Source organism: Gottfriedia luciferensis, from assembly GCF_001712755.1.
Classification (GTDB): domain Bacteria; phylum Bacillota; class Bacilli; order Bacillales; family Bacillaceae_G; genus Gottfriedia; species Gottfriedia luciferensis_B.
Genome location: NZ_MDKC01000016.1, coordinates 1 through 53,445 on the forward strand (window position 1 = coordinate 1; position 53,445 = coordinate 53,445).

Here is a 53,445-nt window from a genome sequence, read left to right on the forward strand (position 1 = left end):
CAGAGGTGGAAGCGTGGTGACACGTGGAGCTGACTGATACTAATCGGTCGAGGACTTAACTAACAAGTTTGATAATGACATTATCTAGTTTTGAGGGTACGAAGTACAACTCAATACAAATCAGGTGATTATTGCGAAGAGGTCACACTCGTTCCCATACCGAACACGGCAGTTAAGCTCTTCAGCGTCGATGGTAGTTGGGGGTTTCCCCCTGTGAGAGTAGAACGTCGCCTGGTAAAGAAAAACATCAGCTATTAGGCTGATGTTTTTTTGTGTATGTAAATAAAAAAATTAAAGAACCAAAGTTAAATAATTTAAAACTTGACCAATGTATTTAATCAAAGCTAATTTCACTAGTACTTCACTTAAAGGCATTTGCTTTAAGTAGCAGTTCTTTTGAGGTACTGGGTTTACTTATATATAGAGCACAGCACAGGCAGGCGAAGTAATCAAGAAAACAAGCGTTTGGCGAGTAATTAGAGTCAGAGACTACAAATTTTTGTAGTCCTTTTTTAGTAGTTAGAAGGAACAAAAATAAGATCAAAGCAGGAAAGTAGTATCATGTTAGAAAAAAATATTTAAAATAGAGAGCACAAAATTAGAACTATTTTCATATATTACAAAAAAATAGGCCTTAAATTGTATAAAAAGTTTTTAATTTGCAAAACTAAATAATAAACGAAATTGTTTAATCAATCGTAAATTACACTGGAAAAACACTTAGAGGAGGAATAAAGGTGAATGGTTTATCAAAATGTATAGTTTGTGAAGAGAAAAAGGAACATGGCATTCATATTATAGAAGCATTTGTATGTGAAGAGTGTGAAAAGAAAATCGTAAAAACTGAAACAGACGCACCTATATACAATTCCTTTGTAGAGAAGTTAAGATGTATTAGTACGGTGAAAGAAGAAATTGCGAATTAGAGATTAGCATAAGCGTAATAGACTAATAGTAGTAGTCTAATAAGTTTTTGTAAGTTAAAATAAGATATAAAGTGAAGGACCGATTTTATATACAGGTACCTCTGCCATAATTTATTACTGTTTTGTCACTCCTTAATGTGACTGGACCTTTAAGTAATGGAGAGAACTTGTAAATATAATCGGTTTTTATATTGTCTATAAAATATTGGATTTTGAATTAGGTAGTTGTATTAAAATGTTGAAAAGTATGTTTGGAATGGTTAAATTAAAACCTAACTAAAAAATATACTAGTATAACGATACATACAAATAAATTGCGTAAATTAAAGGAAGAGTTATTGATGAATAAAATGCCATTACTAAATGCACTGAAACAGTTTGTAAATCAAGAAACAATATCTCTACATGTTCCAGGTCATAAAAATGGAAAGCACAATTTTATAAATGAATTAGGATTACCAAATATATTAAATTATGATGTGACAGAATTAAATGGCTTAGATGACTTACATTACCCTTCAGAGGTGATTAGTGAGGCTCAAAAATTGTTAGCGAACGTATACAAAGCAGAAGAAAGTTTCTTTTTAGTAAATGGCTCAACTGTGGGTAACCTAGCTGCAATTTTAGCGTTATGTGGTGAAAATGACGAAGTATTAGTACAACTCAATTGTCATAAGTCAATTTTTCATGGTCTTTTACTTGCTGGAGCAAGACCTATATTCTTACCATTAGATATTGATGAAGAGTTAGGACAGCCACTTGGGGTAAACAGTGAGGAATCTATAAATGTAATAAAAAATTATCCGAAAGCAAAAGCAATCATTTTAACCAATCCTAATTACTATGGAATGTCTCAGAATTTAAAAAATATAATTGAGTTCGCTCATAGTATGGAGATCCCAACAATCGTGGATGAGGCTCATGGAACACATTTTATAATCGGGGATCCCTTTCCAAATGATGCACTCTCTATGGGTGCCGATATTGTCATACAATCAGCGCATAAAACTTTGCCTGCAATGACAATGGGTTCTTATTTACATATAAAATCAAAATTTGTTTGCAAAGATAAAGTAAGAGAAATGCTGAGAATGCTACAAAGCAGCAGTCCCTCTTATCCAATTATGGCTTCCTTAGATTACGCAAGGAGTTTTGTCGAAACATTTTCTCACGATAAGGTGAAAATACTTCAAAAGAAAATTGCCGAATTTATTAAAGAAGTTAATGATTTATCTAGTATACAAACTGTTACATCAAGTCGAATAAACTATACACAAGATTTACTAAAAGTAATCGTAAAAAGTAAAAAAGGTCATACCGGTAAGCAATTACAGGAAATATTTGAAAATGAGGGAGTCTATTCTGAACTATCAGATTGGGGACATGTGCTGTTCATCCTTCCGCTAGATGAAAGAATGGATTTTAATGACCTTGTTAATCGTATAAAAAAAGCAACTGAATCTATGACTTATATTGAAAATAAACAACCTAAGCTTAATATACCTAACTTCACGAGTACAGTTTTACATAGTTACGCTGACTTAAAGAAAAAGAGGAAGTTGGTAAAAGATTTGGCAGATTCGGTAGGAGAAATCTCTGCAGAAAATATAGTGCCTTATCCACCAGGAATTCCTATTTTACTAAAGGGTGAACTAGTTACTACTAAGCATGTTGATTATATTCATGATGTATATCAATATGGAATGACGATTCAAAATTTGATTGAAGATAAAAATTTACAAATTGAAGTATTGATTTAGGAGGAAACACACTTGAAATCTTTATTCATAACATTCGAAGGACCAGAGGGTGCAGGGAAAACAACAATTATAAATATGATATCAGAAGAACTTCGTAAAAGAAGTGTAAATTTTATATCCACTCGAGAACCAGGTGGGATACGGATCGCTGAAAGTATAAGAAATATTATATTAGACACAGAGAATATTGAAATGGACAAGCGTACGGAGGCGCTACTTTATGCTGCAGCAAGGAGACAGCATTTAGCAGAGAAAGTAATCCCTGCATTGGCAGAAGGAAAAATTGTGTTGTGTGATCGATTTGTAGATAGCTCGCTTGCATATCAAGGTGTCGGTAGAGGGATTGGAATAGATGAAATTTATAATATCAATCAATTTGCAATCGATGGATTAATGCCCGATTTAACAATTTACTTTGAGTTAGACCCTAAAGTTGGGTTAAATAGAGTTCACCAAGCAGATGAGAGAGAAATCAATCGACTTGATTTAGAAGAACTAGATTTTCATTTAAAAGTTCAAAGTGGATATGCCGAAATTATGAAGAGAGAGCCATGGCGCTTTAAACGAATTGATGCATCAAACGAGGTCGCTCAAGTATTTAATGATACATTGAAAGTGATTTTAGAAAAAATAGAAGAAATTTAATTATATACAAAACTTGATTACATGAACAATAACATGACGGAACTGGTATAATAGAAGTAGGAATCTATTCGGAACTTAACTAAAAATTACTTGCATCAATAGAAAATTGTAGGCTAAAAGTTAGCCTGAAGTAATTGGTAAAACGATTAAAAAAAAACGATCCAATTTAAAAATATCATTGATTAATTTATAGATATGAGTAGGTGTAAACATGAAAACATCTTGGGAGAAACTAAGCGAGCGTCAACCAGTTGCCACAAAAATGTTAAAAAATGCAGTAATTAAGAACAGGGTAGCTCATGCTTACTTATTTGAAGGCCCAAGAGGAACTGGTAAACGCGAACTTGCATTATACTACACAAAAGTATTACTATGTGAGAATGTAAGTGGCGCTACACCTTGTGGAACTTGTCGTAATTGTAAGCGTGTCGATTCGGGTAATCACCCAAATGTTTATGTAATTGAGCCGGAAGAAGCCTCAATAAAGAAACATCAAATTCAACAATTACAAGAAGAATTCTCTAAAACAGCTGTTGAATCGAATCGAAAAATTTATATAATAGACCATGCTGATCGAATGACGACAAATGCAGCTAATTCTTTATTGAAATTTTTGGAAGAACCGGTCTCGATTACAACTGCATTTTTATTAACTGAACAAGTACAACAAATTTTGCCAACGATACAATCTCGCTGTCAATCAATCCATTTTAATCCATTACCAACAAAATACTTTGAAGAACATCTAGTTAATATAGAGCTCCAATCAAACTTAGTACCATTATTAGCAAGATTAACAAATAGTGAGGCAGTTGCACTTCAAATTGCTGAAGAAGAATGGTTTGCACAAGCTAGAGATTTAGTGATAGAATTATATGAAGCATTATTAACAACAAAAAAAGATAGTCTTCTAGTCATACAACAAAATGTTTCTCGTCATTTTGATACGAAGGAACAGTTACAAATGATGCTTGATATGCTTGTATTAGCCTTTAAAGATATGCTATATATATATGCTGAGCAAGATCAAAATGTTGTTTTTAAAAATGAAGAACCATTAATGAGACAAGCATTAAATCGTATTTCATTAGAGAAAGTAACCACTTGTTTAGAAATCATCCTTTTTGCTAAAAAGCGATTAACATCAAACGCAAATATGTTAATGGTTTTAGAGCAAATGATAATAGAGCTACAGGAGGGATTGTAGATTGTGTACGAAGTAGTCGGAGTACGTTTTAAAAAAGCTGGTAAAATCTATTATTTCGACCCAAATGGATTAGCAATCCCTAAAGATACTTTTGTCATCGTTGAGACGGTGAGAGGGATTGAATTTGGAAAAGTAGTTGTACCGAATAAAAAGGTCGGAGAAAATGACGTAGTCCTTCCGTTAAAAAAAGTCATGCGATTAGCTGATGAGCATGATCGTATGATTGTTGAAGAGAATAAACAATCAGCTAAAGAAGCTTATGAAGTTTGTTCTAGTAAAGTTATGCAACATGAACTAGATATGAAATTAGTTGATGTCGAATATACATTTGACCGAAATAAAGTCATCTTTTATTTTACAGCAGATGGTAGAATAGACTTTAGGGAATTAGTAAAGGATTTAGCTGCAGTATTCCGTACTCGAATAGAATTAAGACAAATAGGAGTACGTGATGAAGCTAAAATGCTCGGTGGGATTGGGCCTTGCGGTAGAATGTTATGTTGTTCAACGTTCTTAGGTGATTTTGAACCAGTATCCATTAAAATGGCTAAAGATCAAAACCTTTCTCTTAACCCGGCGAAAATTTCAGGACTTTGTGGCCGATTAATGTGCTGCTTAAAATATGAAAATGACGAGTATGAGGCTGCAAAAGAACAACTTCCAGACTTAGAGGATATCATCAAGACAGCAGAAGGTCCTGGAAGAGTAATAGGATTGAACATCTTAGAACGAGTTATTCAGGTAGAATTGATCAAAAAAGAACGCGTTGTGGAGTATACCCTAGATGATTTAATTCACGAGGGAGTCGTGTCAATACAAACCACAGATTAAGAGGTGGTAAGATTGGACAAGAAGAATATATTCTTATCTCTTTCCAATATGGAAGAACAAATTCAAGATTTATCAACACAGCTTAGTGATTTAAAACAATATATCGCTGAGCTACTAGAAGAAAATCACTATACGAAAATTGAGAATGATCACTTACGAGAAAGATTAGGTCTAAATAAACGTATAGAAGAAAAAGAACAAATAAAAGACTCAAAGAAGAAAAAGGTACAAAAGGATAAGGATCTTGGGGAAGGCTATGATAATTTAGCAAGATTGTACCAAGAAGGTTTCCATATTTGTAATCTACATTATGGAAGCGTACGTCATGGTGAGGACTGTCTGTTTTGTTTATCCTTCTTTGATAAAAAGTAAAGTAATGGTAGGCTATTCCGGAAGAAGCGAGCGATTACCTTTTTAGAAAACAGCTTTTAAATAAGCTGTTTAAAAAGGTAAAGCGCGCAGGTTCCAAATGGAATAGCTTCTTTTTATGCATTGCTAGTTAATTGTTATACAATTAGGCAATGCTAAAAGATAATATTGGTATGAATTTGAAAGGAACTAATTATGCTTAAAGGTGACGAACGCTTAGATTACTTATTAACCGATGATATGAGGATTATTCAAAGTCCATCCGTTTTTTCATTTTCATTAGATGCAGTTCTTTTATCTAATTTTACATATGTCCCGATCCAAAAAGGTACAATTGTTGATTTATGCTCTGGAAATGGAGTTATTCCATTGATGCTTCACCGAAGATCTAAAGCAAATATATTCGGTGTAGAAATACAAGAGCGACTGTATGATATGGCTAAAAGAAGCGTTGAATACAACAAGTTAGATGAAAAAATATCAATGATTCATGACGATTTAAAAAATGCACCAGATAAAATAGGTAGAGAATTTGTAGATGTTGTTACGTGTAATCCACCATACTTTCAAGATATTCCCACTTCTGAACAGAATATGAATGAGCATTATGCAATAGCGAGACATGAGATTAAAACGAATTTAGAAGAAGTAATCAATGCAAGTAAACAACTTTTAAAGCATGGTGGAAAATTGGCGATGGTTCATCGTCCAGGGCGTATGTTGGATATTGTTACAACAATGCGCAAACATGGTATTGAGCCGAAAAGAATTCAGTTTGTTTATCCAAAAATGGGTAAGGAAGCAAATACACTTCTAATTGAAGGTATTAAAGGTGGGAAGGCTGACCTTAAAATTTTGCCTCCTATCTACGTATATGAGGAAAATAACGAGTATACGGCTGAGTTAAAGGAAATTCTATATGGAAGATCATAAACACTATTTATACGTGCTAGAATGTTCAGATACAACTTTCTATGCAGGATATACAACAAATATTGAACGTAGAGTAAAACAACACAACGATGGAAAGGGTGCAAAATATACAAGGGGTAGGACACCTGTAAATTGTATATTTTTTGAGGAGTACCCAACCAAAAGAGAAGCGATGCAAGCGGAATACGCTTTTAAGCAATTATCAAGAGAAAACAAAGAACGATATATGAGAGGAGGAACTGGTAATGATTAAAAGTCAAAAGAGCTTCTTAAATGAGGAATTAGGCTGTCTTTATTTAATACCAACCCCTATTGGTAACTTAGAAGATATGACGTTTAGAGCGGTACGAATACTAAAAGAAGTAGATTATATTGCGGCGGAGGATACTCGTAACACGAAAAAGCTGTGTAATCACTTCGAAATACAAACGCCATTAGTGAGTTATCATGAGCATAATAAAGAAAAAGCAGGATTAAAGCTTGTAGAAGACTTGAAACGAGGATTAAAAGTTGGATTAGTAAGTGATGCAGGAATGCCATGTATAAATGACCCAGGTTATGAGCTTGTAAAACTTTGTTTAGAAGAAGGTATTTCTGTCGTTCCTTTGCCAGGTGCAAATGCTGCCTTAACATCTTTAATATCATCTGGACTGCCTACTGATTCGTTTTTATACATAGGATTCTTGTCACGTCAAAAGAAAGATAAGAAGAAGCAATTAGAACCGTTAAAGGGACAACGTAGTACAGTCATTTTATATGAGTCTCCACACCGTTTAAAAGAAACGTTACACGTTATTCTTGAAGTATTAGGTGACAGACAAATTGTACTTTGTAGAGAATTAACAAAGAAGTTCGAAGAGTTTTTACGTGGGACAGTTAGTGATGCAATAGACTGGGCAACGAATGAAGAAGTACGTGGAGAGTTTGTAGTTGTTTTAGAAGGGGCATCTGAAGAAGATGTGAAAAACAATGAGGAGTGTTGGTGGCAGGAACTATCAATTAACCAACATGTCGATTGGTACATAAATGAAAAAAATGAAAAAAGTAAAGATGCAATAAAACTTGTTGCGAAGGATCGTTCATTAAATAAAAGGGACGTCTATGCGGAATATCACGAAATTTAATAAGGATTAAAAATGAAGTTAGGCTGTCTTTTTATTTGTTATTCTCTATTCATTTTTTACTTGCTTTTATTTAGAGAATGCAATTAAAATAGGCAGCCTCTTCAATTTAATTATTATCAGCTATAAATTGTTCAATCTCGAATTTTAGAAGCTCTGCGCCTTTTTTACTTAAAACAATTTTGCCATCAGCAACCTCAAGATTATTTTGAGAAATTTCTCCCGTCATCATACAAGTCATATTTGGTTCATACTTTTTTAGGATAATTCGATCATCCTGAACAAATATTTCAAGTGTGTCTCTTTCAGTGATATTTAGTGTTCTTCTTAGTTCAATTGGAATGACTACACGGCCAAGCTCGTCTACCTTACGGACAATTCCTGTAGATTTCATAATTAATCCTCCTAGTATAAAGTTTTTATGAAAATAAATGTGCTATGTAGTCCAAAAAACAGAGATACATAGTGTTACTATGCCAATATGGGTTAATTAAAGAGAAAATGTATGTATATTTACGAGAAATAATAGAAATAGATGTTACTATTGTGTAAAATTTAACTTATAAAATAAGTATGAAGTTGTAATAGTAGATGGGGATATGCAGATAACTCATTTTTCATTTTATAATGAAATGCAAAATCATGCGAATAATTTAGTGTCAATATTTAGAAATTTTTGAAGGAGGATTTTTGGTCAATGAGTAATAAAACTTTTTATATTACAACCCCAATATATTATCCGAGTGGAAAATTACATATAGGTCATGCTTATACGACTGTTGCTGGGGATGCAATGGCTAGATATAAAAGACTTCAAGGTTTTGATGTTTTTTATTTAACGGGTACAGATGAACATGGTCAAAAAATTCAACGTAAAGCTGAGGAATTAAATGTCTCGCCTCAAAAATACTTAGATGATATTGTTGTAGGAATTAAGGAATTATGGACAAAATTAGATATTTCATATGATGACTTTATCCGTACAACAGAAAATAGACATAAAGAAATTGTTGAAAAGATTTTCAAGCAATTACTTGATCAAGGTGATATTTATTTGGACGAGTATGAGGGTTGGTATTCAGTACCGGATGAAACATATTATACTGAAACACAAATTGTTGATCCTCTATATAATGAAGAAGGAAAAATTATTGGTGGAAAAAGTCCTGACAGCGGCCATCCAGTAGAGCTAGTTAAAGAAGAGTCATATTTCTTTAAAATGAGTAAATATGCTGACCGATTACTGAAGTATTATGAAGAAAACCCAGAATTTATTCAACCTGAATCAAGAAAAAATGAAATGATTAATAATTTCATTAAACCAGGCTTAGAGGATCTAGCTGTCTCACGTACTTCATTCGACTGGGGTGTAAAGGTACCTGGCAATGCTAAACATGTAATTTATGTTTGGATTGACGCTTTATCTAACTATATTACGGCTTTAGGTTATGGTTCAGATAATGAAGAAAACTATAAAAAATATTGGCCAGCGAATGTTCATTTAGTTGGTAAAGAAATTGTACGTTTCCACACGATTTATTGGCCGATTATGTTAATGGCATTAGACTTACCATTACCTAAAAAGGTCTTTGCTCACGGATGGTTATTAATGAAAGACGGCAAGATGAGTAAATCAAAAGGAAATGTTGTAGATCCAGTAGTATTAATCGAACGATATGGTTTAGATGCTCTGAGATACTATTTATTACGTGAAGTTCCTTTTGGATCAGATGGTATTTTTACGCCAGAAGGATTCGTTGACCGTATTAATTTTGATTTAGCAAATGATCTAGGAAATTTATTAAATCGAACAATTGCAATGATCCAAAAATACTTTGATGGTAATATTCCTGCAGTTAACGGCACAGTAACAGATTTTGATGAAAACCTTCAACAAATGGCAAAGAACACGAAGGAAACTGTGGAAGCAGCAATGGAAAATATGGAATTTTCAGTTGCATTAACAAATATTTGGCAGTTCGTTAGTCGTACAAACAAATATATTGATGAGACACAGCCGTGGGTACTTGCTAAGGACGAAAGCCGTGTACAAGAACTAGCATCGGTAATGGCGCATTTAGCTGAATCTTTACGTCAAGTGGGGATTTTATTAAAACCTTTCTTAACTCAGACGCCAGCAAAAATTTTCAATCAGTTAGGACTCGTTGATGAAAAGATTCTTTCATGGGATAGCCTAAATAAGTTTGGAGCAATTCAAGAGGATACGAGAGTACAAAAGGGTGAACCGATTTTCCCACGTTTAGAGACAGAGGTTGAAGTTGCATATATTAAAGAACAAATGCAAAGTACTGTAAAACCAGTGGTAGAAGAGAAAGTCGAAGAAACTGTTCCTGAAATTACAATTGATGATTTCTTTAAAGTTCAACTAAAGGTAGCTGAAGTAAAAGAAGCTGGTGCAGTAAAAGGAGCAAAAAAACTTCTAAAACTTCAATTAGATTTAGGAAATGAATCAAGACAAGTTGTATCAGGTATAGCGGAATACTATAAACCAGAAGACTTAATTGGTAGAAAAGTGATCTGCGTAACGAATTTAAAACCTGTAAAGCTTAGAGGGGAATTATCCGAAGGGATGATCCTTGCAGGAAGTATTGAAGGTAAACTATCACTAGCAACAATTGATCAATCATTACCAAACGGTACTATTATTAAATAAAGTTACTAAGAAAAGTATTTCGTGTAAAAACTAACATGAAATACTTTTCTTTTTTGATTTATTTTACTGAAATAATTGTTGTATTGTGCAGAAAATTGTAAAAATATCATAAGAATCACAAAAATGATAATAAATTGTTGATTTATGGCAGGTATTAACAAGTTATTGTTAAAAAATGTCACTATATGAAGAAAATATTACAGATTGATTACAATAGTAAACTAAAAATATTATCAGAATTTTGTTTCAAAAAACAAGAAAGTCTTGATATAACATGGAATTAATTTAAAACATCTTTAAAAATTAATTAGAAATTGCTTAATTTTGACTGTTTCTTTTTGTAACGGAATTGTTAACTGTGCGTTAGGTAAGAAATTTTACGGTATGCTAGACTAAATCTCAGATGAGCAAAGGGGAAGTAAAAATGCTTTTTGATACACATGTACATTTAAATGCAGATCAATACAAAGAAGACCTTGAAGAAGTAATAAGTAGAGCTCTTGAAGCAGGAGTTGTTCATCAAGTAGTTGTTGGCTTTGATCGACCAACAATTACGAAAGCTATGGAATTAATTGAGAAGTATGATTTTCTTTATGCAGCTATTGGCTGGCATCCAGTTGATGCAATTGACGCAACTGATGAAGATTTTGAATGGATTAAGGAATTATCAAAACATCCTAAAGTAGTAGCAATTGGTGAAACTGGATTAGATTACTACTGGGATAAATCTCCAAAGGAAATCCAAAAAGAAGTATTTCGCAAACAAATTCAATTAGCGAAAGAATGCGGACTACCGATTGTCATTCACAATCGAGACGCAACAGAAGACATTGTAACCATTTTAAAAGAAGAAAATGCATCTGAAGTAGGTGGCATCATGCACTGCTTCGGCGGAAGTGTGGAAACTGCAAAAGAATGTATTAAAATGAACTTCTATATTTCATTAGGAGGACCAGTTACATTTAAGAATGCAAAAAAACCAAAAGAAGTTGCGACAGAGATTCCGTTAGAAAATCTATTAATCGAAACGGATTGTCCATACTTAACACCACATCCGTATAGAGGAAAAAGAAACGAACCTAGCTATGTATCACTTGTTGCTGATGAAATTGCACGTTTAAAAAACATATCAGTTGAGGAAGTTCAAAAACGAACTTTCGAAAATGCGTGTAATATTTTTCAGATTAACAAATGATCTCATGAACTAGTACGAATACATAATATTCGTCACAGTTCACGTATGAAGAGTTGAAGAATTTGTCGAAAGAAAACTCTTCTACTTCTAAATCTAGTAAACATACATTCAGTAGAGTAGAAGCACTAGTTAATAGGTTTGGAGCTAGTCAATCTTTTTTCTCAGGCGAAAAGGAGGAGTAAAATCGTGATAGACGCGAATAGGTTACTTTCTAGACTTGGGAGTAGTAAAAAACTAGCAGTACAACTTGCAGGAGCTTTAGTTTTCACTGGATCAGTAGGTACAGGAGCATATGAGGGACTTAAAGAACAAGTAACTCTTGAGGTAGACGGGAAGGAACAGGTTATTCAAACACATGCAAATACTGTGGCTGAATTATTAAAAGAACAAAATATTAATATTACGAATGCAGATGAAATATATCCGTCAGCCAAAACGAAAATATCAGATGATATGGATATTACAGTTCATTTAGCGAAACCTGTTAAACTTACGATCGATGGGCAGGAAAAAGTCATTATGACAACTGCTCAAACGGTAAAGGAATTATTAAAGGAACAAAATATTAAGATCAATCCTGATGATGTTATAATGCCTGCACTGTCAACACCGTTAGAGGAAAATGGTAAGGTATCTTACGAAAAAGCATTCCCTATGGTATTAAATGACGGAGGAGTTTCTAAAAAAGTATTTGCAACTTCGACTACTGTCGCTGACTTTTTAGAAAAGCAGAACATTACATTAAACGAATTTGACCGAGTTGAACCAGGTGCCGGCGAAATGATCAAACAAAATGATACAGTTCGAGTTATCCGTGTCGAAAAAGTCAACGATGTGGTGGAAGAGCCTGTAGATTTTAAAGAAAAAGAGCAAAAAGATTCTTCTATGTATAAGGATGAATCTTCGGTCATTTCAGAAGGTGTAAAAGGGCTTGTTAAACGTAACTTTGAATTGATTAAAGAAAATGGTAAGGTAGTTTCTAAAACGCTAGTAGATGAAACTATTTTAAAAGAACCAGTTGATCGAGTAGTTGCAGTTGGAACAAAGTCTGTACCAACATCAAGTGCATTAGTAAAATCTAGTGCTCCAAAATCAAGTAGTAAGGTAAAAGAAATGTACGTTGAAGCAACTGCATATTCACCTTACGATGCTGGGATGTCTGGTGTAACAGCTTTAGGTATTAATGTTCGTAAAAATCCTAACACAAAACTGATTGCAGTTGATCCAAAAGTGATTCCTTTAGGATCTAAAGTTTGGGTTGAAGGATATGGTGTTGCTATTGCTGGTGATACAGGTGGAGCAATTAAAGGTAGAAGAATCGATATTCTAATGCCTACAAAAGACGATTGTTTTGATTTTGGGCGTCGTACTGTAAAAATTCGTATTATTAGTTAATATTTTTAAAATAGATCGTTGTTTGAATGAAAGTAGAAGGATAAGTCCTTCTGCTTTTTTTTATACTACTTTTAAGAGAGTATGAAGTTTTATTATCCTTATGGTATGATTACATATACTTGTATTGGTTGGAGGAACAAATGAAAATTAAAGAAATCATTGTTGTTGAAGGTAAAGATGATACGGCGGCAATTAAAAGAGCTGTGGATGCAGATACAATTGAAACAAGTGGTTCTGCTATAAATAAGGATACTATAAAATTAATAAAGCATGCTCAGGAGACTCGAGGAGTTATCGTATTTACAGATCCTGATTATCCTGGACAACGTATTCGCTCGATTATTAAAGAACATGTACCAGGATGTAAGCATGCGTTTTTACCAAAGGAAGAAGCTGTTCGTTCAGGTAAAAAAGGATTAGGAATCGAGCATGCTACTAGAGAATCTATTCGAAATGCTTTAATTCATGTTAAGCAGGAATTTATCGAAGTTGAATCTGAAATTACAAAGGAAGATTTAATAGATGCCGGATTAATTGGACATCCCTCTTCAAGTGAAAGACGAGATAAACTTGGTAAAATTCTTAATATAGGTTATACAAACGGTAAGCAACTAGAGAAAAGACTGCAAATGTTTCAAATCTCAAAAGATGAATTTGGGCAAGCAGTAAAAAAAGTTTTAATGGAGGAAAAATAATGAAGGATATCGCGACACCTAGTCGAACGAAAGAAATATTAGCCAAGTACGATTTCTTCTTTAAAAAAAGCTTTGGTCAAAATTTCTTAATTGATACAAATATACTAGAAAACATTGTAAGTTATGCAGATTTAACTGAAGAAAGTTGTGCAATTGAAATTGGACCGGGAATTGGAGCATTAACTGAGCAAATTGCTAAGCGTGCTAAGAAAGTATTAGCTTTTGAAATTGATAATAGACTAATCCCAATCTTAGAAGATACACTTTCACCATATGATAATATACAAATCGTTAATGAAGACGTATTAAAGGCAGATGTTGAAAAAGCGATTAATGAGTATTTGCCGAATGAGTTAGATATAATGGTAGTCGCTAACTTGCCTTATTATGTAACGACACCAATTATCATGAAGCTATTAACAGAAGGTTTACCAATCAGAGGCATTGTTTGTATGTTACAAAAAGAAGTGGCTGACCGTATCTCCGCTAAGCCGGGAACAAAGGATTATGGTTCACTATCAATCGCAATACAGTTTTATACACATGCTTCAACTGTTATGACTGTACCTAGAACAGTCTTTATGCCACAGCCAAATGTTGATTCTGCTGTTATAAAGCTAGTAAAACGTGAAGAACCAGCAGCAGAGGTAATTGATGAATCATTCTTTTTTGAAGTAGTTAGAGCGAGCTTTGCTCAAAGACGAAAAACATTAAATAATAATTTATTAAATAACTTTTCTCATCTTAAAAAGGATAAAGCAATACTTGAAGCTTGTCTTCTAGAGGCAGGTATTGAGGGAACAAGAAGAGGAGAAACTTTATCAATTCAAGAATTTGCAACATTAAGTAATAGTCTATATAAACAAGTAAAAGTAAAATAACAAAGAGATGATTATAAGCTAGTTTACCAACTAGTTTGTAATCATCTTTTTTTTTGCTACTTTATTTTAGTTCTGTTGCCCTACAAAAGTTCAATAAACCTTCTTTTCACCCTTTTTTTTGTCCATACATAATCTAAAAAAAGAGAGCGAACTCGTAGTGTACTTAAGCAATTTTGGAGGGGAAGGCATGTGAATATTAATGTAGGGGATATAGTAGAAAGAGCATCTTATAAATATGACCTAGTTTTTCGAGTAGTGGAGGTAAAACAAATCGGGGATGAAGTCATTGCTGTTTTATATGGTGACGATTTTCGTTTAATTGCTGATGCGCCTTTATCTGACCTGCGAGTAATCATTGAATCAGAGTATCGAGAAAAAGGTAAAAGATCATCTGTTCAAATTGAGGAAAACTACAAACTATTTAAAAGAGAAGCCTTGGAGCAAAAAGAAAAAAGAAGATTTCAAGCAACAAATGGATATAGAACAGATGTAAATCTTTTTCAAATACCAGGTCGGGTACTTCACATCGATGGAGATCCAATTTATTTAAAAAAATGTCTTGAAATGTATAATAAGATGGGTGTCCCCGTTGAGGGAATCTATTGTAAGGAAACAGAATTACCAACAAAAATTGGTTATTACTTAGATCATTATCGTCCCGATATACTCGTTATAACTGGTCATGATGCATACACAAAGGCAAAAGGGGTCGTTACTGATATAGAAGCTTACAGACATTCAAGATATTTTGTCGATGCTGTAAAAGAAGCGCGAAAAAAGGTTCCGTCTTTAGATCACCTTGTAATTTTTGCTGGGGCATGTCAATCTCACTTTGAAGCGATTATACGCGCAGGAGCAAACTTTGCAAGCTCACCAACTAGGGTAAACATACATGCATTAGATCCCGTTTATGTTGTTGGAAAGATAAGCTTCACATCATTTATGGATCGAGTAAATGTTTATGAAGTAGTTCGTAATACAATTACAGGTGAAAAGGGACTAGGCGGAGTAGAAACAAAAGGAATTTTAAGAACAGGGCTACCTTTCCAATCGATGGAAGAGGAGTAAGGAAAAGATTTTCTACATTAGCGAGAGAACTCGTATGTAGAAAATCTTTTTTTTATTCTCATACATAAATTTTCTGATTTTCACAAATAATAATCGGGTGTTGCAAAAAAATATTGACAGGTAACCTGTATCGTTGGTATAATTTTATCTTTTTTGACTTAGTTTACATAAGATGGTATACTTGTCATAGTGAGGTGGTATGAAATGGCAAAAAAATTATCTGAAATAAAGGATACTTTAGATAGTCATGTTGGACAACGACTTACATTGAAAGCAAACAGCGGACGTAGAAAGACTGTAGAACGTTCCGGTGTATTAGCAGAAACATATCCATCCATATTCGTGGTACAATTAGATCAAGAAGAGAACGCATTTGAACGCTTATCTTTTAGTTATGCAGATATTTTAACAGAAACAGTTGAATTGTTTTTCTGTGATGACCATACAAGTGGACTGATGGCGAATGGGCAGTAGAATTTTCTACTGTCCCTTTTCTTTTTATTATTCATGAAATTAAACAGATTTACACATACTAACAATGTCGAAGTGGAAAAAGGGGGTTGCTTTTTTTGGGTAGAAGAAAAAGAGGTATAATGTCACAGAGCTTTAAAGAGGAACTTGCAAAAGATCTTGGTTTCTACGACGTCGTTCAAAAAGAAGGCTGGGGAGGCATTCGAGCGAAGGATGCCGGCAACATGGTTAAAAGGGCAATCGAATTAGCTGAGTTACAATTATCTAATAAGCAACAATAAACAATCTTCACTTCGACAAGCGATTTTGTCTACACATCAAACCGAAGCTAAATGCTTCGGTTTTTGTGAATCTTCCTAAAGAAAATTTACTGATCTAGCTCACTTTCATTGGGGTACATTTTTCTTATGAGTTAATTATGATACAATAGCAAAAAAGTAAGTGTTCATAAGAAGGTGAGAATAGTGAAATTAATGGTGAAGGCTCCTGCGAAAATAAATCTTTCATTAGACGTCGTAGGGAAGAGAGGCGACGGTTATCATGATGTAAAAATGATTATGACAACGATCGATTTAGCCGATCGAATTGAATTAGAGCTTATTCAGGAAGATAAAATTGTCGTTACATCACATAATCGTTACGTGCCTGATGATCAACGCAATTTAGCTTATCAAGCTGCGATGCTACTGAAAGAAATGTTCGGAGTTAAATTAGGCGCACATATTTTTATTACAAAAAATATTCCTGTTGCTGCTGGTTTAGCAGGAGGTAGTTCAGATGCAGCGGCAGTACTAAGAGGTCTGAATAAGCTTTGGAATTTAAATTGTTCGTTAGATGAATTAGCGGTAATTGGGTCTAAAATCGGGTCGGATGTATCATTTTGTGTTTACGGCGGAACAGCAATAGCTACAGGTCGTGGAGAAAAAATTGAACATATCGATACACCACCACCTTGTTGGGTTATTTTAGCAAAACCAACACAGGGAGTTTCAACAGCAACTGTTTATCAAAAGCTTAAATTAGATAATATTCAACATCCTGATGTAGATCGTATGGTTAATGCCATTTCGAATAAAAATTACGACGATATTTGTCAGTCATTAGGAAATGTATTAGAAACAGTTACACTGCAATTACACCCTGAGGTTGCAATGATTAAGGATCAAATGAAGCGTTTTGGTGCAGATGCGGTTTTAATGAGCGGAAGTGGTCCTACAGTATTCGGATTAGTTCGCCATGATTCTAGGATGAATCGTGTTTATAACGGATTAAAAGGTTTCTGCGATCAAGTATACGCCGTTCGGATGTTAGGTGAAAGGGAAAAACTTGATTAAAAACGAATATTATTATAAAATTTTTATAAAATATTCGTGATTTGAGGTGCTGCATGAAAATTAGAAGAAGCTCTCGTCTTGTAGGTATGACACACTATTTGTTGCATCATCCACAACAATTAGTATCATTAACTTTTTTTGCTGATTTATATGCGTCTGCTAAATCATCAGTAAGTGAAGATTTAGGTATTATAAAGCAGACGTTCGAACAGCAAGGAATTGGGACACTTTTAACTGTGCCAGGAGCAGCTGGTGGAGTAAAGTATATTCCTAGTATAAGTAATCAAGAAGTAAATACAGTGATTGAAGAATTATGTGATCTACTTCAAAAACCGGACCGAGTGTTGCCCGGTGGTTACTTATACATGACTGATATATTAAGCAATCCTAACTATGTTAATAGTGTAGGCCGTATGTTTGCATCTATATTCAGTAATCAAAAAATAGATATCGTTATGACAATTGCTACAAAAGGAATTCCTTTAGCGTATGCTGTTGCAAACTTTTTAAATGTACCTGTTGTAATTGTTCGTCAAGATAACAAGGTTACGGAAGGATCAACAGTAAGTATTAATTACGTATCTGGTTCTTCAAAACGTATACAAACAATGTCATTAGCAAAAAGAAGCATCGAGGCAGGTTCTAATGTTTTAATTATTGATGATTTCATGAAAGCTGGTGGAACGGTTACTGGTATGAAAAATTTGCTTAAGGAGTTTCAAGCAAATGTTGCAGGAATCGGTGTATTAGTCGAGGCAGTAAATATTGAAGAAAGATTAGTTGAAGATTATATATCACTTGTAAAGTTATCTGAGGTAAATGAAAGAGAACAGCTTATTCGAGTTGAAAGAGGCAATTTTCAAGAAGAATCATTTATTAAAACGGAAAGCTTATAATCGTTAAATAGATAAGCTAATTGTATATAATGAAGAAGGGGAAGATACATAATGCAATTAATTCATACTGATTATGCACCAAAAGCAATTGGACCATATTCTCAAGCAATAATCGCTAATGGATTATTATACACTTCTGGACAAATTCCATTAACTGTAGAAGGAAATATTGTAGAAGGTGGTATTGAGGAACAAACAAAACAAGTGTTTGCGAACCTTAAGGCTGTTCTAGAAGAAGCTGGAACAGATTTATCAAAAGTAATTAAAACAACTGTATTTTTAAAAGATTTAACAACTTTTGTTGATTTTAATGCAATTTATGAAGAGTTTTTCAATGGACACAAACCCGCAAGAAGCTGTGTCGAAGTTGCAAGACTACCTAAAGACGTATTAGTAGAAATCGAATGTATCGCAGTTATATAAGACCAAAACCTGAAATTATTTTCAGGTTTTTTTTATTGTGTAGAAGTATTACTTAGTCAATATTTTCATAAATAAAAAAATTGAAATTTATGTATTTGTGAATTTTTTGGGTATTATGATGGGCTTTAATATAATTTCTCTATTTTTATCCTTTTCTATAATGAAACTTGGCTTACTTGCAAATTTCTTGTTTTCTCCTTTGAATACCTATTCTTCTAAAGGTCTCAAATATAACGGATTGAGAGTCACTTAATATCAACAAACTATAGTAATTGTTTATTCTTGAGAAGTTAAAAATATTTAATAGTTAATTTCTATAAAAAAGTTCAATTGATAGTTTAATAAAATATTTAATATTGATTGACCAATAAACTGATTAATAAACGACTGTTAGTATACGCTAAGCAAAGGACTATTTGATTCGATTTTTATTAAAAACTTTTTTTGATGACTAAGTTGATTGGAACGAAGGGGTGCTCGACTCCTATGGGATAAGCGGGAAGCCCGAGACCCCGCAGGCTAGCCGAGGAGGCTCGGGACTCGCCCCATGGAAAGCGAGCACCCCGTAGTGGAAATCAACATCACTCTACGCCTTTAATTTGGTAATTTTATGACAAGGATGTTTTCCAACAGCGTGAAAAAACTTGAAATTATTTTCAAGTTTTTTTATATTCATTAAAATTCAATTAAAATAATCCGATAAATAAGTTAAGGACATTAATTTAGTAAACATTTGTAAAAATTAAATAATTTAAATAAAAAATTTTCCAAAAAGAAGGAAATTATTGATAATTGTTGAAACTTACTAATTATGGTTTAAGTTGATAAAGGTGGTGAACTAGATGGAAGTGACAGACGTAAGACTACGCCGCGTAAACACGGAGGGTCGTATGAGAGCTATCGCATCAATTACATTAGATCATGAATTTGTTGTTCATGATATTCGCGTAATCGATGGTAATAACGGTTTATTTGTAGCAATGCCAAGTAAACGTACTCCGGATGGAGAGTTCCGTGATATCGCTCATCCGATTAACTCTTCAACTCGTAGCAAAATACAAGATTCTGTATTAGCTGAATATCACCGTGTAGGTGAGTTAGAAGAAGACTTTGAAGAAGCAGGTGCTTCTTAAAAATATGACCAAAAAGAACCCATTAATGTATAATGGGTTCTTTTTTTATGGTATAATAAAATGGATGTATTTTGTGGAAAAATATTAAAATTAGCATTTTGAGCTACCAGGTATAGGTATTTAGATTGATGGAGGATGACTATGTCAAATAAATATGCGATTGTTCTAGCTGCAGGAAAAGGTACTAGAATGAAATCAAAATTATATAAAGTACTTCACCCTGTTTGTGGGAAACCTATGGTTCAACATGTTGTAGACCACGTATTGTCAGTTGGTGTACAAAATATTGTAACTGTTGTAGGTCACGGAGCGGAATTAGTTAAAACACAAATAGGTGATCATAGTGAGTATGCTCTACAAGCTGAGCAATTAGGTACTGCACATGCTGTTATTCAAGCAGCGCCAATGTTAAAGGATAAAAAAGGAACTACTTTAGTAATCTGTGGTGACACACCATTAATTTCGCCAGAGACAATTCAAGCCTTATTCGATGAGCATGAAAGATTACAAGCAAAAGCTACAATTTTAACAGCTCATCTTGAGGATTCAACTGGTTATGGTAGAATAATTAGGGGCGAAAATGGGTCTGTATTAAAAATTGTTGAGCATAAGGATGCAAGTCCAGAAGAGCTAACAGTTCAAGAAATCAATACAGGTACATATTGCTTTGATAATAAAGCATTATTTGAAGCATTAAATGAAGTAAACAATAATAACGCTCAAGGTGAGTACTACTTACCAGATGTTATTGAGATACTAAAAGCAAAAGGCGAAATAGTAGCTGCATATAAAACAGCAAATTTCGATGAAACATTAGGTGTAAATGATCGTTATGCATTATCTATTGCAGAATCAATCATGCGCAAAAATATAAACAAAAAGCATATGTTGAATGGTGTAACGATTATCGATTCGGCTAGCACATATATCTCTGCAGATGCAAAAATTGGTTCGGATACAATTATTTACCCTGGTACAATGATCTATGGAAATAGTATAATTGGAGCGGGTAGTACAATTGGCCCAAATACTGAAATTATCGATAGTGAAATTGGTAATGATACAGTTATTAAACAATCAGTTGTACATGAAAGTAATATCGGTCATTCAACTACAGTTGGACCATTTGCTCACATTCGTCCGGCATCAACATTAGGTGATGAAGTTCGAATTGGAAATTTTGTTGAAACTAAGAAAGTTACTTTTGGTAACGGAAGTAAAGCATCTCATTTAAGCTATATTGGTGACGCGGAAATTGGTCAAGGTGTTAATCTTGGTTGTGGCTCAATCACTGTGAACTATGATGGTAAAAATAAGTTTAAAACAACGATTGAGGACAATGTCTTTGTTGGTTGTAATTCAAATTTAATTGCACCTGTAACTGTGAAAAAAGGTTCATACATTGCAGCTGGTTCTACGATTACTGATGAAGTTCCAGAAGATTCACTAGCAATTGCAAGAGCAAGACAAGTGAACAAAGAAGGTTACTATAAAAATTAATTATAGATAAAAAGAAAAGAAAAAAAGCGGAGGGTACACGAAACATGCCTAATCATTATCCAGACAAGCATTTAAAAGTATTTACTCTAAACTCGAATCCTAAATTAGCTGAAGAAATTGCAAAACACATTGGTGTAGAGCTTGGTAAATGTTCGGTTTCTCGTTTTAGCGATGGAGAAGTGCAAATTAACATTGAGGAAAGTATCCGTGGTTGTGATGTATTTATCATTCAATCAACAAGTTTCCCTGTAAACGAAAGTATTATGGAATTATTAATTATGATTGATGCTTTAAAACGTGCATCAGCAAAAACAATTAACATTGTAATTCCTTACTACGGTTACGCTCGTCAAGATCGTAAAGCTCGTTCACGTGAGCCGATTACATCAAAGTTAGTTGCAAATCTACTTGAAACTGCGGGATCAACTCGAGTGATTACACTTGATTTACATGCTCCACAAATTCAAGGATTCTTTGATATTCCGATTGATCACTTATTAGGTGTACCTATCCTTTCAGATTACTTTAGAAAAAAACAGCTTGAAGATATCGTAATTGTTTCTCCTGACCACGGTGGAGTAACAAGAGCTCGTAAAATGGCAGATCGTCTAAAAGCTCCTATTGCTATCATTGATAAACGTCGTCCAAAACCAAATGTTGCTGAAGTTATGAACATCATCGGTAATATTGATGGTAAAACGGCTATCTTAATTGATGATATTATTGATACAGCGGGTACAATTACACTTGCTGCTAATGCATTAGTAGAGCATGGTGCAAAAGAAGTATATGCATGTTGTACACACCCTGTATTGTCTGGACCGGCAATTGATCGTATCGAAAACTCTTGTATTAAAGAATTAGTTGTAACAAATTCAATTTGTCTTACTGAAGATAAAAAGACTGATAAACTTGTTGAATTATCAGTTGCTGGCCTATTAGGTGAAGCGATTATCCGTGTATATGAAGAGCAATCAGTAAGTACTTTATTTGATTAATATAAAAATTACATCTTTGCTTTGAAACTTATAAGAGGACGTAACCAGAAGTGGTTACGTCTTTTCGTAATATAACCAAGTGAATTAGAATGGAGGATAATAAATGAAGCTGTTTGTAGGATTAGGCAACCCAGGTAGAGAGTATGAAAGAACGCGACATAATATTGGGTTCATTGCGATCGATGAATTAGCTCACCGATGGGGCTTTTCTTTAACCCAACAAAAATTTAATGGTATTTATACTTCAGGAATTGTGAACGGAGAAAAAGTTTTCTTGTTAAAGCCTTTAACATATATGAACTTGTCAGGTGAATGTGTAAGACCATTTATGGATTATTTTAATATTGATCTAGAAGATCTTGTCGTTCTATATGATGAAATGGATATTCCAACGGGAAAGCTACGTCTGCGTACAAAAGGAAGTGCTGGGGGGCATAATGGTATAAAGTCATTAATTCAGCATTTAGGAACACAAGAATTCCAACGAGTTCGAATTGGTGTAGATCGTCCATCAAATGGGATGAGTGTCGTAAATCATGTATTATCAAACTTTTTTGAAGAAGAAATTGCAGAAGTAGTTGATGGTGTAAAAAGAGCTGCAGATGCATGTGAATATTTTTTAAAGCATTCTTTCGTGGATGTAATGAATCAATATAATAAAAAATAAAAAACAGGAATTTAAGCTTTCACATTGAATAAGTATAGTTAGTACAATCCATACTGTATATATGAATTTTATGTAGTATGGAGGAAGTAATGGAATTATTAGATTGTCAGTGTCGGTATTGTAGTAAACAAATGGGTAGTATTGAAAAACAACAGTTGTTACAAGTTTCGTCTTCGTATTGTCATTCTTTCGATGAAGAACTAAGCGATTTTGTAAATTTTATTCAATCTCCTAATCAAGTAATTTATATTGTGTGTGAGGATTGCGAAATGACTCTATCTGAGTTTCCACATTACCATGAATATAAGAATTTCATAAATTAAATTGCCTTTGGTTTATAACTGAGGCGTTTTTCTGTTTTTTTCTAGACTCTGTTAAGATGAAGTGTGTGTATCTATACAAATGAAACTTAAAATGGAGCAAATTAAAAAAACTATAAATATAAACTTCAACTAAGATTATTGTTACTTAGATTGACTGTTAGGGGAGATTGACTTCGTGATTGGTTTAATTGAACAATTTAACCAGTATAAAGATATTAAGAAAGTAATAAATGGCCTAAAAAATGGTCTAAGAGAACAATTGGTTACAAACTTAACGGGGTCTGCGAAGACATTGCTTGCTGGAGCTGTTTTTAAAGAAACTGGACAAACGCAGCTAATCGTTACAAATAATCTTCTCCAAGCTCAAAAAGTATCGGAAGACCTAAAATCGGTAGTTGGGGAAGATAAAGTATTTTTATATCCTGCAAATGAATTGATTGCTTCAGAGATTGCAGTATCAAGTCCAGAGCTTAGATCCCAAAGACTTATCGCATTAAATAGTTTGATGTCAAAAAAGCCGTCTGTAGTAGTTACACCTGTTTCAGGGTTAATTGGCTTTTTGCCATCTCCAGAATTATGGTCTAACTATCAAATTAATTTTGAAATTGGTGAAGAAATCGACTTAACTAATTTGATTTCAAAGTTTGTCCAAATGGGCTATGAACGTGTTGGGATGGTCGAAAGTAAAGGAGAGTTTAGCGTACGCGGAGGAATTCTTGATATTTATCCACTTACGTATGAAGATCCTATTCGAATTGAACTCTTTGATACAGATATCGACTCAATCCGTTCGTTTTCTCCTGATTCTCAAAGATCTATAACAAAATATGAGAGTGTCCATATTGGCCCAGCGACGGAAAGGATTATTTCCAAGGCTGATTTGCAATTAGGCGTTCAACGAATTGAACAAGCTTTTAAAACAACTCTATCAAAAATAAGTGATCAACAAGTAAAAGAGTTATTGGTTGAAAAGGTAACCTATGACCTTGAGCAACTAAAGCAAGGGCAATTGATTGATCAAATATATAAATACTTTGGTCTAATCTATGAAAACCAATTTAGTTTACTAGATTATGTTCCTAAGGAAACTGTTGTCGTTATTGATGAGATTTCGAGGGTTCATGAAATCGTAGAGCAGCTTAAAAAAGATGAAGCAGAGTGGTATACGTCTTTACTAGCTGAAGGAAATGCATTGCATGGAGTAAGTTTTTCACATGACTTTTTTGAATTACTGCATTCGAGAAAGCGCCAACAAATTCATACGAGTCTGTTCCCTAGAAGAGTACCTCATACGCATCCTGAACAAGTAGTTTCGATTCAATGTAAATCGATGCAAGAGTTTCATGGACAAATGAATCTGTTGAAAAATGAATTAGATCGCTGGAAGAAAAATAACTATACAATCGTTATGCTCGGCGAAAGTGACGAAAGAACAAATAAAATTGAAAATATATTAGAAGATTACAGAATTGAAGGTAAAATTGTCTCTTCTTTAGAACAAATAAAAAATGGCGAAGTATATATCATGAAAGGTGATCTTCGTTCTGGATTCGAACTTCCTTTAGAAAAATTTGTTCTAATAACAGAGCGTGAGTTATTCACGAAAAAAGCTAAGAAGAAAAAAAGAATTAATACAAAATTATCAAATGCAGAACGAATAAAAAATTACTCAGAATTAAAAGTTGGAGATTATGTTGTTCATGTAAATCATGGTATTGGTAAGTTTTTGGGAATTGAAACATTAGAGATTAATGGTATTCATAAAGATTATATACATATTCGATATCATGGCGACGACAAATTATTCGTACCGATTGAACAAATTGATCAAGTGCAAAAGTATGTTGGATCTGAAGGTAAGGAACCAAAGATTTATAAACTTGGTGGTACTGATTGGAAAAAGGTTAAGAAGAAGGTTGAAGGCTCAGTTCAGGATATAGCAGATGATTTAATTAAGCTTTATGCAGAACGCGAAGCATCAAAAGGCTATGCTTTTTCACCTGATGGCCTGGAACAGCAAGAATTCGAATCTTCATTTCCTTATCAGGAAACTGACGATCAACTTAGATCAATTCATGAAATTAAAAAGGATATGGAAAGAGAACGTCCAATGGATCGACTGCTTTGTGGTGACGTAGGATACGGAAAAACTGAAGTAGCTATTCGAGCGGCTTTTAAAGCAATTGTGGAAGGAAAGCAAGTTGCTATTTTAGTGCCTACTACAATTTTGGCACAGCAGCATTTCGAAACATTAAGAGAAAGGTTTCAAGATCACCCAATTAATATCGGTTTGTTAAATCGTTTCCGCTCTCGCAAACAGCAACTTGAAACGATGAAAGGCTTAAAAGAGGGCTCTGTCGATATAGTAGTTGGAACCCACCGCCTATTATCGAAGGATATTCTATATAAAGATTTAGGACTTTTAATTATTGATGAAGAGCAAAGATTTGGTGTATCGCATAAAGAAAAAATAAAACAACTAAAAGCAAATATAGATGTATTAACCTTAACTGCAACGCCAATCCCTCGTACATTGCATATGTCAATGCTAGGAGTAAGAGATTTATCAGTTATTGAAACGCCACCAGAAAATCGTTTTCCAGTTCAAACATATGTAGTTGAATATAACGCTGCATTAGTGAGAGAAGCGATTGAAAGAGAGCTTGCTCGAGATGGACAAATCTATTTCTTATATAATCGAGTAGAAGATATTGAACGTATGGCTGAACAGATTTCGATGCTTGTACCAGATGCAAAAGTAGCTGTAGCACATGGTCGAATGAATGAAGGGGAACTAGAATCAGTTATGTATGCCTTTTTAGATGGCCAATATGACGTATTAGTAAGTACGACGATTATTGAAACAGGTGTGGATATTCCAAATGTTAATACATTGATTGTATATGATGCAGATCGAATGGGTCTATCAACGCTTTATCAATTAAGAGGGCGTGTAGGACGTTCGAATAGAGTGGCATATGCTTACTTCACATATAAACAGGATAAAGTACTGACTGAGGTAGCCGAGAAGCGCCTGCAAGCAATTAAAGAATTTACAGAACTAGGTTCAGGTTTCAAAATAGCAATGCGTGACTTGTCGATACGAGGTGCAGGAAATTTACTTGGAGCACAACAACATGGATTTATAGATTCGGTCGGTTTCGATTTATATTCTCAAATGTTAAAAGATGCAATCGAACAGCGTAGAGGGGTTAAGAAAGAGGATATAATTACAATTGAAATTGACATTGAAGTCGATGCTTATTTACCTGACACGTATATTCAAGATAGTAAGCAAAAAATTGAGATGTACAAGCAATTTAGACGTGTTGAAACGTTTGAAGAGTTAAATGATTTACAAGATGAATTAATGGATCGTTTTGGCGATTTCCCGTTAGAAGTAGGTTACCTATGTCAGGTTGCTCATATTAAACTTTTAGCTATTGCAGAGAAGATTGAACTGATTAAACAAGTTAAATCAGAAGTAAGTGTTTATTTCTCTGAGAAGGCAAGTGCTAATATTGATGGTGGTAAATTATTCCAACTATGTAATTCATTCGGTAGAGGCATTGGTTTAGGTATGGATGGATCGAAATTAAAAGTAACGCTAGACGTAAAAGGAAAAAATCCAGCTGACTGGCTTACTACGCTAGAAGGTTTAATTACTGGATTAAAAAACGTGAAAAAAGAGAGTGTAAATGCTTAAGGATTGTAATACGAATGGTTGCTTTAATTAGGCGATAAAGTAATTAAAAGTTACCAAAAAGTGCTTACAGTACTATATTTTTAGTAAAGGTGTTAAAAAATCTCACTTATTTTGTATAGAACTTTCGTTGTGTAGGATACTATCATTAATTAAGGGTGACCTTACCTCATTGTCACTCGGATATCTTTCATCAACGTAGACATGCAAGTAAGTGAGGAGGCGCTTTACAAGTATGAAAGCAACAGGTATTGTTCGTCGAATTGACGATTTAGGTCGAGTAGTAATACCAAAAGAAATTAGGAGAACTTTACGGATTCGTGAAGGTGATCCATTAGAAATATTTGTGGACCGAGATGGAGAAGTCATTTTAAAGAAATATTCGCCAATTAGTGAATTAAGTGATTTTGCGAAGGAATATGCTGATGCACTATACGACACACTTGGACATACTGTTATTATAAGTGACCGAGATTCAGTTGTAGCAGTTGCGGGGGCTTCCAAAAAAGAATACTTAAACAAAAACATTGGTGATATTATCGAAAAAACTATGGCAGAGCGTAACTCAAAAGTAGTTAGCGAGCCTGGGGAAGCTTCATTTATCGAAAGTGTAATTGAAAAATATCAATCCTATGCAGTAGGAGCAATCATCGCAAGCGGGGATCCAATTGGAGCTGTTGTTATCTTTTCGAAAGATAAAACAATTTCTGAAGTTGAAAAGAAAGCAATCGATACTGCTACTAACTTCTTAGCTAGACAAATGGAGCAATGATCATATTATGAAGTAAAACAAAGGCCAGTAAAGGAATATTACCTTAACTGGCCTTTGTTTTTTCCCTTGATATAAACTACCGGATCCACATTTAAAGATAACCATTACTTGCTAAAATTGGAAAAGGGAGTTTTTTCTTTTGGCAACTCTTTACATAAGACCTATTAATGTAATACATTAAAGGGTGAACCGTCTAACAAAGGAGTTGTTATCCTTTTGCAAAAAGCTAAGCAAAAAGCAGCCCTACAAGGGGCTTTGTTCATAACAATAGCATCATTATTATCGAAAGTACTAAGTGCGTTTTATAAAATTCCTTATCAAAATATTGCCGGCGATTTAGGTTACTATATTTACCAACAGGTATATCCTGTCTACGCAATTGCTTTAGCATTTTCTACATATGGCTTTCCTTTGGTTTTATCATCTTATGTGGCTGAAAGATTGGCGAAAAAAGATGATAAAGGGGCTAAAGATTTGGTTTATGCAACATTTATGATGTTGTTCGTCATAGGTATACTTTGTTTCTTTACTTTATACATAGGAAGTAATAGTATAGCGAAGTTTATGCGAGATGATCATCTAGCGATGTTAATTCGTGTTGTTAGTGTTGGATTTTTATTTGTCCCAATCACTTCAGCATTTCGAGGATATTATCAAGGTTTAGGGGACATGGGGCCAACTTCAGTCAGTCAGGTGATTGAGCAATTAATTCGAGTTATTACGATATTAGTGCTGTCACTTTATTTAATGCAAACGACCGACAATCTTTATATTGTAGGTGCAGGGGCTGTTTCAGGTTCAATACTTGGTAGTATAGCAGCGATACTGTACTTCTTTTATTGGGTTTCTTTTCGAGGATCTGGTTTGACGATACCATCATTTGGTTTACTTAAAACCTATCGCTTAGAATTAAAAACAATTTTGTATCAAGGTATCCTACTAAGCTTAAGTAGTTTAGTACTCGTATTCATTCAGTTTATCGATTCACTCTCTTTTTATCCGTTATTAGTACAATATGGATATCATGTTGAAGGTGCTAAACTAGTAAAGGGTATTTATGATCGTGGATTTCCACTAATTCAATTAGGCTCTGTCATTGCTTCATCGTTTTCTCTAGCCCTAATTCCGTATTTATCGAGTGAATTAGTTCGTAAAGAACATCATTCTATTAATAATCGAATTTCAGGTGCCATTAGAGTTAGTATTGTAGTCGGAGCAGCAGCCACAATTGGTTTAATTTCAATTATCCATCCGACTAATATAATGCTATATCGAAATGATCTAGGAACGGATGTCCTAACTGTTTTATGTATATCGATCTTCTTTGCTGGAGTATCGATTACGACATCTTCAATCGCACAAGGATTAGGTAAAAGTTTAATTCCAGCTTTAAATGTAATTGCTGGAGGATGTGTTAAATTTATTGGAAATGTTATTTTAATGGAGCAAATCGGATCTAAGGGAGCAGCTTATTCAACGGTATCTGCTTTAATTATTGTTACGATTTTAAATTTAGCTTATATATATAAATTGTCAAAAGTAACATTTTTTGATTTTAAGTTTATTGTGAAATTAATTGTATCTGTAGCCATTATGTATGGTTGTGTATATGGTTATGAATATGTTTTTGAAAGATATGCAATGTTTATTAACCCACTTCGTTTAAGAATGTTAGTTGAGGCACTAACTTCAGCGGTTGTAGGTGCAATCGCATTCGCGGTTGTCTTAATAAAAATTAAGTTATTTACAGTAGAAGAACTAAGCTCAATCGTTAAAAGTGAAAAATTAAAGAAATGGCTTTCTTAAAAGAACAGGAGGATCAAAATGAACAAGATTAAAGTTTTAGGTTTAGGAGCAGGTGACCTTAATCAGCTTCCATTTGGTATCTATAAAGAGTTACAAAAAACTGATAATCTTTATTTACGTACAAAAGACCACCCTGTTATAAGTGAATTAGAAACAGAAGGACTAACGTTTCAATCATTCGATGAAATTTATGAAAAACATGATCGTTTTGAAGAAGTATATCAAGAAATTGTTCAACTACTGGTGAAAGCTTCTGAAGAAGGTTCAATTACATATGCGGTACCAGGTCATCCTCTTGTAGCGGAAAAAACTGTTCAGCTACTAATAGCGCTTGCAGATAAAGGAAATATCCAGCTTGACATCAAAGGTGGACAAAGCTTCTTAGATGCGATGTTTACTAGTTTGAAAATTGATCCAATCGAAGGCTTCCAGTTTGTTGATGCAACGGATTTAGAGGCGGAGTCGATTACGTTTAGACAGCATTTAATCATCTGCCAGGTTTACGATCAAATGACTGCCTCACATGCGAAATTAAAGTTAATGGAACAGCTTCCCGATGATTATGAAGTCGTAATCGTTACGGCAGCGGGTAGTTCAAATGAGCAAATAAGAAGGGTGCCATTGTTTGAATTAGATCGCGATACATCAATTAATAATTTGACAAGTGTTTATGTACCTCCAGTTAAAAATGAAGAGGATCTGTATCATCAATTTGAAACACTTCGTTCTGTCATAGCTACTTTAAGAGGCCCTAATGGATGTCCGTGGGATCAAAAGCAAACACATGAATCATTAAAGAAGTACTTACTAGAAGAGGCTTATGAGCTACTTGAAGCAATCGATGAAGAAGATGACGATCATATTATTGAAGAACTTGGAGATGTATTACTTCAAGTCATGTTACACGCCCAAATCGGAGAAGATGAAGGTTACTTCTCAATACAAGATGTAATTCAAGGATTAGTAAGCAAACTAATCTATCGTCACCCGCATGTATTTTCAACAGTTCATGTGAATGATGAGGAAGACGTATTAAAAAATTGGCAAGCATTAAAACAAGCTGAAAAGGGACATGTCGTTGAGTCTGTTCTTTCAGGCATACCAAAGGATCTTTCAGGAATATTAAAAGCAGAGAAACTTCAAAGTAAGGCTGCGAAAGTAGGGTTTGACTGGAAGGAACTACCGCCAGTGGTAGATAAAGTTAACGAGGAGTTAACTGAAGTTCTTGATGCCATCAAATTGAATGATCAGACTAAAGTTGAAGCAGAACTTGGTGATTTGTTATTTAGTATTGTTAATTTAGCGCGTTTTATTGATGTAAATCCTGAAGAAGCGATTTTAAAAACTAATATGAAATTTACAAAACGTTTTCAATATATTGAATCAAGACTTCGTGAAATAAATAAGACATTTTCTGATGTATCTCTTGAAGAAATGGATGAGATTTGGAATGAAGCTAAAAAATACGAATAATGTCTAATTGAATGAGAATTGAGGAGAATAAATTATGAGACTTGATAAATTTTTAAAAGTATCGAGAATTATTAAGCGTCGTACACTTGCGAAAGAAGTAGCTGATCAAGGAAGAATAACGATTAATGGAACAGTTGCGAAAGCATCTACAGAAGTAAAAGTAAATGACGAATTAAAAATTCGATTCGGACAAAAAATTGTTACAGCAAAAATTAATTTACTTAAAGAGACCGTTCGAAAAGAAGAAGCAGATGCAATGTATACAATCATTAGTGAGGAAAAACTGTCAGATAGCTTGTTCTAAAAAAGTTGTCCCTTCATATACTTGTACAAATAACACTGTATTAGGAATCGATTTACAAGAGGTACAGTTTATGTAAATGGAGGGACTAGTATGAATAATCCGTATGAGTTAAATGCGAAAAATACAAGCCAAATAATCGAGCAGGATTTATCGTTAAAAAGTAGAAGATATCTTGAGATTACTGGAGTAAAACAGGTTGAGAGCTTTGATAGTGAAGAGTTCCTATTAGAAACAGCTTTAGGCTTTTTGCATATTAAAGGTCATAATTTACAAATGAAAAACCTCGATGTAGAAAAAGGTCATGTAGCAATTAAGGGAAAGATTAATGAACTTTGTTATATTGACGAATACAACTCGGGGAAAGCTAAAGGAATCTTTAGCAAGCTATTTAAATGAGCTTAAACGTTCAGTTCTACTCTATGATAGCGATGGTCGGTATGGGTGCTTATCTTGGTATGGCGCTAGATACATACCATCGTTTTTTATATCGAGGTACTCGTAATCGATTGATTGTATTTGCAACTGATATATTATTTTGGGTTTTTCAAGCACTACTAGTTTTTTATGTATTATACTTAGTTAATGAAGGTGCACTTAGGTTTTATTTACTATTAGCATTACTATGTGGTTATGCTGCATATCAAAGTCTTTTTAGAACTATTTATAAAAAAATATTAGAGCTTGTTATTCAGTTGGTTATTAGCATTTATCGCATTATATTAAAGTTAATCGTAATATTTATTGTAAAACCTATAAAGTGGATTATTCAGGTAATAATTATCATTCTTTTGTTTATTTATGGACTCCTTATTCGACTAATCCGTTTAGTTTACAACGTTGTACTATCAATTCTTTTATTTTTCGGCAGAGTATGTTGGTTTTTTGTGCCAAAACGAGTCAAAAACTATTTAATACAATTTAAAGGAGTTTTCGGAAAATTCAAGAATATCTTCCTTACTACTATTAAAAAAGTAAAGGACCTTTTAGATAGGAGGAAGAAATAGGTGGAACATGCGAGAAAATTGGATTTAACTAGTCAAGTTCAAGATAAACAAAATATTACTTTAGTTGAGGAACATGGTGTTAAGCCTAGGAGAAGAAGTTTTAAAAAGTTTTTAATGCGAATTTCATTATTTTGCTTTTTAGCTGTCCCCCTATTCTTTTTATTACAATCACATTATGTAACACAACAACATGTGTATTCATCTAAAGTAAAACAATTAAAACTAGCAGAAGTTGATTTAAAGAAAACAAAGAGTACGGTAAAGGATTCGAAGCGCATGATTGACCAATTGAACGATGATCAATATATTATTGAGTTAGCTAGAAAAAACTTATTTTTTTCTAAAAAGGGAGAAATAATTTTTCCTAATATCAAGTAATTATCGTTTCATTGACACTTGTTTTTATAATTTTATATAATATAGTAAATCCAGTTAAACATTTTTAAGGAGGAGCATTTTTTTTATGTCAATTGAGGTAGGCAGCAAAGTTAGTGGGAAAGTTACAGGGATTACAAATTTTGGTGCTTTTGTAGAGTTACCAGAAGGAGTAACTGGACTTGTTCACATTAGTGAAGTAGCTGACAACTATGTTAAAGATATTAACGAACATTTAAAAGTTGGCGATGAAGTAGAAGTAAAAGTAATCAATGTTGAAAAAGACGGTAAAATCGGTCTTTCAATCAAAAAAGCGAAAGAACGTCCACCAGTAAAAGAGGGAGAGCGTGAGCAAAGACCTCGTCAAAGCAGACCTTCATATGGAGGCGGCGGTGGTGGAAACCGTGGCAAAAATCAAAACCGTTCGGATCAACGTCCGGTTAAAGAAACATTTGATCAAAAAATGAGTAAATTTTTAAAAGACAGTGAAGACCGTCTAGCTTCATTAAAACGCAACACAGAATCTAAACGTGGTGGCCGTGGAGCTCGTCGAGGCTAATTTCCTACCTTGTCAGGACATAAATAGGTATATAGAACACGCACTCTTTAATGGGTGCGTTTTTGTATGGAAAAAATAATAAAATAAGATTTAAAAAAACTGTTGACGGTTAATTGGTACCATGATAATATAAATCTTGTCGTTTAAAGATAATGGCGGTGTAGCTCAGCTGGCTAGAGCGTACGGTTCATACCCGTGAGGTCGTGGGTTCGACTCCCTCCGCCGCTACCATTCCCTTTAACGGCCCGTTGGTCAAGTGGTTAAGACACCGCCCTTTCACGGCGGTAACACGGGTTCGAATCCCGTACGGGTCATACAACAACAAAAACGTTTGGTCTCTATATAAGAGGCTAGGCGTTTTTTTCTTTTTCTGGAACATGCGTCCCCGTCTCTTAAAACCACTCTTCTTTCCAAACTTTTTCCCTTTATTCTGAATTTCGATTGACATAAAATTTAATAAATGCGTTTCTTTTACCCTATTAGAGAAATTATGCTGCAAGCTTTTCTCATATTTTGTAAAACAGTTGCACGTAAAAGCTTTTTCCGTCGAAGAAAACTTTTATTTGCCTTTGTCATTTTGACATATTCCTTCAATTGGACAAGTTAAAATATGTTCAATAAACCAATTCGGATGAGGTGGAAATATGACGAAACTGCAAAGAGGGTCTTCTAATTCTTCAGCAAGCTTGGTCCCTACTAATGGATTTCAATCAGTATTTCGGCAATCTTCTAAATCAATTAAATCAAAATTAGAGAGAGCATTCTTTGATTGGGGGTTACTAATCTTTCTAACGGGATTTTTATTAGGACGAGCGTTGATCCTATCACATATTCTCCCGTTTGTATTACCGTTTTTTGCCTCAGTTTATATGATGAAACGTGAGCGTACAGGAATCGCTTTTGTTGCTCTTATGATCGGCTCGTTAACTGTGTCGATTGAAACGGTTAGTTATGCGTTTGCCACAATTATCCTATTTTTCATCCTTAATATCTTCTTCGCTAGAGTTAAACGACATTATATAGGTTTAGTACCTTTTCAAGTTTTTTTATCAGTATTTATTAGTCATCTATTAATTACTTATGCTTTTCAACAAGAAGTTCTGATGTATGATGTTTTGATGGCATCAGTTGAAGCGGGATTAAGTTTTATTTTAACGATGATCTTTTTCCAAAGTGTACCACTACTCGCGATTCCTAAAAGAAAACAGCTTTTAGGTGTTGAAGAAATCGTATGTTTAGTTATTCTTTTAGCTTCAGTTGTGACGGGGACGACTGATTGGTATATTCAAGATTTATCTATTCAGCATATTGTTACTAGATACATCGTCTTACTATTTGCCTTCGTAGCCGGAGGAACGGTAGGTTGTACAGTAGGGGTTGTAACGGGCCTTATCCTAAGTTTAGCGAGTGTTTCGAGCCTATATCAAATGAGCTTATTAGCATTCTCTGGATTACTCGGTGGCCTCCTTAAAGAGGGAAAAAGATTAGGTGCGGCAGCTGGCCTATTAATTGGGACATGCCTCATCAGCTTTTATGCTGAGAAACAATCAGATATTATTTTTTCAATTATTGAATCAGTAATAGCGATTGTCTTATTCTTAATAACACCATCTTTCCTACTAAAACAATTAGCTAAACTAGTACCAGGAACAGAAGAACACTCTACAGATCAACAACAATACTTGCGTAAAATAAGAGATTTGACAGCTAATCGAATTACTCAATTTTCAAACGTGTTTGAAGCATTATCTGCAAGTTTTTCACAGCCTAGCCAGTTTGCACATATTGAGGACGAATTAACTGATGAAGAACTGTTTATTTGTAGTATTTCAAATAAGTGCTGTAATAGTTGTATGAAAAAGGATCATTGCTGGTCAAACAATGGTGACCGAACATATCAATACATGGAAAATATGATGCATTTAGTTGAAAAGGATCAGCTCATTAAGAATGGCCAATTTATGAGAGAGTGGGAGAAATACTGCCAACGTTCTTCAAAAATGGCAGATTTAATGAAGCAAGAGGTTTTCTACTTCCGTGCAAATCAAAGACTTAAAAAACAAGTTCAAGAAAGTAGAAGATTAGTGGCAGAGCAATTACGCGGAGTTTCAAAAGTAATGGTCGATTTTGCAAAAGAGATTCAACGAGAGAAAGAAAATCATCAATTACAAGAAGACCAAATCCTACAAGCTTTATTAAACTTTGGAATTGACGTTAGCCAAGTAGAAATTTATAACTTAGAGCAAGGTAATATTGATATAGATATATTGATTCCGTTTGAAAATGAGTATGGTGAATGCCAAAAATTAATTGCGCCGATTCTATCAGATATTTTAAAAGAAACGATTGTCGTATTAAAAGAAGAGGCAGCGACAATACCAAATGGAGGTAATTACTTAGTTACATTTGGATCAGATAAGGCGTTTGTTATTGAAACTGGAGTTGCGACTGCAGCTAAAGGTGGAGGCTTTATTTCGGGTGATGCATTTAAAATAATGGATGTTGGAGCAGGAAAACACGCTATTGCGATTAGTGATGGAATGGGAAATGGTGAGCGAGCTCATATTGAAAGTAATGAAACACTAAAACTACTTCAAAAAATATTAAATTCAGGTATTGAAGAAACTGTCGCTATTAAATCAATTAATTCGATTCTATCATTACGTACTACTGAAGAGGTCTTTGCTACACTGGATCTAGCGATGGTCGATTTACACGATGCTTCAGCAAAATTCTTAAAAATTGGTTCATCGCCAAGCTTTGTTAAACGAGGGAAGCAAGTTATTAAAATTGAAGGCAGTAATTTACCAATTGGGATAATTGATGAGTTTGATGTAGAAGTCGTGAGTGAGCAGTTAAAAGCTGGAGACCTATTAATTATGATGAGTGATGGTATTTTTGAAGGTCCTAAACATGTAGAGAATTACGAAATGTGGATGAAACGTAAAATAAGTGAATTTGAAACGGATGATCCACAATCAGTAGCTGAATTGTTACTAGAGGAAGTTATTCGTTCGAATACAGGCGATATTAATGATGATATGACAGTTGTGGTTGCTGTTGTTAAACGAAACTTGCCAGAGTGGTCATCTATCTCATCGTATAGTGCGATGGCTTAGTAAAATAAATTAAATAAAGGTTTATCCCCTCCCGTAATTGGACAAAATGGTAACAACTTTTACGCGGAGGGGATTTTGTATGTATAAGGGAAAGTTAAAACAAATTCTATTAATAACTGATGGTTATTCAAACCATGGTGAAGATCCGTTAGCTGTTTCAAGTTTGGCACAAGAATACGGTATTACAGTAAATGTAATTGGAATTTTAGATGAAAATGTACAAAGTGGTGACGGTTTAAAGGAAATCGAGGAAATTGCTAGAGCAGGTGGAGGGATTAGTCAAGTCGTTTACACAAAGCAACTTTCTCAAACTGTCCAAATGGTTACAAGAAAAGCAATGACACAAACAATTCAAGGATTTGTTAATAAAGAACTTAAGCAAATTTTAGGTGATAGCAATTCAATAGAATCACTTCCTCCTTCAAAGCGAGAAGAGGTTTATGAGGTTGTAGAGGATATCGGTGAAACTGTAGGTTTAGAAGTTATTATTTTAGTAGATACGAGTGCTAGTATGAAAGACAAACTAGAAACCGTTAAGGAATCATTATTTGATTTACAAATTAGTTTAAACTCAAGAACAGGAGAAAATGCCTACTCATTATTTATATTTCCCGGGAAACATGACGATGTAGATAAATTACTAGATTGGACGCCTAAGTTAGAAAAATTAAACACTATTTTTCCTAAGTTAACAATGGGCGGTATGACGCCAACCGGTCCTGCTCTACGTGAGGCTTTAAACTATTTTAACGAACAAAACTACAATAGAGGTAATAATGGTGATGATGAACAATCAATTGAATGGGCAGATTAATTTAGCGCCTGGGACTCTCATTACTGGAAAGTGGAATAAAAACAATTACGAAATTAAGAGTTTACTTGGAAATGGAGCAAATGGAACAGTTTATCTAGCTTCTGGAAAAACTGGAGATGTTGCTATTAAGCTGAGTAAAGATTCTACTAATATCACGAACGAAGTAAATGTTTTAAAAAAAATCACACAGGTCCAGGATTCAATCCTTGGGCCTTCTTTTATCGATGTAGATGACTATATAAATCCAGGGACAAATGAATGCTGCTATTACTATGTTATGGAATATGTAAATGGTGTAAGTTTACCAAACTTTATTGAAAGAAATGGAATGGAATGGAGTAGTATTTTTATCATACAAGTTTTATCATTGTTAGATAAATTGCACCATAAAGGCTTTATTTTTGGAGATTTAAAAACAGATAATCTACTAGTTACGAAAGAACCAAATAAAATCCAATGGATCGATTTTGGAGGAGTTACTCAAATTGGACGTGCAGTTAAAGAGTTTACGGAGTTCTTTGATCGTGGTTACTGGGGCTTAGGTTCTAGAAAAGCAGAAATTTCCTATGACTTATTTGCTGTTACGATGATTTTTATCCACTTGCATTGTAAAAAGCAGTTTTTAAAAAACGGGTTGGGAATAAATCAAATTGAACAAGTAATAACCCAAACACAAACCCTTAAGCCATATAAAGAATTTCTAATGAAGGGATTAAAAGGGGAGTATACTAATGCAAGTGCTATGAAACAAGCTCTATTAATGTATGAACAAAAGATAAATGCTACAAAAAAGAAGAATAGTAAAAAGGATCAAGTTACTACAGCACAAACGATGAATCAAACAAGGCAATCGAAAAAGCAAAGTCAGACTGCTAATCAATCAACACAATCAAAAAAACATAGCCAGCCTACAAATCAACCTAGAAATTCAACTAGTCAGAATCAAAAACCTAACCAATCAACACAGACAAGAGCAGGGAACAACATCCAAGTGAAGCAAAAGAAAAAAAGAATTCACTGGTTTGAAACATCGACCATTCTCTTGTTAATGGGCTTGGCTTATGCATTATATTTTTATTATCAGCTGTAAATTATAGTACTCCAAGTGTGTGAATGGTAACATATAGATATGAATTTTACTTTCATTAGGAGTATAGTTAAATGGTAATTAATCAATTAAAGGAATTTATAAAACAAAACAATATTATTAGAAATAGTGTAATTGTGATCGGTGTTTCTGGAGGTCCAGACTCAATGGCGTTAGCTCATTCTTTTTTATCTATTAGAGAAGAATATGAGTTCTCGATTATTATCGCACATGTAGATCATATGTTTAGAGGGCAAGAATCTTTAGATGATTTAGAATACGTTAAGAACTGGTGCCTCCAAAATAACGTACAATATGAAGGTAAAAGCATAAATGTGAATCAGTATATCGAGGAAACGGGTTTAAGTAGTCAATTGGCGGCAAGGGAATGTCGATATCGTTTTTTTGACGAAACGATGAAGAAATATGAAGCGAATTATTTAGCGTTAGGTCATCATGGAGAGGACCAAGTTGAAACGATTTTGATGCGTTTAGTAAGAGGTAGCTCGCAGGTCGGTTACGCTGGCATTAGGGAAAAGAGATCTTTTAGTACAGGCGAAATTATTCGTCCATTTTTAGATTTAAGAAAACAAGCATTAACTACATATTGTCACGAACAAAGTATTATCCCTCGAAAAGATCCAAGTAATGATAAAGATGTTTACACTAGAAATCGATTTAGACATCATATTCTACCTTTTATATTTGAAGAAAATCCAACTGCACATAAAAGATTCCAGCAGTTTAGTAGACAGCAATTGGAAGATGATCTATATTTAATGGAATTAACTGAAGACGCGATGAATACAGTTATAAAAAATAAAGAAAAGCAAGCAGTCACTATTGACGTTAAACAGTTTTTAAATGTGCCTATATCTTTACAAAGAAGATGTATTCAACTAATATTAGATTATGTCTACCTATATATCCCTAAAGGCTTGACACAAGGGCATCTTAATTCAATTCTGACTTTATTACGAAATGAAAAATCTACGTGGGAGCAGCATTTACCAGGAGGACTTTTTGTCACACGCTCATATAATGAATGCATCTTTACATTCGAACAAATGAATGTGAAGGATTATACTATTTCTATTAATGAGCCTGGCGAATACGATCTACCAAATGGTTTTTCAATTAAAGTTGAATTAAACAATCAATATTTTGAACAAAAAAATGACACATTTATTTGTTCTGTCAAGGATGTTTCTTTTCCACTCATTGTTCGGAATCGAAAGAATGGTGATCGAATGTCATTAAAGGGTATGAATGGGTCAAAAAAGTTAAAAGATATATTTATTGATGAAAAAATGAAACAATCATTACGTGATGAATGGCCAATAATTACGGATAGTCAAAATAATATATTATGGGTACCTTTCGTAAAGAAATCTGCATTTGAAAGAAATTTTTCGACAGATGAGTCACTCATTGCAATACAGGTGGTTTCTAAGAGTTTCTAGGAGGAAAAAATGAAACAAGACATTCAACAAGTATTAGTAAGTGAAGAGGCAATTCAACAAAAAGTAGTAGAATTAGGTGCAGTACTAACTGAAGAGTACAAAGACCGCTTTCCACTAGTAGTGGGTGTTTTAAAAGGAGCTCTTCCGTTCATGTCTGACCTTATCAAGCATATTGATACATATATCGAAATTGATTTTATGGATGTTTCTAGTTATGGACATAGTACAGTTTCTTCTGGTGAAGTAAAAATTGTAAAAGATTTAAATACTTCTGTAGAAGGAAGAGATGTAATCATTCTAGAAGATATTATTGATAGTGGTCTAACATTAAATTATTTAGTTGAACTATTTAAACATCGCAAAGCTAATACAGTTAAAATCGTTACATTATTAGATAAGCCAAGCGGACGTAAAGCAAGTATTGAGGCTGATTTAGTTGGTTTCGAAGTACCAGATGCTTTCGTAGTAGGATATGGTTTAGATTATATTGAACGTTATCGAAATCTGCCGTATGTTGGCGTTTTAAAGCCTGAAGTATACACGAAATAAGTCAAGTTTTATTCGTTTGTTTACATGGTATAACTATGCTACTATATAAAGTAATTAAATTGAAAGAGAGGAGGTTTGGAATTGAATCGAATTTTCCGTAATACAGTCTTTTACATATTAATCTTCTTAGTTGTGATTGGTGTTGTTACATATTTCAATGGGCCAGAATCTCAAGTTAAGAAAGTAAGTTACGATACATTTTATACTAAGTTACAAAAAGGAGATGTTAGCAGCTTAACATCTATCCAACCTAAAAATGGAGTGTACATAGTAAGAGGTCATTTTACAGATGTAAAAAAAGGCGAATCTTTCCAAACTCAAGTACCAATTAGTGACGAAACGACAAAAATAGTTAACAAAGCAGTTGCTGACTATAAAATAAAGGCTAATTGGAATCCAGCTGAAACAACAAGTGCATGGGTGCAAATTTTCACTTCACTCATTCCATTTGTTATTATTTTCATTCTTTTCTTCTTCTTAATGAATCAAGCACAAGGTGGCGGAAGCCGTGTTATGAACTTTGGGAAGAGCAAAGCTCGTCTTTATAATGACGAGAAAAAGAAAGTACGATTTAAAGATGTTGCAGGTGCAGATGAAGAGAAGCAAGAGCTTGTTGAAGTTGTAGAGTTCTTGAAGGATCCTCGTAAGTTTTCTGAATTAGGTGCAAGAATTCCTAAAGGGGTACTATTAGTAGGACCTCCTGGAACAGGTAAAACATTATTAGCAAGAGCTGTTGCAGGAGAAGCTGGAGTTCCATTCTTCTCAATCAGTGGTTCTGATTTCGTTGAAATGTTTGTAGGGGTCGGTGCTTCTCGTGTTCGTGATTTATTTGAAAATGCGAAGAAAAACGCTCCTTGTATCATATTTATTGATGAAATCGATGCTGTAGGTCGTCAGCGTGGTGCTGGATTAGGTGGAGGTCACGATGAGCGTGAACAAACATTAAACCAGTTACTTGTTGAAATGGATGGTTTTGGTGCTAACGAAGGTATTATCATCATCGCTGCAACAAACCGTGCAGATGTTCTTGACCCAGCGTTATTACGTCCAGGTCGATTTGATAGACAGATTACAGTAGACCGTCCAGATGTAATAGGACGTGAAGCGGTATTAAAAGTTCATTCAAGAAATAAACCATTGTCACCAGAGGTAGACTTAAAAGCTATTGCTCAAAGAACTCCTGGTTTCTCTGGTGCAGATTTAGAAAACTTATTAAACGAAGCGGCATTAGTTGCGGCTCGTCGTGATAAAAAGAAAATTGATATGCTTGATATTGACGAAGCAACTGACCGTGTAATTGCGGGACCTGCTAAGAAAAATAAAGTTATATCTGAAAAAGAGCGAAAAATTGTTGCATTCCATGAAGCTGGACATACGGTTATTGGCCAAGTGTTAGACGAGGCTGAAATGGTTCATAAAGTAACAATTGTACCTCGTGGTCAAGCTGGTGGTTATGCAGTAATGCTTCCAAAAGAAGATCGTTACTTTATGACAAAACCAGAATTACTTGATAAAATTACAGGTCTACTTGGTGGACGTGTTGCAGAAGAAGTGGTATTTGGTGAAGTAAGTACAGGAGCTCATAATGACTTCCAACGTGCAACTGGTATTGCTCGTCGTATGGTTACTGAGTTCGGTATGAGCGATAAACTAGGTCCATTGCAATTTGGTCAATCTCAAGGAGGAAATGTATTCCTTGGTAGAGACTTTAATAATGAACAAAATTATAGTGATAAAATTGCTTATGAAATCGACGTTGAGATTCAAACAATCATTAAAGACTGTTATGCAAAAGCAACTGATATTATTAAGACGCATCGCGATAAATTAGACTTGCTTGCTAACACATTATTAGAAGTGGAAACTTTAGATGCAAAAGGAATTAAGAGTCTTTGGGAACAAGGTACACTTCCTACATCTCCATCTTCAAAAGATGAGGTTAAAGTCAACATTTCTAAAAAGAATGATGAACCAACTGAGCCTAAAATCACTGAATAAAAAATTAAGAGTGTCTTTCTAGACACTCTTTCTTTTGTTTATTGGTGAAAAGTAAAGTTGACCACGACCACGGGGATATCGTTTCATTGAAGCGTTTTAACAAACCAATAGGAACCCATGACCACAGTAGAAAGCATCTATTTTTAAACTACTATCAACTTGTGTTATCATTATTTTTATAGTGATTAAAAAATGTACTTGAGACAAAAAATATAAAATAAAAGTTTTATTTTTGAAATGGAGAGACGGTGGATTATATGTTGTTTGTAATCGATGTAGGAAATACAAATACTGTTTTAGGTGTTTACCAAGAAGATGAGTTAATACATCATTGGAGAATTGAGACGAATCGTTATAAAACAGAAGATGAGTACGGTATGGTCATTGGTTCATTACTTGAATATGCAGGTATTGGGTTTGATGAGTTTCATGCAGTCATTATTTCATCAGTTGTCCCACCGATTATGTTCTCACTGGAAAGAATGGCAACAAAATACTTTAAACAAAAGCCACTAATCGTTGGTCCTGGTATAAAAACAGGTTTAAACATAAAATATGATAATCCGAAAGAAGTTGGCGCAGACCGAATTGTTAATGCGGTTGCTGGAATTGCACAATACGGAAGTCCGCTGATAATTGTAGATTTCGGAACAGCTACTACATATTGTTATATAGATGAAAATAAAAATTATATCGGTGGAGCAATTGCTCCAGGTATCAATATTTCAACAGAGGCACTCTATACAAAGGCCTCAAAGTTGCCTCGCATAGAGCTTTCAAGACCTTCTAATATTGTTGGTCGTACAACTGTAGAAGCAATGCAGGTTGGAATCCTATATGGTTATGTAGGTCAAGTTGAAGGTATTGTAAAACGAATGAAAGCTCAAGCAAAGGTAGAACCTACTGTTATAGCAACTGGTGGACTTGCATCATTAATATCTAAGGAATCGGATATCATTGATGTCATGGATCCATATTTAACACTAAAGGGTCTACATTTAATTTATAAACGAAATTCTTAAAAAGGGGTACATCATGAAAGATTATTTAGTAAAAGCATTAGCTTTTAACGGTGAAGTCCGTGCATATAGCGTTAGATCAACAAATATTGTAAAAGAAGCTCAAGAACGTCATGACACTTGGTCAAACGCTTCTGCTGCATTAGGTCGTACACTCACAGCTGCTACAATGATGGGTGCTATGTTAAAAGGCGAAGAGAAATTAACTTTAAAGGTTGAAGGTAATGGCCCAATTGGCCATATTTTAGTCGATAGTAATGCAAAAGGTGAAGTACGAGGATATGTACAAAATCCACATGTACAAACTGAACTTAACAAACATGGAAAAATTGATGTAGCAAAAGCTGTTGGTACTGTAGGTACAATCTCAGTTGTTAAAGATATTGGTATGAGAGAACCTTTCACAGGCTCAGTACCTATTGTATCAGGTGAACTTGGTGAAGACTTTACTTACTATTTTGCTGTATCTGAACAAACACCTTCATCTGTAGGTGTCGGTGTGTTAGTAAACCCAGATCATTCGATTTTAGCAAGTGGAGGATTTATTATTCAAATCTTACCTGGCGCTAGTGAAGAATGTATTACACAAATTGAAAATCGTTTAAAAACGATTAAACCAGTTTCTAAACTAATTGAAGAAGGCCTGACTCCAGAAGAAATTTTATATGAAGTGTTAGGTAAAGAAGAAGTTAAAGTTTTAGAAACGATGGATGTAAAATTCCAATGTCAATGCTCAAGAGAGAGAATTGAGGGTGCTCTTTTAAGTATTGGTAAACAAGAATTGGAATTAATCTTAGAAGAGGATGGAGAAGCAGAAGTAACATGTCATTTCTGTAATCAACCTTATCATTATTCTGATGAACAATTAAAAGAGTTAATTAACAAATTGTAGGTGAAAATTGAAGGAATTTGTCGAGCTTTCTTTTCATAATTTATTATGAATTTCATACAAGTTATGTATAGGAGAAAGTAATTGACAGATTCTTTTGTTTTTTACATAATGTATATTAAACAGGTCAATATACTTGGAATTAGGAGTGGATGAAATGAAAGTTGCAAATTCAGTTTACGAATTAATCGGTAGAACTCCAATTGTAAAACTTAACAGATTAGTAGACGAGGACAGCGCGGAAATTTACTTAAAACTAGAGTTTATGAATCCTGGTAGCAGTGTTAAAGATCGTATTGCACTTGCGATGATCGAGGATTCGGAGAAAAAAGGTTTAATAAAACCAGGTGATACAATTATTGAACCAACTAGTGGAAATACTGGTATTGGATTAGCAATGGTAGCTGCTGCTAAAGGCTATAAATCAATTCTAGTAATGCCAGAAACAATGAGTATTGAGAGACGAAACTTATTACGTGCATATGGCGCAGAATTAGTTCTAACTCCAGGTCCTGAAGGAATGGGAGGAGCAATTCGTAAAGCTGATGAATTAGCAAAAGAAAACGGATATTTCGTTCCACAACAGTTTAATAATATTGCAAATCCTGAAGTTCACCGTTTAACAACTGGTCCTGAAATTGTTGAACAAATGGGAGACCAACTTGACGCATTTATTTCAGGAGTAGGTACAGGAGGAACAATCTCTGGTGCAGGAGCTGTTTTAAGAGAAGCTTACCCTGGCATTAATATTGTCGCAGTTGAACCTGAAGACTCTCCAGTTTTATCAGGTGGTAAACCAGGTCCGCATAAAATCCAAGGCATTGGAGCAGGTTTTATACCTGAAACATTGAACACGGATATTTATGATGAAATCGTACAAATCAAAAATGATGATGCAATGGAAACAGCTAGAAAAGTAGCAAAAGAAGAAGGTATACTTGTAGGTATCTCTTCTGGTGCTGCGATTAGTGCTGCATTACAAGTTGCAAAAAAACTTGGAAAAGGTAAGAAAGTACTTGCGATCATTCCAAGTAATGGAGAGCGTTATTTAAGTACAGCATTATTCCAATTTGAGTAATTTTTTTGGTTGATTAAATGATAAATTTAAAACCCCTTTGCTAGCTGCAGAGGGGTTTTTTGTTTTTCCATAAAATGCTTTGATGTATACTTCTTACTTTTTGTGTAAAATGAAAAAAGAAGCGCTATCAGAGGGGGATATTCACATGAATTATGAAATCTTTTCAAAAGTTATCAATTATACTACACCTTTCTTTAAATACTTTGTAGAAACGGCAAAAGAGAAAAAGAATGCCGTACTTCTTGAAAGTGGTCGTGACGGAAGATATTCAATTATGGCATCTAATCCAGTTGCAAAGTTATATGGGAAGGATAATAAATTAACGGTCGAAGTAGGAATTGAAGGATGCTCCGAAATAGTAGAATATGTAGGAAATCCAATAGATTTAGCAAAGGAATATCTAACTAAATACACAGCGGAAAAAAGAGATGACCTACCACCATTTCAGTGTGGAGCAATCGGTTATTTCACATATGACTGTAACCATTATATCGAAGACCTACCAAAGATGGCTGAGGATGTTTACAATATTCCAGATGTTTATTTATTAATCTTCCATGAAGTGGTTGTTTTTGACCATCAAGAAAATCAATTATATTTTATTGTAATAGATGAAATGAATAATGCTGATAAGGCACAAGAACGAATAGACTCTTTAGAAGAGTTCTTCATTAGTGAAATAGAGCAAATCGATTTATCTAGAAGAACTTCTACCGAGGAGATTGAAAAAACAATTTATATGTCTGAACAAAAATTTACAGATGCTGTTGGTAATGTTAAAGAATATATCAGTGCGGGGGATGTATTCCAGGTGAATTTATCCGTGCTACAATCTGAGACGCTTGTAACAGATCCACTGTATATATATGAGCAGCTTAGAGAAATAAATCCATCACCATATATGTCCTATTTAGATTTTGACGAGTTTCAAATTGTTAGTTGCTCACCAGAACTGTTAGTAGCAAAACGTGATCAAGAAGTTTGGACAAGACCAATAGCAGGTACGAGGTCACGTGGTAAAACAGTTGAAGAAGAACAACAATTGATGGAAGAACTACGTTCAAATGAAAAAGAACAAGCTGAGCATATTATGTTAGTTGATCTAGAGCGCAATGATTTAGGAAGAGTATGCGAATATGGAACTGTTGAAGTGGACGAACTATTAGTGATCGAAAAGTATTCACATGTAATGCACCTTGTTTCAAATGTTAGAGGTGAGCTACAAAAGGGTAAAGATTCATTTGACTTGTTAAAAGCAGTATTTCCCGGGGGAACAATAACAGGAGCTCCAAAAATCCGTACGATGGAAATTATTGAAGAACTAGAGCCGACCAAGCGTGGCATTTATACAGGTTCTGTTGGATGGATTAGCTTCACTGGAGATATGGAGTTAAACATTACGATTCGAACAATGATTACAAAAGACCAGCAAGCATTTGTACAAGCCGGTGCTGGCATTGTTATTGATTCTAATCCAAAACATGAGTATTTAGAAAGCCTTAAGAAAGCTCAAGCTTTATGGACAGCTAAGAAAGTAAGTGAAGAAAAAGCACAGTTGGGTGGGAATGTAAAATGATATTAATGATTGATAATTATGATTCATTTACCTATAATCTAGTTCAATATTTAGGCGAATTAGGTGAAGAGTTAATTGTTAAACGAAATGATGAAATTACTTTAGAAGAAATCGAAGCATTAGCCCCATCTTATTTGATGATTTCACCAGGTCCTTGTACACCAAACGAGGCAGGAATCAGTTTAAAAGCAATTGAACACTTTGCTGGGAAAATCCCAATTTTAGGCGTATGCTTAGGACACCAATCAATCGCTCAAGTGTTTGGAGGTGACGTAATACGTGCAGAACGCTTAATGCACGGAAAAACATCTGCAATTACACATGAAGGTTTAGGATTATTTAATGATCTACCATCACCAATTGATGTTACACGATATCACTCTTTAATTGTTAAAAAAGAAACTTTCCCTGAGGAGCTTGAAATTACAGCTTGGACGAATGAGGGAGAAATTATGGCTTTAAAACATAAGACATTACCGATTGAAGGAGTGCAATTTCATCCGGAATCGATTATGTCACAATTCGGTAAAGAAATGCTTAGAAACTTTTTACAAGCATATAAACCATCTAGGAGTACAGTATGAAACTATATTTTAATGGAGAATTCTTGAACGATCATGAAGTGAAAATATCTCCATTTGATCATGGCTTTTTATATGGCTTAGGAGTATTTGAAACATTTCGGATCTATAATGGGCATCCATTTTTATTATTTGATCATTTAAAGCGTTTAAGAAAGTCGTTATTGAACCTGAATATCGAGTGGAATTTGCTAGATGAGGAAATACAAACGATTTTAAATAAGTTAATTGAATTAAATGGGTTGCAAGATGCGTATATACGTTTGAATGTTTCAGCAGGTGTAGGTGAAATAGGTTTATACACTGGGCAGTATTCGAATCCAAATACCATTATTTTCATTAAACCTATGCATGAAAGTAATATCTTAGAGAAAGAAGGGGTAATACTTAATACCCCTCGAAACTCTCCTGAAGGAAAAGAACGATTAAAGTCTCATCATTATTTAAATAATATTATCGGGAAAAAAGAGATCGGTAACTTACCAAGTATAGAAGGAATCTTTTTAAACAAAGATGGGTTTCTTTCAGAAGGTATCGTTTCAAATCTCTTCTTTATTAATCAAAATCGATTATATACACCACACGTTGATACGGGAATCTTGAATGGGATAACGAGACAGTTCGTGATTCATTGGGCAAAATTAAAAGGGATTACAGTTGAAGAGGGTTTCTACACAGAGCAAGAGCTGTTAAAAGCGGATGAAATATTTATTTCAAATTCAATCCAAGAAATTATTCCCGTTACAGTAATTGGCGAGCGGAGCTTTAATGTTAGTGAAAGTAGCGTAATAAAGGATTTGCAAAAGGATTATAGAATTCACCGACAATCCTTATTAAGCATGAATGAAATGGAAAGAAGTGAACAAGTGTGAGAAGAGCAACAAAACCTTTGATTTGTGGAAATTACGCATTACCTATTCAGGATGAAACAATAGTAATGGGGATTTTAAACGTAACCCCAGACTCATTTTCTGATGGTGGTCGATACAATGAAATTGAATTAGCGATACAACATGCAAAGAAGTTAATTGCTGATGGAGCAAAAATTATTGATATAGGTGGGGAATCGACAAGACCTGGAGCTGCCATAGTTGATGAAGACGAAGAGTTAAGAAGAGTTGTTCCGATTATTAAAGCACTATCTAAAGAAATTGATGTCCCAATTTCCATTGATACATATAAATCTGAAGTGGCAAAACAAGCTGTTGAAGCAGGAGCTACAATCATTAATGATGTTTGGGGAGCAAAGAAAGACCCTAAAATTGCTGAAGTGGCTGCTGCGTACAATGTTCCAATTTGTTTAATGCACAATCGAACAGATGAAAACTATTATAGTTTAATGAGTGATCTTGTCTGTGATTTAGTTGAAAGTATTAATATTGCAAAACGTGCAGGTGTAAAGGATGAAATGATTATTTTGGATCCGGGTGTTGGTTTTGCAAAATCAGCTGGGCAGAATTTGGAAGTGTTAAACCAAATGGAGCAGATTAAAGCACTGGACTATCCAGTGTTACTTGGTACTTCTAGAAAAAGGTTTATAGGGGAGGTTCTTGGTACTGAAGTACATGAGCGAATGGAAGGTACAGGGGCTACAGTCTGTTTAGGTATTACGAAAGGCTGCGAAATTGTACGAGTACATGACGTGTTAGCGATTTCCCGTATGGCTAAAATGATGGATGCTATGTTAAAGATTGGAGTAAATAATGGATAAAATATATGTAACAGGTATGAGATTTTATGGATACCATGGTGTATTTAAAGAGGAGAAAACATTAGGGCAACGATTTAATGTTGATTTAATTGTCGAATTAGATACAAAAAAAGCAGGAGAAACAGATGATTTGGCGTATTCAGTAAGTTACGCAGACTTATTTAAAACATGCGAAGAAGTAGTTCAAGGTCAGTCGTATGACTTAGTGGAATCAGTGGCTGAAGGGATTGCTAAACAAATATTAAATACATATGATTTAATTCAACAATGTACTGTAAAAGTCATAAAACCAGATCCACCAATACCAGGACATTATGATTTTGTAGCGGTTGAAATAACAAGAGGTCGCATATGAAAAATGAATCATATTTAAGTTTAGGAACGAATATAGGCGACCGAGAAGGTTTTCTTACAAAGGCTATTAGGGAATTAGTGAATCATCCAGATATTCAAGTAGAACACATCTCTTCTATCTATGAAACAGACCCAGTTGGATACGTAGACCAAGATCCATTTTTAAATCTCGTTATTAAAATTTCTACCAATTTAACACCACTTCAATTACTTGATGTTACACAAGGGATCGAACAAAACCTTGGTAGAAAAAGGGAATTACGTTGGGGTCCAAGAACAATAGACCTTGACATTTTACTCTATAATCACGAAGATATAGAAGTTGAGCACCTAAGAATACCGCACCCGAGAATGTTTGAAAGAAGCTTTGTATTAATCCCCTTAAAAGAAATTAACCAATCAATTAAGGTTGAAACTAAATTTTTAGAGGATAAAGGAGTTCGATTATGGAAGCTGAAAAGTGGGGTAGACGGATTAGGGCTTTTAGAAAATTAAAAGGTTTTACCCAAGAAGGCTTTGCAAAAAACCTTGGAGTTTCTGTTTCGGTGTTAGGCGAAGTTGAGCGAGGGAATCGTATGCCAACTGAACAGTTTTTGCATGATTGTGCAAAACAATTAAAAGTAAGTGTAGAGGAATTATCAATATAAAGTTTTATTGTAATAGAAGGAGGATGGGATGTGCTAAAAATTGGTGACATCGAGATGAAAAATCCCGTCGTATTAGCACCGATGGCTGGAGTATGTAACTCAGCTTTCCGTTTGACAGTAAAAGAATTCGGTGCAGGTTTAGTATGTGCAGAGATGGTAAGTGATAAAGCTATTCTTCACAACAATAAAAGAACATTAGATATGCTTTATATGGATGAACGTGAAAAGCCATTAAGCTTACAAATTTTTGGTGGTGAAAAATCAACATTAGTTGAAGCTGCTAAGTACGTTGACGAAAATACGAATGCAGATATTATTGATATTAATATGGGGTGCCCTGTTCCTAAGATTACAAAAGTAGACGCAGGAGCTAAATGGCTTTTAGACCCAAATAAAATTCATGAAATGGTATATGCTGTAGCACAGAATGTCAGTAAACCAGTTACAGTTAAAATGCGTCTTGGATGGGATGACGATCACATATATGTAGTAGATAATGCAAAAGCAGTTGAAGCAGCGGGTGGAAAAGCAGTTGCGATCCATGGACGAACTCGTTATCAAATGTATGAAGGGAAATCTGATTGGAGCTGGATTAAAGAAGTTAAAAATCAGGTTTCTATACCGGTAATTGGTAATGGTGATGTGGAGACTCCTCAAGATGCTAAGCGTATGTTAGATGAAACAGGCTGTGATGGCGTAATGATCGGTCGTGCTGCATTAGGAAATCCGTGGATGATTTATCGTACAGTTAAATACTTAGAATCTGGTGTATTAATGCCTGAGCCAGAAGCTCGTGAAAAAATTGATGTATGTTTATTGCATTTAGACCGATTAATTGATCTAAAAAATGAACATGTAGCTGTAATGGAAATGAGAAAACATACAGCTTGGTATTTAAAAGGTTTGAAAGGCACTGCATTAGTTCGAGATCAAATTAACGAAGTTAGTACTCGTGCTCAAATGGTTGAAGTATTAACAACATACGTTAATGAAGTAGAAGAAAAAATGAAAGCAACTCAAGCTTTGTAAGTTTGACAGGTTTCGCTTGACAAAATATAATAAGTTATAGTAAACAAAACTGCCAGATCGAAATACTGGCAGTTTTTCTATTAAAATCATATTGTATTTAAATATTTGAATAATTACGTGGAGTTGAGAAAATGAGTCACGAAGAATTAAATGATCAAGCCCTTATACGTAGGGAGAAATTAAAAACACTTGAAGGAAAAGGTATCGATCCATTCGGTAAAAAGTTTGTGCGCACACATTCTTCAAATGATTTATTAGCACAATTTGACCAGTTTTCTAAAGAAGAACTAGAAGAAAAAGCGATTGTTGTTTCATTTGCAGGTCGAGTAATGACTAAACGTGGTAAAGGTAAAGCTGGGTTTGCACATGTTCAAGATTTAAATGGACAAGTTCAAATCTATGTTCGTAAAGATGCTGTAGGCGAAGAACAATATGAAATCTTTGATATTACTGATTTAGGTGACATTGTAGGTGTTACTGGTGTGGTATTTAAAACGAATGTAGGGGAATTATCTATTAAAGTGAAAGAATATACATTCCTTTCAAAAGCGTTATTACCACTTCCTGATAAATTCCATGGTTTACAAGATGTTGAACAACGTTACCGTCAAAGATATTTAGATTTAATGAATATGGATAGCCGACAAACATTTATTGCTCGCAGTAAAATTATCCAATCTATGAGACGTTATTTAGATAGCCAAGGTTATTTAGAAGTTGAAACTCCTATGCTACATGCTATTGCAGGTGGAGCTTCAGCAAGACCGTTTATCACTCATCATAACGCGCTTGATATGGAATTATATATGCGCATTGCAATTGAGCTACATTTAAAACGACTTATTGTAGGTGGACTTGAAAAAGTTTATGAAATTGGTCGCGTATTCCGTAATGAAGGTATTTCTACTCGTCATAACCCAGAGTTTACGATGATTGAATTATATGAAGCTTATGCTGATTATGCTGATATTATGGAACTTACTGAAAATCTAATTGCTCATATCGCTAAAGAAGTTTTAGGTACTACTACGATTCCTTACGGTGAGTACACAGTAAACCTAGAGCCAAAATGGACTAGACTTCACATGGTAGATGCGATTAAAGAAGCTTGTGGAGTAGATTTCTGGCCAGAGATGTCAGTTGAGCAAGCAAGACAATATGCTAAAGAACATAATGTTGAAGTTAATGAGAATATGTCTGTTGGTCATATTATTAACGAATTCTTCGAACAAAAAGTTGAAGAAACATTAATTCAACCTACATTTATTTATGGTCACCCTGTAGAAATTTCACCGCTTGCGAAAAAGAATGCTGACGATCCACGTTTTACTGATCGTTTTGAGTTATTTATCGTGGCACGTGAACACGCTAACGCATTTACAGAGTTAAATGATCCAATTGACCAAAAAGAGCGTTTTGAAGCACAGCTTAAAGAACGTGAGCTTGGTAATGACGAAGCACATATGATGGATGATGATTATATCGAAGCATTAGAACATGGTATGCCACCAACAGGTGGTCTTGGAATAGGTATTGATCGATTAGTTATGTTGTTAACTAATTCTCCTTCAATCCGTGACGTTCTATTGTTCCCATTAATGAGACATAAATAAGATTTAACTAACTGGCTAAAGGAATACTTTTAGCCAGTTTTTTTTATGATTGGATGTATCTTTTTAAAGGAATAAGGACATCATTTATTTATTGGAATCTGGTAAAAACTATCTGAATAAAAAGAATTTAAAATTAGGTATTGTATTTTGTTTTTATAGGTGTTATATTATTAAACGTTGTCACATTAATACGAAATGACAACGAAAAAAACTTTAAAAAAAACATTGACAACATTCAATAGAAAATGTTAAGATGTTTAAGTCGCTTCAGAGCGACAAGGTGAACTTTGAAAACTAAACAAAACATGAAGTAAACGTCAATTATTAGTTTTTTTGAGCAATACAAGATTTAAACTTAACTTTTATGGAGAGTTTGATCCTGGCTCAGGACGAACGCTGGCGGCGTGCCTAATACATGCAAGTCGAGCGGACTAATGGGAGCTTGCTCCCGTTAGTTAGCGGCGGACGGGTGAGTAA

The 53,445-nt window shown here is 34.3% G+C and carries 53 protein-coding genes, 2 tRNA genes and 2 rRNA genes; 56 read left to right on the plus strand and 1 reads right to left on the minus strand.

Annotation, left to right across the window (positions count from 1 at the left end; all coding sequences use genetic code 11):
* The first annotated feature begins 120 nt into the window (after positions 1-120).
* The 10 genes from rrf (at position 121) to rsmI (ending at position 7,795) form a co-directional block, all read left to right on the plus strand.
* Positions 121-236: ribosomal RNA gene (gene rrf, locus BED47_RS12485) — 5S ribosomal RNA — on the plus strand.
* Positions 237-737: 501 nt separating this feature from the next.
* Positions 738-926, plus strand: a complete 189-nt coding sequence (locus tag BED47_RS12490; RefSeq protein ID WP_248267553.1) for a sigma factor G inhibitor Gin — start codon at positions 738-740, stop codon at positions 924-926.
* Positions 927-1,267: 341 nt separating this feature from the next.
* On the plus strand, positions 1,268-2,686 hold the full coding sequence (locus BED47_RS12495; RefSeq protein ID WP_069033938.1) for an aminotransferase class I/II-fold pyridoxal phosphate-dependent enzyme: 1,419 nt from the start codon (positions 1,268-1,270) through the stop codon (positions 2,684-2,686).
* A gap of 12 nt (positions 2,687-2,698) precedes the next feature.
* Positions 2,699-3,331, plus strand: a complete 633-nt coding sequence (gene tmk, locus BED47_RS12500; protein ID WP_069033939.1) for a dTMP kinase — start codon at positions 2,699-2,701, stop codon at positions 3,329-3,331.
* A gap of 211 nt (positions 3,332-3,542) precedes the next feature.
* Positions 3,543-4,538, plus strand: a complete 996-nt coding sequence (holB, locus tag BED47_RS12505) for a DNA polymerase III subunit delta' (protein ID WP_069033940.1) — start codon at positions 3,543-3,545, stop codon at positions 4,536-4,538.
* A 3-nt stretch (positions 4,539-4,541) separates the two neighbouring features.
* On the plus strand, positions 4,542-5,369 hold the full coding sequence (locus BED47_RS12510) for a PSP1 domain-containing protein (RefSeq protein WP_069033941.1): 828 nt from the start codon (positions 4,542-4,544) through the stop codon (positions 5,367-5,369).
* Positions 5,370-5,381: 12 nt separating this feature from the next.
* Entirely contained in the window at positions 5,382-5,741 is a 360-nt protein-coding gene (yabA, locus tag BED47_RS12515) for a DNA replication initiation control protein YabA (protein WP_069033942.1), read from the plus strand.
* Between the two features lie 189 nt (positions 5,742-5,930).
* Positions 5,931-6,671 carry a tRNA1(Val) (adenine(37)-N6)-methyltransferase gene (locus BED47_RS12520; protein WP_069033943.1) on the plus strand — a complete coding sequence of 247 codons (741 nt, stop codon included), beginning with the start codon at positions 5,931-5,933 and terminating at the stop codon, positions 6,669-6,671.
* Positions 6,658-6,924, plus strand: coding sequence for a GIY-YIG nuclease family protein (locus BED47_RS12525; RefSeq protein ID WP_069033944.1), 267 nt, complete (start codon positions 6,658-6,660; stop codon positions 6,922-6,924). Before BED47_RS12520 ends, BED47_RS12525 begins: the two co-directional genes overlap by 14 nt.
* Positions 6,920-7,795 carry a 16S rRNA (cytidine(1402)-2'-O)-methyltransferase gene (gene rsmI / locus BED47_RS12530; protein ID WP_091024816.1) on the plus strand — a complete coding sequence of 292 codons (876 nt, stop codon included), beginning with the start codon at positions 6,920-6,922 and terminating at the stop codon, positions 7,793-7,795. Before BED47_RS12525 ends, rsmI begins: the two co-directional genes overlap by 5 nt.
* 106 nt (positions 7,796-7,901) lie before the next feature.
* Here the strand turns inward: rsmI and BED47_RS12535 are convergent, their stop codons facing one another.
* On the minus strand, positions 7,902-8,186 hold the full coding sequence (locus BED47_RS12535) for an AbrB/MazE/SpoVT family DNA-binding domain-containing protein (protein WP_069033946.1): 285 nt from the start codon (positions 8,184-8,186) through the stop codon (positions 7,902-7,904).
* A 303-nt stretch (positions 8,187-8,489) separates the two neighbouring features.
* Here BED47_RS12535 and metG point away from each other — a divergent pair, with 303 nt between their 5' ends.
* From metG to BED47_RS12765, 46 genes are all read left to right on the plus strand, one after another.
* Positions 8,490-10,466, plus strand: coding sequence for a methionine--tRNA ligase (gene metG / locus BED47_RS12540; RefSeq protein ID WP_069033947.1), 1,977 nt, complete (start codon positions 8,490-8,492; stop codon positions 10,464-10,466).
* Between the two features lie 424 nt (positions 10,467-10,890).
* Positions 10,891-11,661, plus strand: a complete 771-nt coding sequence (locus BED47_RS12545) for a TatD family hydrolase (RefSeq protein WP_069033948.1) — start codon at positions 10,891-10,893, stop codon at positions 11,659-11,661.
* A gap of 186 nt (positions 11,662-11,847) precedes the next feature.
* Positions 11,848-13,056: a G5 and 3D domain-containing protein gene (locus BED47_RS12550; RefSeq protein ID WP_069033949.1), complete on the plus strand. Its 1,209-nt coding sequence runs from the start codon at positions 11,848-11,850 to the stop codon at positions 13,054-13,056.
* 140 nt (positions 13,057-13,196) lie between these two features.
* The gene (gene rnmV, locus BED47_RS12555; protein WP_069033950.1) at positions 13,197-13,751 is read left to right on the plus strand and encodes a ribonuclease M5; all 555 of its coding nucleotides are present in this window, start codon (positions 13,197-13,199) and stop codon (positions 13,749-13,751) included.
* The gene (gene rsmA, locus BED47_RS12560; protein WP_069033951.1) at positions 13,751-14,632 is read left to right on the plus strand and encodes a 16S rRNA (adenine(1518)-N(6)/adenine(1519)-N(6))-dimethyltransferase RsmA; all 882 of its coding nucleotides are present in this window, start codon (positions 13,751-13,753) and stop codon (positions 14,630-14,632) included. The genes rnmV and rsmA overlap by 1 nt, the downstream gene beginning before the upstream one ends.
* Positions 14,633-14,821: 189 nt before the next feature.
* Positions 14,822-15,700 carry a sporulation peptidase YabG gene (yabG, locus tag BED47_RS12565; RefSeq protein ID WP_069033952.1) on the plus strand — a complete coding sequence of 293 codons (879 nt, stop codon included), beginning with the start codon at positions 14,822-14,824 and terminating at the stop codon, positions 15,698-15,700.
* Positions 15,701-15,904: 204 nt separating this feature from the next.
* Complete coding sequence (veg, locus tag BED47_RS12570; RefSeq protein ID WP_069033953.1) at positions 15,905-16,174, plus strand: biofilm formation stimulator Veg; 270 nt, start codon at positions 15,905-15,907, stop codon at positions 16,172-16,174.
* Between the two features lie 119 nt (positions 16,175-16,293).
* Positions 16,294-16,452 carry a small, acid-soluble spore protein, alpha/beta type gene (locus tag BED47_RS12575; RefSeq protein WP_069033981.1) on the plus strand — a complete coding sequence of 53 codons (159 nt, stop codon included), beginning with the start codon at positions 16,294-16,296 and terminating at the stop codon, positions 16,450-16,452.
* Between the two features lie 183 nt (positions 16,453-16,635).
* A complete protein-coding gene (gene ispE / locus BED47_RS12580; RefSeq protein ID WP_069033954.1) occupies positions 16,636-17,505 on the plus strand; it encodes a 4-(cytidine 5'-diphospho)-2-C-methyl-D-erythritol kinase in 870 nt (289 codons plus the stop codon).
* Between the two features lie 53 nt (positions 17,506-17,558).
* On the plus strand, positions 17,559-18,401 hold the full coding sequence (gene purR, locus BED47_RS12585) for a pur operon repressor (RefSeq protein ID WP_056474490.1): 843 nt from the start codon (positions 17,559-17,561) through the stop codon (positions 18,399-18,401).
* A gap of 51 nt (positions 18,402-18,452) precedes the next feature.
* A complete protein-coding gene (locus BED47_RS12590) occupies positions 18,453-18,824 on the plus strand; it encodes a RidA family protein (protein ID WP_069033955.1) in 372 nt (123 codons plus the stop codon).
* Positions 18,825-19,666: 842 nt separating this feature from the next.
* A complete protein-coding gene (gene spoVG / locus BED47_RS12595) occupies positions 19,667-19,957 on the plus strand; it encodes a septation regulator SpoVG (RefSeq protein WP_056474486.1) in 291 nt (96 codons plus the stop codon).
* Positions 19,958-20,098: 141 nt separating this feature from the next.
* A complete protein-coding gene (gene glmU / locus BED47_RS12600) occupies positions 20,099-21,457 on the plus strand; it encodes a bifunctional UDP-N-acetylglucosamine diphosphorylase/glucosamine-1-phosphate N-acetyltransferase GlmU (protein WP_069033956.1) in 1,359 nt (452 codons plus the stop codon).
* 44 nt (positions 21,458-21,501) lie between these two features.
* Positions 21,502-22,455 carry a ribose-phosphate diphosphokinase gene (locus tag BED47_RS12605; protein ID WP_069033957.1) on the plus strand — a complete coding sequence of 318 codons (954 nt, stop codon included), beginning with the start codon at positions 21,502-21,504 and terminating at the stop codon, positions 22,453-22,455.
* Positions 22,456-22,558: 103 nt separating this feature from the next.
* Positions 22,559-23,122 (plus strand): aminoacyl-tRNA hydrolase, encoded by a 564-nt coding sequence (gene pth, locus BED47_RS12610; protein ID WP_069033958.1) that lies wholly within the window; start codon positions 22,559-22,561, stop codon positions 23,120-23,122.
* 89 nt (positions 23,123-23,211) lie between these two features.
* Positions 23,212-23,445, plus strand: a complete 234-nt coding sequence (locus BED47_RS24525) for an anti-sigma-F factor Fin (protein WP_056474476.1) — start codon at positions 23,212-23,214, stop codon at positions 23,443-23,445.
* A gap of 175 nt (positions 23,446-23,620) precedes the next feature.
* Entirely contained in the window at positions 23,621-27,151 is a 3,531-nt protein-coding gene (mfd, locus tag BED47_RS12620) for a transcription-repair coupling factor (RefSeq protein ID WP_069033959.1), read from the plus strand.
* Positions 27,152-27,383: 232 nt separating this feature from the next.
* Positions 27,384-27,920 (plus strand): stage V sporulation protein T, encoded by a 537-nt coding sequence (spoVT, locus tag BED47_RS12625; protein WP_069033960.1) that lies wholly within the window; start codon positions 27,384-27,386, stop codon positions 27,918-27,920.
* A gap of 216 nt (positions 27,921-28,136) precedes the next feature.
* On the plus strand, positions 28,137-29,726 hold the full coding sequence (locus BED47_RS12630) for a putative polysaccharide biosynthesis protein (protein ID WP_069033961.1): 1,590 nt from the start codon (positions 28,137-28,139) through the stop codon (positions 29,724-29,726).
* Positions 29,727-29,744: 18 nt separating this feature from the next.
* Complete coding sequence (gene mazG / locus BED47_RS12635; protein WP_069033962.1) at positions 29,745-31,199, plus strand: nucleoside triphosphate pyrophosphohydrolase; 1,455 nt, start codon at positions 29,745-29,747, stop codon at positions 31,197-31,199.
* Between the two features lie 34 nt (positions 31,200-31,233).
* The gene (locus BED47_RS12640; RefSeq protein ID WP_056474461.1) at positions 31,234-31,503 is read left to right on the plus strand and encodes an RNA-binding S4 domain-containing protein; all 270 of its coding nucleotides are present in this window, start codon (positions 31,234-31,236) and stop codon (positions 31,501-31,503) included.
* A 90-nt stretch (positions 31,504-31,593) separates the two neighbouring features.
* A complete protein-coding gene (yabP, locus tag BED47_RS12645) occupies positions 31,594-31,899 on the plus strand; it encodes a sporulation protein YabP (RefSeq protein WP_056474457.1) in 306 nt (101 codons plus the stop codon).
* Positions 31,896-32,507, plus strand: coding sequence for a spore cortex biosynthesis protein YabQ (gene yabQ / locus BED47_RS12650; RefSeq protein WP_069033963.1), 612 nt, complete (start codon positions 31,896-31,898; stop codon positions 32,505-32,507). The genes yabP and yabQ overlap by 4 nt, the downstream gene beginning before the upstream one ends.
* Entirely contained in the window at positions 32,508-32,885 is a 378-nt protein-coding gene (locus BED47_RS12655) for an FtsB family cell division protein (protein WP_069033964.1), read from the plus strand. It begins immediately after the preceding gene.
* An 85-nt stretch (positions 32,886-32,970) separates the two neighbouring features.
* A complete protein-coding gene (locus BED47_RS12660; protein ID WP_056474447.1) occupies positions 32,971-33,441 on the plus strand; it encodes a S1 domain-containing RNA-binding protein in 471 nt (156 codons plus the stop codon).
* Positions 33,442-33,595: 154 nt separating this feature from the next.
* Positions 33,596-33,672: transfer RNA gene (locus BED47_RS12665), tRNA-Met, on the plus strand.
* Positions 33,673-33,683: 11 nt separating this feature from the next.
* Positions 33,684-33,755, plus strand: a tRNA-Glu gene (locus BED47_RS12670).
* A gap of 330 nt (positions 33,756-34,085) precedes the next feature.
* Positions 34,086-36,560 (plus strand): stage II sporulation protein E, encoded by a 2,475-nt coding sequence (spoIIE, locus tag BED47_RS12675; RefSeq protein WP_069033965.1) that lies wholly within the window; start codon positions 34,086-34,088, stop codon positions 36,558-36,560.
* A 79-nt stretch (positions 36,561-36,639) separates the two neighbouring features.
* On the plus strand, positions 36,640-37,374 hold the full coding sequence (locus tag BED47_RS12680; RefSeq protein ID WP_069033966.1) for a VWA domain-containing protein: 735 nt from the start codon (positions 36,640-36,642) through the stop codon (positions 37,372-37,374).
* Entirely contained in the window at positions 37,343-38,464 is a 1,122-nt protein-coding gene (locus BED47_RS12685) for a protein kinase domain-containing protein (RefSeq protein ID WP_069033967.1), read from the plus strand. Before BED47_RS12680 ends, BED47_RS12685 begins: the two co-directional genes overlap by 32 nt.
* A 71-nt stretch (positions 38,465-38,535) precedes the next feature.
* A complete protein-coding gene (gene tilS, locus BED47_RS12690; protein WP_069033968.1) occupies positions 38,536-39,924 on the plus strand; it encodes a tRNA lysidine(34) synthetase TilS in 1,389 nt (462 codons plus the stop codon).
* 9 nt (positions 39,925-39,933) lie between these two features.
* The gene (gene hpt / locus BED47_RS12695) at positions 39,934-40,473 is read left to right on the plus strand and encodes a hypoxanthine phosphoribosyltransferase (protein WP_069033969.1); all 540 of its coding nucleotides are present in this window, start codon (positions 39,934-39,936) and stop codon (positions 40,471-40,473) included.
* A gap of 81 nt (positions 40,474-40,554) precedes the next feature.
* A complete protein-coding gene (ftsH, locus tag BED47_RS12700) occupies positions 40,555-42,471 on the plus strand; it encodes an ATP-dependent zinc metalloprotease FtsH (RefSeq protein WP_069033970.1) in 1,917 nt (638 codons plus the stop codon).
* 257 nt (positions 42,472-42,728) lie between these two features.
* Positions 42,729-43,493: a type III pantothenate kinase gene (locus BED47_RS12705; protein WP_056474433.1), complete on the plus strand. Its 765-nt coding sequence runs from the start codon at positions 42,729-42,731 to the stop codon at positions 43,491-43,493.
* A 13-nt stretch (positions 43,494-43,506) separates the two neighbouring features.
* On the plus strand, positions 43,507-44,382 hold the full coding sequence (gene hslO, locus BED47_RS12710; RefSeq protein WP_069033971.1) for an Hsp33 family molecular chaperone HslO: 876 nt from the start codon (positions 43,507-43,509) through the stop codon (positions 44,380-44,382).
* A 154-nt stretch (positions 44,383-44,536) separates the two neighbouring features.
* Positions 44,537-45,457 (plus strand): cysteine synthase A, encoded by a 921-nt coding sequence (cysK, locus tag BED47_RS12715; protein ID WP_069033972.1) that lies wholly within the window; start codon positions 44,537-44,539, stop codon positions 45,455-45,457.
* 145 nt (positions 45,458-45,602) lie between these two features.
* A complete protein-coding gene (locus tag BED47_RS12720; RefSeq protein WP_069033973.1) occupies positions 45,603-47,033 on the plus strand; it encodes an anthranilate synthase component I family protein in 1,431 nt (476 codons plus the stop codon).
* Positions 47,030-47,617 (plus strand): aminodeoxychorismate/anthranilate synthase component II, encoded by a 588-nt coding sequence (gene pabA / locus BED47_RS12725; protein ID WP_069033974.1) that lies wholly within the window; start codon positions 47,030-47,032, stop codon positions 47,615-47,617. The genes BED47_RS12720 and pabA overlap by 4 nt, the downstream gene beginning before the upstream one ends.
* Entirely contained in the window at positions 47,614-48,486 is an 873-nt protein-coding gene (pabC, locus tag BED47_RS12730; protein ID WP_069033975.1) for an aminodeoxychorismate lyase, read from the plus strand. Before pabA ends, pabC begins: the two co-directional genes overlap by 4 nt.
* Positions 48,487-48,551: 65 nt before the next feature.
* Complete coding sequence (gene folP, locus BED47_RS12735; protein WP_084006901.1) at positions 48,552-49,325, plus strand: dihydropteroate synthase; 774 nt, start codon at positions 48,552-48,554, stop codon at positions 49,323-49,325.
* Positions 49,318-49,680 (plus strand): dihydroneopterin aldolase, encoded by a 363-nt coding sequence (gene folB / locus BED47_RS12740; protein ID WP_069033977.1) that lies wholly within the window; start codon positions 49,318-49,320, stop codon positions 49,678-49,680. Before folP ends, folB begins: the two co-directional genes overlap by 8 nt.
* A complete protein-coding gene (gene folK / locus BED47_RS12745) occupies positions 49,677-50,174 on the plus strand; it encodes a 2-amino-4-hydroxy-6-hydroxymethyldihydropteridine diphosphokinase (protein WP_069033978.1) in 498 nt (165 codons plus the stop codon). The genes folB and folK overlap by 4 nt, the downstream gene beginning before the upstream one ends.
* A complete protein-coding gene (locus tag BED47_RS12750) occupies positions 50,126-50,326 on the plus strand; it encodes a helix-turn-helix domain-containing protein (protein WP_056474403.1) in 201 nt (66 codons plus the stop codon). The genes folK and BED47_RS12750 overlap by 49 nt, the downstream gene beginning before the upstream one ends.
* A 30-nt stretch (positions 50,327-50,356) precedes the next feature.
* Entirely contained in the window at positions 50,357-51,355 is a 999-nt protein-coding gene (gene dusB / locus BED47_RS12755; protein WP_069033979.1) for a tRNA dihydrouridine synthase DusB, read from the plus strand.
* A gap of 131 nt (positions 51,356-51,486) precedes the next feature.
* Positions 51,487-52,968 (plus strand): lysine--tRNA ligase, encoded by a 1,482-nt coding sequence (gene lysS / locus BED47_RS12760; RefSeq protein ID WP_069033980.1) that lies wholly within the window; start codon positions 51,487-51,489, stop codon positions 52,966-52,968.
* Between the two features lie 361 nt (positions 52,969-53,329).
* Positions 53,330-53,445: ribosomal RNA gene (locus tag BED47_RS12765) — 16S ribosomal RNA — on the plus strand; the annotation flags it as partial.

Excerpts from the sequence above, each read along its gene's own strand:
- BED47_RS12495 (WP_069033938.1), top strand. The coding sequence starts at position 1,268 with ATGAATAAAATGCCATTACTAAATGCACTGAAACAGTTTGTAAATCAA.
- holB (WP_069033940.1), top strand. The coding sequence starts at position 3,543 with ATGAAAACATCTTGGGAGAAACTAAGCGAGCGTCAACCAGTTGCCACA.
- BED47_RS12525 (WP_069033944.1), top strand. The coding sequence starts at position 6,658 with ATGGAAGATCATAAACACTATTTATACGTGCTAGAATGTTCAGATACA.
- BED47_RS12535 (WP_069033946.1), bottom strand. The coding sequence starts at position 8,186 with ATGAAATCTACAGGAATTGTCCGTAAGGTAGACGAGCTTGGCCGTGTA.
- metG (WP_069033947.1), top strand. The coding sequence starts at position 8,490 with ATGAGTAATAAAACTTTTTATATTACAACCCCAATATATTATCCGAGT.
- BED47_RS12545 (WP_069033948.1), top strand. The coding sequence starts at position 10,891 with ATGCTTTTTGATACACATGTACATTTAAATGCAGATCAATACAAAGAA.
- rnmV (WP_069033950.1), top strand. The coding sequence starts at position 13,197 with ATGAAAATTAAAGAAATCATTGTTGTTGAAGGTAAAGATGATACGGCG.
- rsmA (WP_069033951.1), top strand. The coding sequence starts at position 13,751 with ATGAAGGATATCGCGACACCTAGTCGAACGAAAGAAATATTAGCCAAG.
- veg (WP_069033953.1), top strand. The coding sequence starts at position 15,905 with ATGGCAAAAAAATTATCTGAAATAAAGGATACTTTAGATAGTCATGTT.
- BED47_RS12575 (WP_069033981.1), top strand. The coding sequence starts at position 16,294 with ATGTCACAGAGCTTTAAAGAGGAACTTGCAAAAGATCTTGGTTTCTAC.
- purR (WP_056474490.1), top strand. The coding sequence starts at position 17,559 with ATGAAAATTAGAAGAAGCTCTCGTCTTGTAGGTATGACACACTATTTG.
- BED47_RS12590 (WP_069033955.1), top strand. The coding sequence starts at position 18,453 with ATGCAATTAATTCATACTGATTATGCACCAAAAGCAATTGGACCATAT.
- spoVG (WP_056474486.1), top strand. The coding sequence starts at position 19,667 with ATGGAAGTGACAGACGTAAGACTACGCCGCGTAAACACGGAGGGTCGT.
- glmU (WP_069033956.1), top strand. The coding sequence starts at position 20,099 with ATGTCAAATAAATATGCGATTGTTCTAGCTGCAGGAAAAGGTACTAGA.
- BED47_RS12605 (WP_069033957.1), top strand. The coding sequence starts at position 21,502 with ATGCCTAATCATTATCCAGACAAGCATTTAAAAGTATTTACTCTAAAC.
- pth (WP_069033958.1), top strand. The coding sequence starts at position 22,559 with ATGAAGCTGTTTGTAGGATTAGGCAACCCAGGTAGAGAGTATGAAAGA.
- BED47_RS24525 (WP_056474476.1), top strand. The coding sequence starts at position 23,212 with ATGGAATTATTAGATTGTCAGTGTCGGTATTGTAGTAAACAAATGGGT.
- spoVT (WP_069033960.1), top strand. The coding sequence starts at position 27,384 with ATGAAAGCAACAGGTATTGTTCGTCGAATTGACGATTTAGGTCGAGTA.
- mazG (WP_069033962.1), top strand. The coding sequence starts at position 29,745 with ATGAACAAGATTAAAGTTTTAGGTTTAGGAGCAGGTGACCTTAATCAG.
- BED47_RS12640 (WP_056474461.1), top strand. The coding sequence starts at position 31,234 with ATGAGACTTGATAAATTTTTAAAAGTATCGAGAATTATTAAGCGTCGT.
- yabP (WP_056474457.1), top strand. The coding sequence starts at position 31,594 with ATGAATAATCCGTATGAGTTAAATGCGAAAAATACAAGCCAAATAATC.
- yabQ (WP_069033963.1), top strand. The coding sequence starts at position 31,896 with ATGAGCTTAAACGTTCAGTTCTACTCTATGATAGCGATGGTCGGTATG.
- BED47_RS12660 (WP_056474447.1), top strand. The coding sequence starts at position 32,971 with ATGTCAATTGAGGTAGGCAGCAAAGTTAGTGGGAAAGTTACAGGGATT.
- spoIIE (WP_069033965.1), top strand. The coding sequence starts at position 34,086 with ATGACGAAACTGCAAAGAGGGTCTTCTAATTCTTCAGCAAGCTTGGTC.
- BED47_RS12680 (WP_069033966.1), top strand. The coding sequence starts at position 36,640 with ATGTATAAGGGAAAGTTAAAACAAATTCTATTAATAACTGATGGTTAT.
- BED47_RS12685 (WP_069033967.1), top strand. The coding sequence starts at position 37,343 with ATGATGAACAATCAATTGAATGGGCAGATTAATTTAGCGCCTGGGACT.
- tilS (WP_069033968.1), top strand. The coding sequence starts at position 38,536 with ATGGTAATTAATCAATTAAAGGAATTTATAAAACAAAACAATATTATT.
- hpt (WP_069033969.1), top strand. The coding sequence starts at position 39,934 with ATGAAACAAGACATTCAACAAGTATTAGTAAGTGAAGAGGCAATTCAA.
- BED47_RS12705 (WP_056474433.1), top strand. The coding sequence starts at position 42,729 with ATGTTGTTTGTAATCGATGTAGGAAATACAAATACTGTTTTAGGTGTT.
- hslO (WP_069033971.1), top strand. The coding sequence starts at position 43,507 with ATGAAAGATTATTTAGTAAAAGCATTAGCTTTTAACGGTGAAGTCCGT.
- cysK (WP_069033972.1), top strand. The coding sequence starts at position 44,537 with ATGAAAGTTGCAAATTCAGTTTACGAATTAATCGGTAGAACTCCAATT.
- BED47_RS12720 (WP_069033973.1), top strand. The coding sequence starts at position 45,603 with ATGAATTATGAAATCTTTTCAAAAGTTATCAATTATACTACACCTTTC.
- pabA (WP_069033974.1), top strand. The coding sequence starts at position 47,030 with ATGATATTAATGATTGATAATTATGATTCATTTACCTATAATCTAGTT.
- pabC (WP_069033975.1), top strand. The coding sequence starts at position 47,614 with ATGAAACTATATTTTAATGGAGAATTCTTGAACGATCATGAAGTGAAA.
- folP (WP_084006901.1), top strand. The coding sequence starts at position 48,552 with ATGGGGATTTTAAACGTAACCCCAGACTCATTTTCTGATGGTGGTCGA.
- folB (WP_069033977.1), top strand. The coding sequence starts at position 49,318 with ATGGATAAAATATATGTAACAGGTATGAGATTTTATGGATACCATGGT.
- folK (WP_069033978.1), top strand. The coding sequence starts at position 49,677 with ATGAAAAATGAATCATATTTAAGTTTAGGAACGAATATAGGCGACCGA.
- BED47_RS12750 (WP_056474403.1), top strand. The coding sequence starts at position 50,126 with ATGGAAGCTGAAAAGTGGGGTAGACGGATTAGGGCTTTTAGAAAATTA.
- lysS (WP_069033980.1), top strand. The coding sequence starts at position 51,487 with ATGAGTCACGAAGAATTAAATGATCAAGCCCTTATACGTAGGGAGAAA.